A 57,671-nucleotide genomic window follows, 5' to 3' on the forward strand; every position below is an offset into this window, starting at 1 on the left:
CCGGACCCGGCGCGCCCCGCCCCACCGCCGCACGGCCGGTCAGACCGTGACGCCGCCCTGGATCACCCGCAGGTCCGCCGCGTTGGCCTCGGTGACCTTCCAGAGTTCCTGCTGCCGGCCGTGCACATCGGCGACGGTCGCCGCGTGGTCGTCGAGCAGTCCGGCGGCCCGTTCGGCGAGGCGGGCCCCGAGGTGCCGGTCGTGGACCGAGATGCCCCACTCCGGGCGGTCGATGTCGGCGAGGAAGTACGCCATCTTCGGGTGCGAGATCAGGCTGATGATCGGCGTACCGCAGCCGAACGGGATCATCCCCGCGTGCCCGCGCATCCCGATGACCAGCTTGGTCCGGGCGTAGGTGTCCCGGATCGCGTCGTTGTCGAAGTCGTACATCGGGATCACCGGCAGCGCGATGCCGTGCTCGCGCCGCAGGTCGAAGGCGATCCGCTCGTCGTCCAGCGAGTGGGCGACGCACTGGACCTCGGCCCGGGTGCCGAGCTCCCGCACCGCGGTCGCCATCTCGGCCAGGAAGTGCCCGTAGTCGTGCCCGAAGCGGAGCCCCGAGCGGTCGTACGCGGCGTTGATCAGCACGGTGTCCTCGCGCCGCACCGGGTCCGCCCAGCCGTCCACCAGCTGCCTGGTGACCGTCGTCGGGCAGGGCTGGAAGCGCACCTTGTCGTGGAGCGAGGCGGGCAGCAGTTCGCGGACCTTCTCGATGGAGCCGTGGTTGCGCAACCCGAAGAACGAGGCCCGTTCGACGAGCCGGCGCAGGCTGGAGAGGAACCTCTCCCGCCCGTGCCCGTACGCCTGGCCGTCGAAGGCGTTGAAGCCGACCGCGTAGACCATGACGGGTACGTCGATCCGGTCGAGCAGTTCGTCCGGGACGTTCCACTGCCAGCCGCTGTTGCCGTTGGGCGCGGTGTCCGGGATGAAGAGGCCGCCGCCGCCGATGACCAGGCCCCGGCGTTCGTTGACCCGTTCCAGCGCGGCCTCGTCGAAGAGCCGGTGGGCGTGGATGGAGTGCCACCGCTGCGGGCCGGTGTCCCGGCCGAAGGCCAGCCGTACGCTCTCCGGCAGCAGCTTGTCCCCGGCGTTGCCCTGGCGCTCCATGTAGAAGGCGACATGGGCGAGCTGGCCGGCGGCGGGGCCCTCCGCGGGCGGGGTCAGGTCGGTGGTGCGCTTGTGCATCAGCCGGTTGGCCCGGTGGGTGGGGTCGACCGCGAGGCCCTTGAGCGCGTACTCGGCCGCCGCGTCGTCGTCGCCGTGGATCCAGGCGATCTGGGCGAGGCGGGCGAAGGCGGTCGGAGCCCGGTTGGGCGACGCGGTGGCGAGCAGCAGCCTGGCTCGGGCCTCCTCGTAGCGGGAGACGCTCATCAGGGCGTGGCCGAGCACCTCGTGGGGCCAGGATTCGTCGACGGGGATCCGGACCCGGCCCAGCAGATCGGCCGCCTCCTGGTACTCGCCCGCCGCGATGTGGGAGGCGGCGACCTTGCGGGCGTCCTCCGGGGAGCCGGTGCGCCGCACGTGCGGGGTGCCGTAGTGGACCAGCAGGTCGTGGTGCTTGGCACCGGGCAGCGCCAGGTAGGCGGCGTGGAACTCGGCGTCGGACAGCTCGAATTCGTGCCAGCGGTCCTCCGCCTCGCGGTATCCGGCCTCGCCGCCCTGCCAGGGCTTGTGCCGCCCGGTGAAGTGCAGGATCGCGGTGGAGTCGGGGACCGGGAGGTCGCCGCTCAGCCGTCGCTTGACGAAGTTGTAGCGGGCGTCGAGCTGGACGAAGTCACCGTCGAGCACGGCGTTGAGGATGCCCTGGTCGTGCTTGTCGAGCTCGTACGTGCCGGCCCGCCCCACCTCGTCGAGCCGCGCGCAGAACGCGTCGCTCAGATACTCGCGCTGGATGACCAGCAGTCCGCTGTTGAGCTTGTGCTGCCCGTAGAAGAACTGCGGTACGGCGGCCAGTCCTTCGCGCAGTCCGAGCAGTTCACCGAGATCGCCGAGGACGACCATGTCGGTGTCCAGGGTGATCACGGTGTCGTAGTCGCGGACCCGGAAGACGTCGAGGATGAAGTAGGCCTTGCGCACCAGGTAGTTGTCCTGGTCGCCCTTGGCGTACGAGTCGTAGTGCCCGGCGTCGACGCGGCGGAAGTCGACGCGCGGGTGCAGGGCCCGGATCTGTGCGACGGAGGCGGGGCGCAGTCCGTCGTGCAGGACGAGGAAGTCCTCGCAGACGTCCGGGTTGGACAGGGCCAGGCTGCGCAGCAGGGCGAGGAAGCCGGGCAGGTAGTTCTCGTCGACGAAGCTCGCGAAGGCGATCCGGCGCTTGCCGGTGAGCGGGTTCGCGGGCGCGGGCGAGGCGGGTGGGGCGGAAAGAGGCGTGGCGGTCGTCGTCATCGCAGTCGGATCCTCATGTCGGTGACGCTCTGGGCGCGTTCCATGACCCACGCCTTTTCGCTGGTGTACTCGTGCACGGAGGTGATGGGCATCCGCATCGCGCCGGGCAGGCGGTAGGCGCCGCTCTCGTAGAAGTCGAAGCCGATCAGGTCGAGCCGGCTGCTGACGTCGAGGTGGTCCAGGAGCCAGAGCATGTTGAAGCCGGTGGTGGGGATGGCCGGCCAGACGTCGGCGCCGACGCGGCCGATGTCGCGCAGCGGCCAGCGCAGCGACTCGTCGCCCAGGTACTGCTGGGCGCCGGGGACGAGGCGGTTGCGCAGGGAGTGCTTCCAGTCGCCGGCGACTCCGCCGAAGACCAGCCGGGTGTGCACCTTCTGGTCCCAGTTGAACCCGTGCTTGTGGATGGTGGCGTGGATGTCGGTGCGCCGTCCGGTGGCCGCCGGGTCGATCCGGTACGAGTTGAACCGTACGACCAGGTCGTAGCCGTCGATCTCGGCGCCCATCGAACTGGAGCCGACGCGCTGGGAGTTGGCTATCAGGCAGATCGACTTTCCCGCGATCCGGTTGCGGAACTCGCCGACGGTGGTCCACTCGACCCCGCCGAAGGTGGGGTCCGCGACCGGGCCGCGCATCCGGCTGCGGCGCTGTTCGGCGTAGAGGCCGACGGTCCCGGTGAGCCCGGCCACGGCGGCGGGGTCCGTTCCGGCCGCCTCCATGGCCAGTCCGAGGTACTGGGAGGTGGCCTCCTGGAGTTCGGTGACCGGGGCCCCGGTGCGCTCCTGGGCGAGCAGGGCGCTGACGAGCAGGGGCTCGGCCCGGTCCCAGTCGCCGCGCGCCTGGAGGGCCAGTCCCTCGGCCCAGGACTCGGTGACGGGGCGGTCCGCGTGCTCGACGGCAGCCGGGCAGTCGTGCTCCAGCCTGCGCAGCAGCTCGTCCTGGCGCCGTGCGCCCGCGCGCAGCCCGACGACCTTGGCCGCGATGCCGAAGCCGTCGTCCTCGGTGAACGAGAGATAGCGCTCGTACGCCTCGATGGCCGCGGCCTCGGCGCCCATCGCCTCCAGCGTCCTGGCGCGCAGCCGCCAGCCGGCCCGGGAGCCCTTGCGCTGGGTCAGCACCGTGTCCCCGATGAGCACCGCGAGCTTCAGCTCGTCCTCGTACCCGCAGTCCAGGGCCTTGTTGCCGACCGCGAGCAGCGGGTCGATCAGTTCGTCGGCGAGGGCCGCGGCGGAGTTCCCGCCCGCCTTGCCGGACCGCCGCATCAGCGGGAGCGAGGGCGCGGTGGCCGTGGACGGCGCGGGCCGCGTCGCGGCGTGCACGGCCAGCAGGTGCCGCAGCGCCTCCGCGAGTGCCGCACGCCGCCGGTCGAGCCCCGCCACCAGTTTGGTGCTGTGCGCGGCACAGGCCCGCAGGCACACGTCCATGTCGGTCGGGGTGACGGAGGCGAGCGGCGACGCGGCGCTCCCGGGCGGGGCCGAGTCGCGTTGCCGTGGCCAACGGGTGCGGGCTTCTCTCATGGCGCTCCAAGCGTCTGTGCCCGTGGGGGAAGGGGGCGTGTCCGGGCGTGCGGTCACCGGGGCGCGCCGGGGCCCCGCCCCGGTGCGGGGCGGATGCTCGGCGCGCGTGTTCGGTTCCGCGACACGTTAAGAAACCTGAACGGCCACCGGATGAACTCGCCCTTTCGGTACCGGAAACTGCGCACCGACCCCGCTGGTACAGGCCTTTCAGCGCACCCCGTACCGCGCCTCGATGCCCGCGACGATCAGCCGCAGCCCGTCCTCGAAGCGTTCGTCGTAGTTGGCGAAGATCTCGGCACCGGCCGCGGCGGCGAGCGGGTACGCGGTCATGCGTGCGGCCCGCTCGTCGATGTCGAAGCCCTCGCGCCGCTCGTCCGGCATCGGCCGGACGCCCTGCTCCTCGGTGACGAAGCCCATGGTGTACGAGTAAGCGGTGGTGCCGGCCCGGACGGCCTGCCACAGCTCGAAACCGGCGTCGACCATCGTCCGCAGATGGGTTTCGAGACCGTCGGCGTGGTCGGTGCCGGTGAATCTGGCCCCGCTGTAGACCTTCGCCCCGTCGCGGTAGCGCAGCAGGGCGGTGCGCAGCGCGCTGTTGTACGCGACGAGCTGGTCCTGCCAGCGCTCCGGGCCCGGTCCCGGCAGGTCCTCGGCGAGCATCCGGCGGTACATCACCGTGGCCATCTCGTCGAGGAGCGCCTGCTTGTCCTTGAAGTGCCAGTAGAGCGCGGGCGCCTTGACGTCCAGCTCCCTGGCGATGGCGCGCAGGGTGAGGCCGTCGAGGCCCGCCTCGTTCAGTAGCCGCAGCCCGGTGTCGGCCACCCGTGCCCGGTCGATCTTCGTCGTACCCACCTTGACAATTTAACAGCGTTAAGCACACACTCCCGACCATGGAACTTAACAGCGTTAAGGAAATCGAGGTCCTGATCGTCGGAGCCGGCCCCTGCGGCCTGGCCCTCGCCTGCGATCTGGCCCGCCGCGACGTGCGCGCCCTGGTCGTCGAGCAGGCGCCCGCGCTCTTCCCCGGCTCGCGCGGCAAGGGCATCCAGCCACGCACCCGGGAGGTGCTGGACGACCTCGGGGTCGGCGACGCGGTGCGCGAGCACGGCGGTCCGGCTCCGGTCGGGATGGTCTGGCAGGACGGGGAGCGGCAGCGGGAGCACGACATGTTCCGCCGCGCCGCCCCGACGGACGCCGAGCCGTACGGGGAGCCGTGGCTGCTGCCGCAGTGGCGCACCCAGGAGATCCTGCTGGCCCGGCTGCGCGAGCTGGGTGGCGATGTCGCCTTCTCCACCGCCCTGACCGGGCTCGGCCAGGACGCGGACGGCGTCACGGCCCACCTGTCCGGCGGGCCGGTCCGGGCCTCCTTCCTGGTCGCGGCGGACGGCGGACGCAGTACGGTCCGGCGCGAGCTTGGGATCGCCATGGCGGGCGAGACCGTGGACCCGGCGCCGATGCTGGTCGCCGACGTACGGGTGGCCGAGGGTGCGCTGGACCGGCTCAACTGGCATGTGATGAACGGGGAGCAGGGCTTCCTCGCGCTCTGCCCGCTGCCCGGCACGGCGGACTTCCAGCTGGTCGCCCAGTTCAGGGAGGGCGAGCCCGACACGTCTCCGGAGGGGGTGCGCGCGCTGGTCGCCGCCCGTACCCATCTGGCGGCCGGGGACATCACCGAGGTCCGCTGGTCCTCCGACTTCCGGCCGCGCGCCGCGCTGGCCGACCGGTTCCGCGACGGCCGGGTCTTCCTGGCGGGCGACGCCGCGCACGTCCACTCCCCCGCGGGCGGGCAGGGCCTGAACACCAGCGTCCAGGACGCGTACAACCTGGGCTGGAAGCTCGGCCAGGTGCTGCGGCACGGTGCGCCCGTCTCCCTGCTCGACAGCTACGAACAGGAGCGCCGCCCGGTCGCCGCCGCCATGCTCGGCCTGTCGACCCGGATCCACCGGGGCGAGCAGGAGCGCGGCGCGGCGACCCAGCAGCTCGGCCTCGGCTACCGCGAGGGCCCGCTGTCGGTGGGCCGGGCCGGTGCCCTGCACTCCGGCGACCGCGCCCCGGACGGCCCGGCGGACGGGGGCCGCCGTCTCTTCGACCTCTTCCGGGGCCCGCACTTCACCCTGCTGACGGCCGGCACGGACACCGGCCTCCCGGCCTTCGACGGCGAACAGCTGCGCGTGCACCGCACAGACGCCTGCGAGGCGTACGGCAAGGGTCTGTTCCTGGTCCGCCCCGACGGCTACATCGGCTGGGCGGGCGAGGACGCCTCGGGCCTGGCGCGCTACCTGGCCCCGCTGGGGGTCCCCGAGGTCACACGCTGCTGAGCGAGAGCTTCGCCGCGAACCCCAGGAAGAGCAGACCGGCCGCCGAAGTGGCGCCCGCCGACAGCCGCTTGCGGCGGCGGAACGCGGCGGACAGCCGGGTGCCGCCGAATATCAGCATCGACAGATAGAGGAAGCTGGCGATCTGCAGCAGGGTGCCCAGCACCAGGAAGGACAGCGCCGGATAGGCGTAGTGCGGGTCGACGAACTGAACGAAGAACGAGATCAGGAAGAGGATGGCCTTCGGGTTGAAGAGACTGACCACCAGCGCCCGCCGGTACGGCCGCTCCATCGCCGCCACGGCCGCGGGCCCGGCATCCTCTTCGGTCAGCTCGGCCATCCGCCGGTGCCGCTCGCGCCACATGGTCACCGCGGCCCGCAGCATGCCGATCGCCAGCCAGGTCAGATAGCCCGCACCGGCGAACTTGACGACGGCGAAGAGCACCGGCGTCGTCTGCAGCAGCGACGAGGCCCCGAGCGCGGACAGCGTCATCAGCACGGTGTCCCCGGTCCACACCCCGGCCGCCGCCACATACCCGGTCCGCACCCCGCGCCGGGCGGCGACGGAGAGCACGTACAGCGAATTCGGCCCCGGCAGCAGGACGATCAGCACCAGGCCGGCGAGATAGGTCGGAAGATCGGTGACACCCAGCATGAAACGGAGTGTCGCACGCGGGTACGACACTCCGTCCAGGGGGTTCGACCACTGTTCATGAGCTCATCTGTTCATGAGCTCATCCAGGGTCGCGGACATTCAGCGAGAGATCACCCGTCCGGGTACCCGCCGCCTCAGAAAGCGTCCGACGGGACGTACCGCCCCCACACCTCGCGCAGCGCGTCGCACACCTCGCCCACCGTCGCCCGGGCCCTGAGCGCGTCCTTCATCGGGTACAGGACGTTCTCCGTGCCCTCGGCCGCCTTCCGCAGCCGGGCCAGCGCGGCGTCCACCGCGCCCTGGTCGCGGTCGGCGCGGAGCTTCGCCAGACGGGCCGCCTGCTCGGCCTCGATCGCGGGGTCGACGCGGAGCGGCTCGTACGGCTCCTCCTCGTCGAGCTGGAAGCGGTTCACCCCGACCACCACGCGCTCCGCGCTGTCGGTCTCCAGGGCGATGCGGTACGCGGAGCGCTCGATCTCGCTCTTCTGGAAGCCGCGCTCGATCGCGCTGACCGCGCCGCCCATGTCCTCGACCTTGGCCATCAGCTCCAGGGCGGCGGCCTCGACCTCGTCGGTCATCGTCTCGACGACGTACGACCCGGCGAACGGGTCGACGGTCGCGGTGACGTCCGTCTCGTACGCCAGGACCTGCTGGGTGCGCAGGGCCAGCCGGGCGGACTTGTCGGTGGGGAGGGCGATCGCCTCGTCGAAGGAGTTGGTGTGCAGCGACTGGGTTCCGCCGAGGACCGCGGCCAGGCCCTGGACGGCGACGCGGACCAGATTGACCTCGGGCTGCTGGGCGGTGAGCTGGACGCCCGCGGTCTGGGTGTGGAAGCGCAGCATCAGCGACTTGGGGTTCTCGGCGCCGAACTCCTCCCTCATCACCCTGGCCCAGATCCGGCGGGCGGCGCGGAACTTGGCGACCTCTTCGAGGATCGTGGTGCGGGCGACGAAGAAGAAGGAGAGGCGGGGCGCGAAGTCGTCGACGTCCATGCCGGCCGCGACGGCGGTACGTACGTACTCGATGCCGTCGGCGAGGGTGAAGGCGATCTCCTGCGCGGGCGAGGCCCCGGCCTCGGCCATGTGGTAGCCGGAGATCGAGATGGTGTTCCACTTCGGGATCTCGGCCCGGCAGTACTTGAAGATGTCGGCGATCAGCCGCAGCGAGGGGCCGGGCGGGAAGATGTACGTGCCGCGCGCGATGTACTCCTTGAGCACATCGTTCTGGATGGTGCCGGTGAGCTTCCGGGCCGGGACGCCCTGTTCCTCGCCGACCAGTTGGTAGAGCAGCAGGAGCAGCGCGGCCGGGGCGTTGATCGTCATGGACGTGGAGACCCGGTCCAGCGGGATCCCGTCGAACAGCACCCGCATGTCGTCGATCGAGTCGATCGCGACCCCGACCTTGCCGACCTCGCCGGACGCGATCGGCGCGTCCGAGTCGTGGCCCATCTGGGTGGGCAGGTCGAAGGCGACGGACAGGCCCGTCGTCCCGTTGGCGATCAGCTGCTTGTAGCGGGCGTTGGATTCCGTGGCCGTACCGAAACCCGCGTACTGGCGCATCGTCCACGGACGGCCGGTATACATCGAGGGGTAGACACCGCGCGTGAAGGGGTAGGCACCCGGCTCTCCCAGCTTTTCGCCGGGGCTCCAGCCGTCGAGTGCGTCCGGCCCGTAGACCGGTTCGATGGGCAGTCCCGACTCCGACTCGCGCGTCATCTGCTGTGCCTCCCGCTGAAGCTGCTCAGTAAAGCTACTTACTGGTAACCACGATTCCCGCGACGGACTGTAGCGGTGGGCGCGAGACCGTTGGAGAGGGACGGGCTGGGACCTTGCTCACAGCCCCGCCCGGGGTCTCGTCGCCGCTCTCCCCATCATGCGCGGGCTTTGGCAACCGGGCAGAGCGGGAATCCGTCCAAGGGGACACCGGACACACCGGACACACAGGGGGCCGAGATGATGGGCAGCACCACCGCAAGCACCTCGCGGAACGCGAAACGGAACGTGAAACGGGCTCGGGCGGGGGCCTCGGTGCTCGCCGTTCTCACCGTCGCCGCCGCGACGGCCGGCTGCAAGGCGCAGGCCGCCGGCAGCGCACCGGCGGCCCCTTCGGCGCCGCCGCGGGCCACCGCCACCGACGACAACAAGCCGACCGCACCGCCGTCCTCGCCCACCGCCTCGCCGTCACCGACGCCGCCGACGGCCACGGCGTCGCCCACGCCGAAGCCCGACCCGCAGGGCACGACGCTGATGGCGAGCGGTTCCCAGGGCAAGCAGGTGCGCGAACTCCAGGCCCGGCTTCGGCAGATCGGCCACTTCGACCGCAGCCCCACCGGCTACTACGGCACCGTCACGGTCGCCGCGGTCCAGTCCTTCCAGGGCAAGCGGGGCCTGACCCGTACGGGCAGGGCGGACACCCTCACCTGGCAGAAGCTGCTCGGCATGACGCACGAGCCGACCGCCGCCGAACTGAACCCGCCGACCACCCGGCCGGTCACCAAGCCGGACAAGCGCTGCATGACCGGCCGGGTGCTCTGCATCAGCAAGAACAGCCGGACGCTGTCCTGGATGATCGACGGCCGGGTCGTGTCGTCGATGGACGTCCGCTTCGGCTCCCAGTACACACCGACGCGCGAGGGCACCTTCTCGGTCTACTGGAAGTCCCGCCACCACGTCTCGTCGATCTATCACACGGCCATGCCGTACGCGATGTTCTTCAGCGGCGGCCAGGCGGTGCACTACTCGTCGGACTTCGCGGCCCGCGGCTACGACGGCGCCTCGCACGGCTGCGTCAACGTACGGGACGAGGGGAAGATCGCCTCGCTCTTCGCCCAGGTGAAGAACGGCGACAAGGTCGTCGTCTACGGATAGGACGGAGCTTCCGGAGAAGGAGAAGAGGCGCGGACGGGACCGGGGGAACGTGTCCCGCCCGCGCCATGTGCGCTGAGCCGTAGGTACGGGGGGAACCCCGGCTCTGTGCGCTGCCGATGACCAGTCGGCTCACTCTGTACTGCGCCGCGGCCTCGAAAAACGTCACACCTGGTGGCGGAGGGCCGAAAAAAAGCCTGTCGCGAACGGCTTCGCTCAGCTCCGCGAACCGGTGCCGGAGGCCCGGGCCGAGGGCGTCAGGGAGGCCGGGGCCGGGGGGATGCGCACCCCTTCGGCGAACCGGACCGAGGAGGGCAGGCCGGCGGCGGAGCCGCTGTTGTTCCAGGACGAGCCGTCCTCGCCCTGGCCGTCGTCGTCGCCCTGGTCGTTCCGGCCCGGCTCGGATCTCTCGATCACACGGTCGCAGAACCGGTCCAGGTTCCGGGCACCGTTGGCCAGGGCTTCGAGCTTCTGTCTGCGCTTCTCGTTCAGTTTGCCGTCGCGGTAGTCGCGGCAGGCCTGCAGCGCCTTGGCGTACCAGTCGCCGGAGGCCTCGTTCCAGGGACTCTCGGTCTGCTTGCCGCCGCGGGTGCCGCCCGGGGAGCCGGTCGCGCCGCCGCCGGGCTTCCGCTTGTCGCCGCCGCCGGGCTCCGTCGTCCTGCCGGATCTGTCGTGGTCCCGGTTCTCGGCCGGGGCGGAGGGGCTGGCCGGGGGCTTGGAGGCGCTCCCCTTCGGGGAGGCCGACGGCGGCGGCTGCGCGGTCTCGTCCGTGGTGAGCCCCGAGCCGAGCTCCTCGGGCGTCGCCTCGGCCGAGACGGAGGCCGCGGGCAGCGGAGTGCTCCCGCCGAACGGTCCGGGCAGCATTCCGGTTCCCGCCGCCACGGCCACCCCGCCGAGCGCGCAGCCCGCGAGGGAGGCGACCAGGCCGAAGCGGACGGGCCGGCTCCAGCGCGCGGAGCGGGTGCGTCCGGTGGCCGCGGACGCGGTGGCGTACGGGACGGAGCCGCCCGCGCCGGCCCCGATGAGGACCGGGTCGAGCGCCTCGGCACCGGCGGACCGGCCCTCCTCGGCGCCCGTCGGCCGCGCGTTCGCCCGCGTCGCGCGCGCGGAGCGGCCGGCCGTGCGGAAGGCGGTGAGCGCCGCGGCCTCGCCGGGCAGTTCGGCGGTGGCCGGGCGGGTGGCACGGGCGGCGGCTTCCAGCGCGGCCACGAGCCTCTCGGCGTCCGTACACGACCGGCCGCCGACGGGATCGACCGGCTCGCCGCGGAGCAGTCTCTCCGCGGCGTCCTTGTCAAGCCATTCGTACCGCTCGTCGGCCATCACATGTCCCTCTGCGTCCACGGACGCGAATGCGTCACACCGGCCGGCGCCGCCAGACCGTTGCGGGCGGGGCGCTGGGCGGGCACCGCGTCGAGTTCCGCCGTCCGGGCAGCCGTGCTCCGGTGCGGGGCGGACGGGTCCGCCGGATCTTCTTCGGGGGCGCCGTCCACGCCGCTGTCCGCACCGCCGTTCTCATCGTCGTCGCCGTCGCCGCCGTCCGTGCGCAACAGCTCGGCCAGCCGCTTCAGGCCCCGGTGCGCCGCGGTGCGTACCGCCCCCGGACGCTTGCCCAGCGTCTGCGCGGCCCCCTTCGCGTCCAGGCCCACGACCACCCGCAGCACCACGGCCTCGGCCTGGTCCTGCGGCAGCTGGGCGATGAGCGACATCGTGCGGCCGGTGGCCAGGGCCTCCATCGCCTCGTCCGCGGTGTCGGACTCGGCCGGCCGCTCGGACAGCTCCGACTCGTCGCCGCCGATCGCGGGGCGCCTGCCGCGCATCCGCAGATGGTCCAGCGCCCGGTTGCGGGCTATGCGCGCCGCCCAGCCGCGGAAGCGGTCGGCGTCGCCGCTGAACCGGTCGAGGTCGCGCGCTATCTGCAACCAGGACTCGGACGCCACGTCCTCGGCGTCCGGCTCCCCCACCAGTGTCCTTATGTAGCCCAACAGCCTCGGCTGCACAGCGCGGTACACAGTACGGAAGGCGTCCTCGTCCCCGTCCTGTGCCGCGAGTACCGCGGCAGTGAGCTCCGCGTCGTCCCCCAGCACTCCCTCAACCTGCCCTGCTGTCCCGAATCGCAGCTGGTCATCACTGCCGCGCCACCCTGCGCGACTCAGCACGCTACGTCCTCGGCGGGGCTCACGTCCATGACTTGTACAACCCGCAACATTCCTCGGACACCGTGCGGTGTGACAGAAAACGCACCGACGGCGCTGAGAGGAGTACGGGGTCGTCCTACGGCCCCGCGGAAGACGACCGGGGCCTCTCCTGTGGGGGGTGGCGGCCCCGGTCGTCCTCAGTAGTTTCTTCTTCTTGGCCTGCACTCATGGCGCGCACAGGCAACCGCGTGGCCCAACGGCTACCTCCGGAAACGCGACCACGTCGATCCCCGGGCCGGCCCAGCTCCTGCCGCTCAGACCGATGACGATCTCACCGCTCCCGACCACACCTGGACCGCCGGAAGCGGAACACTCGACACGGCACTCCGGACGGGGCTCTGTCCCGGCCACTTCAGCACGTCGAGGCTCTGGCCGACGCTGGCGAGATGTCGACCCGACCTCGATAGCGACATCGCCTGGGTGCACACACCGATCCGCCGCTCCTTTCCCGAAGAAGGGGCCACCCACACCGTCTGCCGCCTGACAGGAGGAAGGACCAGCAGGCGGACACCCAGCGCCGGGCAAGCTCATGCAGTTGCCCCCCGCGATGGGCGGCACTCGCGGGCCTGTCTCCCTCGGCGCCACCACCGCTGCCGCAGCCCAAAACCGTCTCGGATCCCGATCGGAGCGAGAGCCTGATGGCCTCTTGCGCCGCCGCCGAAAAGGCCAAGGCCGGGCCATTCCCAAGGCTTACGCTGGATCACAGGACGACGAGGGGCGGGACCCCCGTGCGCGCGCTGCATGTTCACCACGTCAAGGATTCACTCAGGCAGGACTTCACCGGCCTGATCGACTTGAGCGATCTGACGGACAGTCAGCGAACCCAGTCCGACACGATCTTCCTCAGCAGGGCATTGGCAGCTCGCGCCGTACAGCGCTTCACGGGCCGCACCCTCGACGAGGCCGCGGCCGCCGTGACTGACGGGTTCCACGACAACGCGATCGACGCTCTAGCCATTGATGAGGAGAATCGTCGGATCGTCATCGTCCAGTCCAAACTAGACAGTTCAGGAAACTCTGGGCTGTCCCAGGCCGACGCCCTCAAGATCCGGAACGGCTGCAGCGACCTGTTCAACATGAGGTTCGACCGCTTCTCCCCCGCACTCCAAGCGCGTCGCACGGAAATCACTGCGGCTCTGAGTGATGCCGCGGTCACCTTCATCGTGGTTGTCGCCACTACGGGCCAGAGCACCCTGCCAACGGAAGCACAATACGTGTTCGACGACTTCCTGGCAGAAGCCAACGAAAATGATCCGGTGGTCACTCTGGAAGTACTTGGCCTACGAGAATTCCATTCCATGGTGGTTGAAGGAACAACAGGGCCACGGATCGAGATGACCGTCCCTATTGAGCAGTGGGGCAAGGTCGACCTTCCTTATCAGGCGTACTACGGACTTGTTCAGGCAACAGAAATCTCCTCTTGGTTCGAACAATATGGTGATCGACTCTTCTCGCAGAATCTACGAAAGTCGCTCGGCAATACCGAGGTAAACGAGGGCTTGACCCACACGCTACTCACCCAGGGCGAGAACTTCTGGTATTTCAATAACGGAATCACCGCACTCTGCGAGTCCATCAAGAAGACGCCTCGTGGTGGCTCTACCCATGCATACGGGGACTTCACGATCGAGGGTGTGAGCGTGGTCAACGGGGCGCAGACCGTGGCGAGCATCCACCGGGCCGCAATGAAGGAGGAGAAGTCCCTCGAAGAGGCCCGCGTGTGGGTGAGATTCATCTCACTCGAGGGGTGTCCACCCGATTTCGCCACGGATGTGACCCGGGCGACGAACACGCAAAACAGTGTCGAGAGCCGCGACTTCGTCGCACTTGATCAACAGCAGGAGCGCATTCGTCGAGACATGCTTCTGTCACTGCACAAGCAGTATTCCGTCAAGCGCGGAGAAAGCGTACCCATAGAGAGTGACGGATGCACAGTCGAAGACGCAATCGTTGCCCTTGCCTGCGCCCACAATAATCCGTACTACACGGTTCTGGCGAAGAGCGCCGTCGGCCGGCTGTCCGAAAACACCGAACGTGCGCCATACACAAATCTGTTCAACAACGGGACCAGTGCGCACCGGGTGTGGCGTTGCGTTCAAGTGATGCGTGCGGTCGAGGCAGACTTGACCAATCGCCGGAAGAACCTTGTCGACAGGGAGTTCGCCGTGGCCGCACACGGGAACCGGCTTGTGCTACAGCTGGTCTTCAACCAACTCGGAATGGACAAAGTCAACGATGCGAACTACGACTGGGATAAGGACATCAGGCGAATCCACAAGGTGACCGGCATCACTCTCGACCACCTAACCGAGGCCATCGAGAGCACGTACTCGAACAACTATCTCGCACCGCTCTTCAAGAACATCACGAAGTGCCGCGACCTGGTCACCCAGGTCGAGACCAAGTTGAGTGCCGGCTGAACGACGGCGCCCGGCAGATTGACTCTTTGCCGGGCACCCCAGACCGCTCAGGATTTAACGCCCGACCACTGCAAGCCATAGGCGATACAACTCCCTGACCGTGATCCGAGCAGCGCCTTCCATCGCTAGCATGCGCCGCACGGGCCGTGGCCCACAGGAGAACGTCCTGGATGTCAGTAGTGATAACGAGCCGCGAGAATGACAATTTCCTTGTCCGTGACCACGTAGACGAGGCGGTGCTCATCGTCGATCCGCCGCGACCACGCCCCGGGCAAGTGGTACTTCAGCGGCTCGGGCTTGCCGATTCCACTGAAGGGGTCGCGTTTGACGTCTTCGATGAGCTTGTTGATCCGAGCGAGTATCTTGCGGTCGTTCTTGAGCCAGGACGTGTAGTCCTCCCAGCCCTGATCCTCGAAGACCAGCCTCACGCAGCACCCTCAGCAGAATCCGCCGCATCGGGATCAATCAGCTCACGCTCCGAGACATTGACGTTCGCCAGGGCGTTCTCGTACGCCTTGAGCAAGCGACGTGCATTCGCAGGCGAGCGCAGCAGGTACGAGCCCTCGCGCAGCGCCGCGTAGTCCTCTGCCGAGACGAGTACGGCGTTGCCATGCTTGGACACGATCTCGATGGCCTCATGATCGTCGTTGACCTTCTTGATCAACGGAAAGAGACTCTTGCGGGCTTCGCTCGCAGTTATCGACATGGATTGACTCCCTACCAAGCGGTACCGAATAAGGTACCACTGATGGCCGCCCAGAGTGGGGCTCGATGAGTGACAACCCCGTCAAGGATCCCAGCACCATCCCGGCCCGGAAAAGAGCCAGGGGTCCGACTCCGACGATTCGGACCCCTCTGACCTGCACATTCAGCAGAGGCGACGTGGCGGATTTACACCTAAACGTTGAACCGGAACTCCATCACGTCGCAGTCCTGCGTCGCGTACTCCTCGACCTCCCCACAGGCCCCGACTTGCACTCTTTGACGTGAGCAGACCACTCGCGTGACCAACGCGCCAACCGGTTCATCCGGATTTCGCCGGCGGCACATCGCGCGCCCCGGGAAGCGGCGCCGGACCCCGGCACTCACGCCCACCGGATTCTCACCCGCCTCCGCACCGCCCCCGTGCCGCGATCACCCATGCCCCACGGAACGCATGCGCGATCGAATCCCGGAAATGTCAGCGACCTGGTGTGAAGCAAGTGACAGGCGGGCAAGGCTTGACGGGATTGGCAGGTGCATGCGCGGCCGCTGAACTCCGCGAGGGGGACGGGGTGTTGGGAGACCTACCCGGCGCATGAGGCTGAGGCGGCGGGCGATCGGGTGCCTACTCCCCCTCGTGGTTCCGAAAGGGTGCGCATGAAGCATTTCCGGCTGCTCGTTCTCGGTAACGGCGTTTCCGCGTACGGCAGTTATCTGAACATGGTCGCGCTGAACGTCTTCGTCTACGACGTCACCGGCAGCGCCCTGGCCGCGGGGCTCTTCATGGCGGTACGGCTGGGGACGAGTGTGGGGGCGGGGTTCGTGAGCGGGCGCCTCGTCTCGGCGTACGACCGCAAGCGACTGATCATCGGCGCCGACCTCGGCCAGGCGCTGGCGCTCCTGGTGCTGCTCCTGGCGCCGGAGGCCGGCCGGATCTCCCTGCTGTACTGCCTGGCCGTGGTCACCGGGGGCTGCTCGACGCTCTCGCAGGTCGCCCTGCGCAGCAGCATCCCGGAGATCGTGGGGGCCGAGCACCGGACCCGCGCCAACAGCCTGCTGGTCACCGGCCGTTCCCTCGCCATGATCGCGGGCTTCGCCTCGGCGGGTGTGGTGGTGGCGCAGCTCGGGTACACGGCGGCGTTCGTCCTGGACGCGGGCACGTTCCTGGTGTCCGCGTCGGTGCTGCTGGTGCTGCCGATCCGCACGAGGGCCCGGTCCGAGGGGCCCGGGGGCGCCGAGGAGGGCGCGCCGGGCGCCGGGCGCCGTTCCCTCCGGCTGTTGTGGGCCGGCGCGCCGGTGCTGATGGCGATGATCGCCGTGCGGGCCGTCGACGGGCTGGGATCCTCCTCGCACAATGTCGCGCTGCCCGTCTACTCCAGCCTGCTGGACCCCGCTCATCCGGCCACCTTCATCAGCCAGTTCTGGGCCACCTGGGCGGTCGGCACCATCATCGCCCAGCAGGTGCTGGCCCGGCACAACCGCCGGACCGGACGCACCCTGGGCGAGCGGGCCTTCGCGGTCGGCGCCTGTGTCATGTCAGGGGCGTTCATCATCGTGTTCAGCGGGCTGCCCACCGTACCGGCGCTCGCCACCGCACTCCTCGCCGGAGCGGCGGACGGAGTCACCGAAGTCGTCTATGTGTCACGGCTCCAGCTGGTCCCGGACGAGCAGCGCGGACGCCTCTTCGGGCTCTCCGCCTCGGCCGAGAACGCCGGGTTCGGACTGGGGATGCTGATCAGCGGATCGCTGCTGGAGTCCTTCTCCCCGTTCCAGGTGGTCGCCTCCCTGCACGGCCTCGCCATCGTCCTGTGCCTCGCCCTGCTGACGCTGCTCGTGCTGCGCCGTTCCCCGGACGGGCCCGGGCGATTACGTGAGGCCGGCGACTCCGCCGTACGCGAAGGGCGCGGCTGATGGGCGGGGGCGGGCAGGACCCGCGCATCGCCGTGGTCGGGATGGCCTTCCGGCTGCCGGGGGCCGACACCCCGGAGGACCTGTGGCGCATCATCCGCAACGGCGAGGACCGCTTCACCCGCTTCACGAAGGACGAGCTGAAGGCCGCGGGAGTCCCCGAGGAGCTGTACCGGCGCGAGGACTTCATCGGGGCCTCGGCCGTCCTGGACGACATCGCCGGGTTCGATGCCCGGCACTTCGGGATGAGTGCCCGCGAGGCCCGTCTGACCGACCCCCAGCACCGCCTGTTCCTGGAGTGCGCGCAGCACGCCCTGGAGAACGCCGGCTATCCCGACGAGCGGGACGGAAAGCGGATCGGGGTCTACGCCAGCACCGGCTACCACCTGTACAGCATGCAGTCCTATCTGCTCAACAACGTCCTGCCGAACGAGGACATCGCCGACTGGCTGGCCGGCATGCAGGTCCTGGTGGGCAACTACACCGACTTCAACGCGACCCGGGTCGCCCACCGGCTCGGTCTCACCGGCCCCGCCGTCAACGTACAGACCGCCTGCTCCAGTTCGCTGGTGGGTGTGCACCTGGCCGCCCAGTCCCTGCTGCTTGACGAATGCGACATCGCGCTGGCCGGCGCCGGCGCCGTCCACGTCCCGCAGGTGCTCGGCTACCACTACGTCAAGGGCTCGATCCTCTCCAGGAGCGGCCGGCTCCGGGCGTTCGACGCGGCCGCGAACGGGACCGTCGGCGGCACCGGTGTCGTGGCCGTCGTACTGAAGCGGCTGAGCCGCGCGCTCGCGGACGGCGACACCGTGCACGGCGTCATCCGCGGCTGGGGCATCTGCAACGACGGCGCCGACAAGCAGGCGTTCGCGGCACCCAGTGCGCGGGGCCAGCAGAGCGCCGTACGCAGGGCGCTGGACCACGCGGGCGTCGGGGCGGACACCATCGGGTATCTGGAGACCCACGGCACCGGCACCCTCAAGGGCGATCCCATCGAGCTGGAGGGGGCGGGCGCGGCGTACCGGCAGGACACGGACCGGACCGGCTACTGCGCTCTCGGAGCCGTCAAGGCCAATATCGGGCACCTCGACGTGGCGTCCGGACTGGCTGGTCTCGTCAAGGCCCTGCTGGTGCTCAAGCACGGGGTGATCCCGCCGATCGCGGGCTTCGCCGATCCCAATCCGCTGCTCGGGCTGGAGGACAGCCCGTTCTACGCACCCCGCGCCGCGCATCCGTGGCCCGAGAGCGGCACCCCCCGGCGGGCGGGTGTCACCTCGCTCGGGGTCGGCGGCACCAACGTCCACCTGATCCTCGAAGAAGCCCCCGAACCCGAGCCGCGTTCCGCCACCGCGGCCCCGCCGGACGTGCTCCTGGTCTCCGCGACGAGCCGGGAGGCGCTCGCCGACAACGTACGGTCCCTGCGCGACGTGCTCCGCAGGCGGACCGCCCTGCCCCTGGCGGATCTCGTCACGACCGCCGCACTCGGGCGCTCGCACGGCCGGCACCGGATCGCGGTCCGGGCGGGCACACCGTCCACGCTGGCCGATGCCCTCGACGCCTGGCTCCGTGCCCCCGCACCGCTCGCGACCACCGCGGGCCCCGTGCCGCCGGGGGACGCACCCACCCGGGTGGTGTTCCAGTTCACCGGTCAGGGTTCGCTGCGCCCCGGAGCGGCGGCGGCCCTGTACGGGCGGTTTCCCGTCGTGCGTGAGGTCCTCGACGCGTGCGAGGCGTGGCATCGCCGTCTCACCGGCGAACCGATGCTGGCCGGGCTCCTCACCGAGGGGGCGGGCTCACCGGGGGCCGTCTGGCCGACCGCGACCGCGCAGCCGGCCCTGTTCGCCCTGCAGTGCGCCCTGGTCAGGCTGTGGGACGAGGCGGGCATCAGGCCCTGGGCCGTGACCGGCCACAGCGTCGGTGAGTACGCGGCGCTCTTCGCGGCCGGGGCCCTGTCGCTCGCGGACGGCCTGGAACTCAGCGCGCACCGCGGCCGGTTGATGCGGGATCGCTGCGCGCCGGGCGCCATGGTGGCGGTGGCGCTGGAGCGGGAGTCCGCCGCGGAGCTCGCCGCCTCGCACCCCGGCCTGGAGCTCGCCGTGAGCAACGGGGAACGCTCCCACGTGCTGGCGGGTCCCGTCGCGGGCGTGGACCGGATGTGCGCCGCGCTCGACGACCGGGGCACCCCGTACGAACGCCTCGCGGTGGACCGGGCCTTCCACACCGCTGCCACGGAGCCGATGCTCGACGCGTTCGCGACGGTACTGGCGAAGATCCCCTTCGCACCGGTACGGACCCGCTTCATCAGCTCTCTCGACGGCCGGACCCGGGAGCCCGGCTGGGTACCGGACCCGGAGCACCTGGTCCGCCATGCCCGCGAGCCGGTGCGCTACGACGCGTCGCTGCGTGCCGTCGCCGGCGAACGGCCCGGCGTGCTCCTGGAGATCGGTCCGCACACCACGCTCAGCAGCCTGGCCCGCCGCTCCCTGCCGGCGGTGCGGGCGGTTCCCTCCCTGCACCGGAACACCGGACTCACGGCACTCTTCGGCGCTGCGGCGGATCTGCACTGCGCGGGAGCGGATGTCCGCTGGGAGACGTTCCTGGCCGGCACCGGAGGGCGGCGCGTCCCGCTGCCCGGCTACCGCTTCCAGCACCGACAGCACTGGGTCGGGGCCCCACCCCGGCCCCTCGGACCCATTTCCCCGGCGAGAGAGGAACGCACCATGACGACAGAAGCGACGGAGACCGGACCCCTGCTGGACAGCATCCTCGGTTTCCTCTCCGGAGCCTTCGGAGAGGACCTCACCTCGGTCCCGGCCGACACCCCGTTCTTCGATCTCGGTGCGGACTCGCTCCTCATGATCAATGTGCTCCGGGAGATCGAACAGGAGCACCACGTCAAGATCACGATGCGAGAGCTGTTCGACGAGACGGGAACGCCCCGGCTCCTCGCCGAACTCGTCGCTGCGCGGCTGCCCCGACAGCCCGCACGGCCCCAGCAGCCCCAACAGCCCAGGACCGTTCCCCGGCCGGCCGCCGCACCCGCACCCGCACCCGCACCCAGCCGACCGGCATCCGACAGCGCACCGCCTGTCCCCCACGCCGTCCCGCACGCCGTCGTCGCGGACACCGCCGTCGCGGACACCGGCTTCGTCACCCGGCAGGAGCTGCGGGAACTGGCCCAACGGGTCCAGCAGCTGTCACAGATCCAGCTCCAGATGCTCACCCAGCTCTCCCGGATCTCCGATCTGCTCGCGCCCCGGAGCGACGCGACGGCGGCCCTGACGGACGACGAGGTGGTCCGGTGAACGAGCAGGAGAACGTCACGGCCGCCCTGGACCGGGACCTGGCCGCCATGAACCGACTCGCGCGGCGCATCACCGAACAGATCGGCGCCGGACCGGCCGTGGCCGGCGGTGCACAACAGCCTCAGGCGCACGGGCCGCGCGTGGTGATCGCCCCCGATGCCGGCATGGTCCACTCCGCCTCGCCCCGCACCCAGCAGGAGCATCTCGACGACCTCGTACGCCGGTACACGGCGCGTACGGCGGCCTCCAGACAACTCGCCCAGCGCCACCGCCACAGACTCGCCGACAGCAGAGCGGTCGTCGGATTCCGCAGGTCGACCAAGGAGATGCTCTATCCGGTGGCGGCCCGTCGCGCGGAAGGCGCACGGATCGAGGACATCGACGGCAACAGCTACACCGACATCACCATGGGCTTCGGGGTGCTCCTCTTCGGCCACGAGCCCGGATTCGTCCGGGAAGCCGTACGCGAACACCTCTCCCGGGGCATCCGGCTCGGCCCCCGCAGCGTCGAGACGGGCGCGGCCGCCGAGCTGCTGTGCGAACTGACCGGGATGGAACGGGTGGCCTTCGCCAACTCCGGTACGGAGGCCAACGCGGCGGCGATCCGTCTTGCCCGGGCCGCCACCGGCCGCGACCGGATCGTCACCTTCCAGGGCGCCTACCACGGCCATGCCGACCAGGTGCTGGGCCGGCAGGCGGGCCACGGCGCCCAGGAGGGGACCGTGCCCGTCTCCCGGGGCATCCCGCACAGTGCCGTCGCCGAACTGACCGTCCTCGAATACGGCAGCGAGAAGGCCCTTCACGCGATCGAACGGGACGCGGAGCGGATCGCGGTGGTCATCGTCGAACCGGTGCAGAGCAGGCATCCCTCGCTCCAGCCGGCCGCGTTCGTCCGCAAGTTGCGTGAGCTGACCGCCCGTCACGGCATCGTGTTGATGTTCGACGAGATGCTGACCGGATTCCGTCCCGCGCTCCGTGGCGCACAGGAGCTCTACGGCGTCACCCCGGATCTCGCCACCTACGGCAAGCTCCTCGGCGGCGGATTCCCCATCGGCGCGATCGCCGGACGCTCCGACATCATGGACGGGGTCGACGGCGGTCACTGGAGCTACGGGGACGACAGCGGTCCGACCGCCGACACCACCTTCTTCGGCGGCACCTACCTGCAGCATCCCGTGTCGATGACCGCGGCGCACGCCGTACTCACTCATCTGAAGGAGCACAGTCCGCACCTGCAGGAACGGCTCAACGCCCGGACCACCGAACTGGCCACCGGGCTCAACGACTTCTTCGAGGCCGAGGAATTCCCCCTGCGGATGGGCTGGTTCGGCTCCCAGTTCCGCTTCGAGCACCGCGCCGACATGGAGCTCCTCTACTACCACCTGATGCTGCGCGGCGTGCATGTGTGGGAGTGGCGCAACTTCTTCCTCTCCACGGCTCACACCGACGGTGACATCGAGCATGTGGCCGACGCCGTGCGGGGGTCGCTGAGGGATCTGCGCGAGGCCGGTTTCTTCCGCACCGGCACGGCCCCGTCCCGGCGGCCCGCTCCCCGCCGGGCAGCCGCCGAATCCGTGGCGGCCCTCCCGGTCCCGGCGGCCGGAGCCGGCGCCGGAACCGCGGCCGACGCGCCGCGCGTTCCCGTGGCCGATGCCATGCCCGACGCGCCGCGCGTTCCCGTGGCCGCCCCCGTTCCCGCGGCGCTCACGACGCCGCGCCACGCGGACTTCAGCCTCTACTTCTTCGGCGACTACCCGGACGACGACGGACCCGGTCCGAAGGAGGGCCGCTACGAACTGCTCATGGAGGCGGCCCGGTTCGCCGACCGGCACGGGTTCGAGGCGCTGTGGATGCCAGAACGGCACTTCAACTCGTTCGGCGGCCTCTTCCCGAACCCCGCCGTCCTGGCCGCGGCGCTGTCCCGGGAGACCCGGCGCATCCGCCTCAACGCCGGCTCGGTCGTGCTCCCGCTGCACGACCCGATCCGGGTGGCGGAGGAGTGGTCCATGGCGGACAACCTCTCCGGCGGACGCGTCGGCCTCGGTGTCGCGAGCGGGTGGAACGCCAACGACTTCGTCTTCTTCCCCGAGCGCTTCGGGCCGCACAAGCAGGAGATGTACGACCGGCTGGAACAGGTGCGGAGCCTCTGGCGGGGCGAGACGCTGCGCCGCACCACCGGGGACGGCGAACGGGAGATCCGGCTCTTCCCGCGCCCCGTCCAGACGATGCCGCCGCTCTACACGGCGGTGGTCGCCAACCCCGAGTCGTACGAACGCGCCGCCGCGCACGACCTGGGCATCGTGACCAATCTGATGACCCAGGACATCGACCAGCTCAGGGACAACATCGCCCGCTACCGCCGGGCCCGTGCGCTCCACGGCCTCGACCCGGACGCCGGGCGGGTCGCCGTCCTGCTGCACACCTATCTCTCCGACGACCACGACACCGCCCGCGCCGAGGCCTTCGCACCGATGGCCCGCTACATGCAGGCCTCCCTGTCCCTGTTCAGCGGAGTCACCAACAGCCTCGGTGTCACCACCGACCTGAGATCGCTAAGCGAGGACGATCTGGACGTGGTCTTCCGGCGCGCCTACGGCCGCTACTGCGACCAGCGGGCCCTGATAGGCGACGTGGACACCGTCCTGCCGGTGGCCGAGGCGGTGGCCGACGCGGGCGCGGACGAGATCGTCGCGCTGGTCGACTTCGGCGTCTCCGCGGACCAGCTGCGCGCCGGTCTCCCCCGGCTGGACGCCCTGCGCCGCCGGCACCGGGAGCGGCGGACACCCGACCCGGGTGCGCCCCTGTCCCCGGGCCAGGAGCGGATCTGGTTCCTGGAACGCCTGCTCCCGGGACGCACCGCCTACAACGAGGTGAAGGCGATCCGCCTGCGCGGTGAGCTCGACACCGAGGCGCTGCACACCGCGGTGCGCCGGCTCGTCGCCCGCCACGAAGGGCTGCGCACCGTCTTCCGGCAGGCCGGCGATTCCGCGGTCCAGCTGGTGCGGGAGGCCGCCGAGCCCGACTTCGGCGTGGTGGACGGCACGCTCCGGGCCGAGGCCGCCGTGCGGGAGGCGCTGGCGGCGGAGAGTACCCGCCGCTTCGACCTGGAGAACGGTCCGCTGTTCGTCAGCCGGCTCGTGCGTACCGCGGTCGACGAACACGTGCTGGTCCTGTCCTTCCACCACATCGTGGTCGACGCGGCCTCGGCGACCGTCCTGTGCCGGGACCTCGCCGCCTTCTACCGGGCGGCGCGCGACGGCACCGAGGCCGGTCTGCCCGCACTGACCTGGAGCTACGCCCAGCACGCACGGGAGCAACGCGCGGCGGCGGACGGCCCCGGCACCGCGCAGGACCTGGCCCACTGGCGGCGCGTGCTCGGCGGCGACCTCCCCGTCCTCGAACTGCCCACCGACCGCCCCCGGCCGGCGGAGATGACCTCCGCGGGCCGCGCCGTCTTCCGCTCCCTCGGCCCCGGACTGTCCGAACAGGTCAGGCAGCTGAGCCGCGGCCACCGCGCCACCCTGTTCATGACCCTGGTGGCCGGCTGGGCGGCGATGCTGCAACGGGTCACGGGGCAGGAGGACATCGTCATCGGCATCCCGGTCTCGGACCGGCCGCAGCGGGCCGAGGAGCTGATCGGCTTCTTCGTCAACACCCTCGCCCTGCGCGTCGACCTCACCGGCGATCCCGGGTTCGCGACGCTGCTGGACCGGGTGCGTACCGTCGCACTCGACGCGTACGACCACGCGGGGACACCGTTCGAGAAGGTGGTGCGCGTACTGGCTCCGCCCCGCAGGACGGACCGCACACCGGTGTTCCAGGTGTGCGCCGAGTTCCAGTCGGCGGAGCCGTTCCGCCTCGACCTCCCCGGCATCGAGGCGGTCGCGCTGGACGCGGGCCCCGACAAGGCGCTGACCGATCTGACGGTCTATTTCACCGACGGGCCCGAGGGCGTCCGCTGTCATCTGGAGTACAACGCGGAGCTGTTCGAGCCGAGCACCGTCGACAGGTTCTTCACGGTCTTCCGCGACCTCCTGGCCGCCGCGGTCGACAAGCCCGGCACACCGCTGTCCCTGCTCGCGCGTCCGGCGGTCGAGGGTGACGAGGTGCCGGAGAGCTGGGCACACGGCCCGGTCCGGCCGGTCGCGGACACCACGGTGCACGACTGGGTCGCCCGGCAGGCGGCGGCGCACCCCGCGCGGACCGCTGTGGAGGGCGAGGACGCCGTACTGACCTACCGGGAGCTGGACGAGCGGGCCGGCCGGCTCGCCGCCGTGCTCGCGGAACACCGGGCGGACGAGGACCGGGAACCCCTGGTGGCGGTGTGGCTGCCACGCTCCGCGGAGCTCGTCGTGGCGCTGCTCGCCGTGCTGCGGGCCGGTTGCGCGTATGTGCCGCTCGATCCGTCGCTCGGTGCAGTCCGCGCCGCGCAGGTGATCGCCGAGAGCGGCGCCCGCACGGTGATCAGCGGCGCGGACGGACCGGGAGACCTGCGGCTGCCCGGATCGGTGACCGTCGTCGCGCCGGACGCCGCCCCGGCGGGAGACCCCGGGCCGGGCACCCGGCCGGCAACCGGTGCCGGGGGCTCGTCCCCCTTCTCCGCGTGCTCCGTCATCTACACCTCGGGCAGCACCGGCACGCCCAAGGGTGTCGTGCTCACGCACCGCGGCCTGGTGGATCTCTGCCAGTGGCACCACGGACGCTTCGCGTTCACCGGCGGCGACCGGAGTGCCGTCGTGTGCAGCCAGAGCTTCGACGCCTCACTCCTGGAGATCTGGCCTGCGCTGACGGCGGGCGGCACGATCGTCGTGGCCGGTGAGGCGGTCCGCCGCGATCCGCTCGCCCTGGCCCGGTGGTACGCGGACCAGGACATCGCCTTCGGCGTCCTGCCGACGGCCCTGGGCGAACAGGTGCTGTGCCTGCCGGTGGCCGATCAGCCCCCGCTGCGCCATCTGCTGCTGGGCGGCGAGGCGCTCCGGAGCCGCCCCCGGCCCGAGGCCCCCTACGAGACGGTGAACATCTACGGCCCGACCGAGACGACCGTGCTGTGCGTCGTCGACACGGTCTCCCCCCGGACCGGCGGGCCCGTCCCGGAAGAGGGCGCGGACGAGGGCGCGGACGTGATCGCGATCGGGCGTCCGGCCGACAACGTGGCCCTGCGCGTGGTGGACGCCTCGGACAAGCCGGTGCCCATCGGCGCGGTGGGCGAGCTCCTCGTCGGTGGTCCGGGGGTGGCCGCGGGCTATCTGCACCGGCCGGACCTCACCGGGGAGAGGTTTACGGCCGGGCCGGAGGGCGGGACGGAGGCCCGCCACTACCGCACCGGCGATCTGGTCCGCTGGACGGCGGACGGGCGACTCGTGTTCGTGGGCCGTACCGACGACCAGGTGAAGATCCGCGGATTCCGGGTCGAGCCGGAGGAGGTGGCGCAGGCACTGGGCCGTCTCGACGGTGTCCGCCGGGCGGCCGTCGTCGGCCTGCGCCGTGCGAACGGCGAGGCCTTCCTGGCCGCCTATGTGGTACCCACCGGGCCGGGCTGCGGCAGTACGGCGGAGCAACGGTCGCGCACGGACCGGTGGGCCGAAGAGCTGAACCACCACCTGCCGGAGTACATGGTGCCGCGCGCCTGGCGGATCCTCACCGAACTGCCGCTGACCGGTAACGGCAAGCTGGACCGGACGCGGCTCCCGTCGGCCGGTCCCTTCCTCCCGGCGGACGCCCCCTTCCTCCCGGCGGACGGCGAGGAGGCCCGCCGGGCCGGCGGCCCGGCGCCGGAGGCCGGACCCCGCACCACGGTGGAGAACGGGCTTCGCGAACTCTGGGCGGCCGAGTTCGGCCTCACCGCACCGGACGTCGATCCGGATGTCTCCTTCTTCGACCTGGGCGGGCACTCGCTCACCGCGATGAGGCTGGTCAACCGGATCAGGGAGGCGTGGGGCGTCGAGTACCCGCTCTCGCGCCTCTACCAGGAGCCCACGCTGCGCGCCATGACGGAGTTCGTGCACGGCGCCGGATCGAGAGGGGTCGTCCGCCGGGGCCCGGCCAGCCGGCAGCAGTCGCGCTTCGCCACCCTGCACGCCCGGCACGCCAAGCCGCAGGTCTTCAACGTCGCCCTGCGGATCACCTTCTCCGGCCTGCTGGATCCCGGTTCGCTCCGCACCGCACTCCAGCAGCTGACCGAACGTCATGAAGCGCTGCGTACCCGCCTGGTACCGGAGGGCCCCGGCTCCTGGCGACAGGAGGTGCTCGAATCCCGCCCCCTCGACCTGCCCGTGGACGACCTCACCGCACGGCCGGAGCCGGAACGGCGGGCCGAGGTGGAACGGCTCGCCGAGCGGGCGGCGGAGACACCGCTCGACCTCTTCGAGGGGGACGTGCTCTCCGCCCGCCTGCTGCGCACCGGCGCCGAGGAGTGGGTGCTGCTGCTTGTGATGCACCACTGCACCTGCGACGGGTGGGCCCTGACCACGCTGCTGAAGGAGCTCGCCGCGCTCTACCGTACGGCCGCCACCGGAACCGGCCCCGGCCTGTCACCCGCGGTGCCGCAGCTAGTGGAGTACGCGCACTGGCAGATCGCCCACGAGGCGGCGACCGGCGGGCGCCGCACGGACTACTGGCTGGACGAACTCGCCGACGCCCCCTTCACCGTGGATCTGCCACTGGACCGGCCGCGGCCCGGCACCCTCAGCGGGCGCGGCGGAGTCGTCGAGTTCACCGTGCCCGCCGAGGTCCGGGCCGATGTGGAACGGCTGGCCGCCCGGCGGGCGACCACGCCCTTCGCGGTGACCGCGGCGGCACTGGGCCGGCTGCTGGCGGCGAAGGCCGGGCAGGAGGACGTGCTGATGAACATCTCCTACGCGGGCCGGGAGAGCCGCGAGTTCGAGTCCCTGGTGGGCTGCACGGCCACCGGGTTCGCCCTGCGGGTCCGTGACGCGCGCGCCGGTTCCTTCGCGGCGCTGACGGACCGGGTCACCCGTACGACGGTCCTGGGCATGGAGCACGCCATGCCGCCGCGCCAGGTGGCGCCGGCGATGCGGGAGCGCAGGGGCGTCGAGATACCGGACAGCCTGGCCATCGGCCTGGCGTACGAGAGTTCGCTGGACACCGGCATCGAACTGCCGGGGCTCACCACCACGGTGGCGGAGATCGCCCCGGCCGCGTCCCGGTCGGAGTTCATCATGGTGCTGACCCCGGCCGGGGACGTCCTGGAGGGTGCCGTGGAGTACTCGGCCGACCTGTGGGACCGGGCGACGGTCGAGACCTGGACCCGGGAGTACGTGCGGCTGCTGCGGGACGAGACCGGGGAGGCGCTCGCCGACGGTGTCCGCCTCCGCCGGGACGGCCCGCGGTAGCCGGCCCCGCGGTCGGTCACGTGCCCGACACGTGACCGACCGCGGCCGGGAACGGGCGGAAGCCCCGGACCGGGACCGGCGCAGGCAGTGCGCCGGCCCCGGTCCGCCGCACCGGCCGCACCGGTCAGGTCCGGGGCCGCTCGTCCGGATCACGTCGCGCCCGCCGCGAGACCGCGGCGCGCAGTACCCGCTGCCCCTCGGCCGAGGCCTCCAGCACCTGGCGCAGTCCGGCACCCGCCGACGCGGCGTCCGCGGTCGCGGCCAGCGTCTCCAGGATCCGGATCTGCCGGCGCAGCTCCCCGGCGGGCAACGGGTCCGCCCCGTCCGGACCGCCCGCGCGCCGTCGTCGCGCCGTCTCCGTACCGGCGCCCGGCGCCGTGTCCGGGTCGAGGTGGACCTCCAGGGCCAGCAGTGAGCAGGCGTCGGCCCACTCCCGCAGCTCCGGAGCCGCCCGGTCCGCGGGCGCCTCGCCCAGCAGCTTCCGGATCCGCGGGGCGGCGCCCTCCTCGCCGGCCGCGGCGTCCAGCGCCGCGCGGACCTCCGCGAGACGCTCCGGCCAGGCCGCCGCGTCCGCGCACCCCGCCCAGAGCGGACGGAGCGGATCCGGGTCCGCTCCGTCCACGGGCTGCGGCAGGCAGCGGTCGAGGCAGGCGACCGCGCTCGCGGCGAGCCCGCGCTCGTCGGCGGCGGCGATCAGTTCCAGCAGGCTCATCGGCGTCTCCCGTCGGCACGCCCCCGTGCGCACGCGCATGGGGACGAGGCGCTTCCTGTTACCGCTTTCAGCGCCGAATGGCTCAAAACCGTCACTACGGAAGGCCGAATAGCTTCGCTCAGTGGGCGCGGCCCCAGTCCGCGCGCCCCGGTACGCCCGGAGTACCCAGCGGATACGTGCCGAGGGCCGCCCGCTCCCCCTGCATCCGGGTCAGTGCGCGGACGAACAGGACGGCGAACACCGCGGCCACGATGTCGAGGGCGTCGCTCCCCATCACCAGGGCCGTCGTGTCGAGGATCTCCTGCGGCTGCGCGGCCTTCCAGGACTGCCGGGTCGCGTACTGGGAGACGACCAGCGAGACGACCCAGAACCCCCACCACAGGTTCATCACGGTGGCCGGGACGGTGCGCCAGCTGCCGTCGGTGTTCGTCTGGGCGCTCGCGGTCCAGATACCGCCCGCGATCCGGCGCGGCAGCACCAGGTTGGCGATCGGGACGAACCAGGCGCCGATGGACCAGCCGGGCCTCATCGGCTGCATGCTCGGGTCGAACACCTCGGCGTTGAGCCGTACCCGCCGGAACCAGATGATGAAGACGACCCCGGTGGCCAGGCTCACGAGGGTCTGCAGCACCCCCGCCGTCGCGTACAGATTGTCCGCGAGGCTCGCCGCCGCGTCGTCGTACGCGGCGAAGTCGTTCTCCAGCCCGGCCGCGACGACGCGGCGGGTGTTCTGGCCCGCCGCCACGGCGAGCACATCAGCCACGGCGACGAGCGTCAGCAGTACGACGACGGCCTTCGCGAGCCCCTCGGGCGAACGCAGGTACTGCTGCGGAGCGATGAAGGCCGGGGGCATCGGGGCCGGTGGCATCGGGGCGGCCGCCCCGGCCGGGCCGGCGCAGAGCAGGCAGCGTCCGTCGTCGGTGACCGGCGGTCTGAGACGGCAGGTGGAGCAGAGCATGAAGCGGAACCCCCCAAGGTTCTGAGCCCGAACGCGAGAACGCGCGGCCCTCCCCGGACCGCGCGGCATCCGGAACCTAACCCCCCGCCTCCCGGCTGTCCACGAGGAATCCGGCCCGGCACCACCCGGCGGCCCGCCCCTCCGCCCGGCCCGGCACCACCCGGCGCCCCGCCGCCCGGCCCACCTCAGCCCGTCCCCCCCGCCGCTCGGCCCACCTCAGCCCGTCCCCCCGCCGCTCGGCCCACCTCAGCCCGTCCCCCCGCCGCTCGGCCCACCTCAGCCCGTCCCGTCCACTCCGCCCCGCTCAGCCCGTCCCGTCGATCCGCGCTGCCAGTGCCCGGAACGCGTCCCAGCTCAGCGCCGGCCTGCCCGGGGCCCACAGCTTCTGGGCGGTCGCGCGCAGCGGCATCCGGATGCCCTGCGCCACCTGCGCCGGGGTCTGTGCCTGCGGGAGGTCGCCCCAGACCGCGAACCGGCCACCGAGGATCTGGCCGGAGTAGCGCGCCGGGACCGGCTCGGTGCCGCGCAGCACGAGCGGGGTCCACTGCTCGTAGATCCGCTTGCCCGTGGGGTAGACGAACTGGTTGGGCTGGCCGAGCACGTAATAGAGGAACTCGTCGTTGAGGTTCACCACGCGCCGCCCCTCGCGCAGGTACTCCTCCGGCTCCCGGGCGCCGTACTCCTTGCCCGTCCAGTACTCCACCTCGATGTCCTTGTCGGCGTGCACGGTCCCGTCGCGGAAGAAGCCGTCGTTCCACGCCTTGGGCCGCTTGCCGTGCGGGCGCACCACCGCCGCGCGGTCGTTCAGCCAGCCGGTCGTCAGGTCCTTGATGCTCGCCTGCGCCCCGTACTTCTGCTGGGCGGCGCGTTGCAGCTGGGGGTACGAGGCGGCCGGGTTCCGCGCCATCAGCGCGAGGTACTCGTCGGCGCCCAGGTGCCAGTACGCGCCGCCGAACAGCTCGGTGAACTCGCCGAGGAGTTCGTCGACGAGCTTGGCCGAGCCCGGGTCGGAGATGTCGAGCGACCCGGGCGAGCGGGTGCCCGACACATTGCGCAGCTGGAGGTCGGGGTGGGCCCGCAGCACCGCGCCGAGGTGGCCCGGGGAGTCGATCTCCGGGACGACCTCGATGTGCAGCCGGTTCGCGAGGCCGACGATCGACCGCACCTCGGCCTGGGTGAGGTGCTGCGGCGACACCACCTCGGGGTGGGTGCGGGACTCGATACGGAAGGCCTGGTCGTCGGAGAAGTGCAGGCCGAGCTGGTTGAGCTTGAGGTCGGCCATCTCGCGCAGCCGGTCCTCGATCCAGGCGGCGGTGTAGTGCTTGCGCGCGATGTCGAGGTTGAGGCCGCGCTGCGGCCGGTCGGGGCGGTCGCGCACCTCGCCCTCCGGCATCACGCCGTCGGCGCGCACCGACTGCTTCAGGGTGCGGGTCCCGTGGAAGACCCCGGCCTGGTCCGGCCCGCCGATGGTGACCCGTCCGTCGTGGACGTCGAGGGTGTACGACTCGGGGGTGCCCTTGCCCGGGGCGAGGGCCAGCTCCACGTCGCCCGTGCGGGCGGGGACCTCGCCCCGGTAATGGATCTTCAGCTCCTGGGCGAGCAGTTGCCCCTCGTCGGCGAGCGTCCCGCTGCCGCGGGCCACGACGACCCCGCTGTCCGGGCCGGGGCGCCAGCCGGGGCCGCGGGCCGCGATGTGCTCGCGTACCGCTGGGATGGTGCGCGGGGCGGTGGAGAGCGGGTAGCTCCGGGTCGGCGAGGGGGCGGCCGAGGAGGGCGCGGGGGTGCGGGCGTTCGACGACTGTCCGGCGAGCCCGCTGTCGGAGCCTTCCGGCCAGACGACCACGGCGATCGTCGCGGCGGCCGCCGCGGTGAGAACCGCACCGGCCACGAGAGCGCCTCGTGAGGGCGACATCGTTCAGAAACCTCCGTCATTTACGGAAAACGAGGCAGAATCAGGGAGACAGCCGGGCATTCTCCTTGGAATACGGTTCGTCAGGCGATCCGAAACTCTCCCGTCCGGGTGAAGTTCGCGCATCTGTCGGACGTCCGTTGCCCCGCCTGGCTAGCTTTGAGGCACATTCGTCTCTCCCTTCACCCTGCATCTGCCTGGTCTCTCCGGCCGCTTCCCTCTCCAGGGTCACAGATGCCGTTGATCCGAGGAGCCCACGCTGACCAGGTCCAGCGAGTCCCGCGCCGGCCTCCCGGAGCAACTGTGCCAACCGGCCACCCGGACGGCCGTACCCGTCCAGAACTCCGCCGCCGAGCAGGCCCAGGTCCGTGTCCCGGGCCTCGACCGCTTCAACGCCGCGCCGTCCGCCGAGGCGGAGGCCGCCCTGCTGGAGTGCTGCGGCAGTCGCCGCTGGGCGCAGCGGCTGGCCGCCCACCGTCCCTTTCCCGATGTGGACTCGCTGCTGGCCGCGGCCGACGAGGCGGGCTACGACCTGGCCCCGGCGGATCTCTCCGAGGCGCTCACCGCCGAGGTCTCCCCCGGCCTGCACCACGCCGCTCCGCACTCCGCCCATCTGGCGCTGCAGGCCGCGCACGCCGCGTACGAGTCGCGTTTCGGCCATGTCTTCGTGATCTGTCTGGACGGCTTCGCCCCGGCCGAGCAGCCGGACCAGGTGCTCGCCGGGATCCGGGCCAGGCTGGCGCACGAACCCGACCAGGAGCGGGTGGTGACCGCGGAGGAGATGCGGCGACTCGCCCGGGGCCGCATCATCGAGCTGGTATCGGGTTCATAACGGAACGGGCTCGGTGAGGGCGGCCGACAGCCCTTTCTAGCCCGTCCGTGCCTGTTTGATTGCCACTTTGATCACACCGCGGGCCCCCGCGCGAACGAACCGACAAACCGTCGCTACGATGGCCGGGGCCGGTGGACCGTACCCGGCCGGGTCAGACCGACAGTCAAGCCGGCCGGCCCCAATCCCCGCTCCCGGAGGGTTCTTCCGTGCCGGCTGGAACGCTGTACCGCGGCCGGGAAGGCATGTGGTCCTGGGTGGCTCATCGAGTCACCGGTGTCCTCATTTTCTTCTTCCTGTTCGTACACGTCCTGGACACCGCTCTCGTCCGCGTCTCCCCCGAGGCCTACGACGACGTCGTGGCCACGTACAAGACGCCGATCGTCGCGCTCCTCGAATACGGCCTGGTGGCCGCGATTCTCTTCCACGCGCTGAACGGTCTCCGTATCGTCGCCGTGGACTTCTGGGCCAAGGGCCCGCGCTACCAGAAGCAGATGCTCTGGTCGGTCGTGGGCATCTGGGTCGTGCTGATGGTCGGGGCGCTGTACCCGGTCCTCGGCCACGCCGTACGCGAAGTATTCGGGAGCTGAGGCCAATGTCCACCGAGTCCTCCGCCGCGATCGGCTCCGTCGAGGGCGTCAGCCTCTACGACGTAGACAACCCGGCCCCGGTCATCGAGCCGCCGCGCAAGCGGACCGGCAAGACCCCCAAGGGTTCGCGCACCAACTTCGAGATGTACGCCTGGCTCTTCATGCGCCTGTCGGGCATCGTCCTGGTCGTCCTGGTCCTGGGCCACCTGCTGATCCAGCTGGTGCTGGACGGCGGCGTCTCCAAGATCGGCTTCGCCTTCGTGGCCGGCCGCTGGGCCTCGCCGTTCTGGCAGCTCTGGGACCTCGGGATGCTGTGGCTGGCCATGCTGCACGGCGCCAATGGTCTCCGTACGGTCATCAACGACTACGCCGAGCGGGAGAACACCCGCTTCTGGCTGAAGATGCTGCTGTACACCGCCACGGTGTTCACCGTCCTGCTGGGCACGCTGGTGATCTTCACCTTCGACCCGAACATCCGCTAGGCGCCGGGCCAGAGGGACCAGAGGAAATCATGCAGATCCACAAGTACGACACCGTCATCGTCGGCGCCGGCGGCGCCGGCATGCGCGCGGCCATCGAGTCCACGAAGCGCAGCCGCACCGCCGTGCTCACCAAGCTCTACCCGACCCGCTCCCACACGGGCGCCGCGCAGGGCGGCATGGCCGCCGCGCTCGCCAACGTGGAGGAGGACAACTGGGAGTGGCACACCTTCGACACGATCAAGGGCGGCGACTACCTGGTCGACCAGGACGCCGCCGAGATCCTGGCGAAGGAGGCCATCGACGCCGTTCTCGACCTGGAGAAGATGGGCCTGCCGTTCGGCCGTACGCCCAAGGGCGAGATCGACCAGCGCCGGTTCGGCGGTCACACCCGCAACCACGGTGAGGCCCCGGTCCGCCGCGCCTGCTACTCGGGCGACCGCACCGGCCACATGATCCTCCAGACGCTGTACCAGAACTGCGTCAAGGAGGGCGTGGAATTCTTCAACGAGTTCTACGTCCTGGACCAGCTGGTCGTCGAGGAGGACGGCGTCAAGAAGTCCGCCGGCGTCGTCGCCTACGAGCTGGCGACCGGCGAGATCCACGTCTTCCAGGCGAAGTCGGTCATCTATGCCTCGGGCGGCACCGGCAAGTTCTTCAAGGTGACGTCCAACGCGCACACCCTGACCGGTGACGGCCAGGCCGCCTGCTACCGCCGCGGTCTGCCGCTGGAGGACATGGAGTTCTTCCAGTTCCACCCGACGGGCATCTGGCGCATGGGCATCCTGCTGACGGAGGGCGCCCGCGGTGAAGGCGGCATCCTCCGCAACAAGGACGGCGAGCGCTTCATGGAGAAGTACGCGCCGGTCATGAAGGACCTCGCGTCCCGTGACGTCGTGTCCCGCTCCATCTACACCGAGATCCGTGAGGGCCGCGGCTGCGGTCCCGAGGGCGACCACGTCTACCTCGACCTCACGCACCTCCCGCCGGAGCAGCTGGACGCCAAGCTCCCGGACATCACCGAGTTCGCGCGCACGTACCTCGGCATCGAGCCCTACACGGACCCGATCCCGATCCAGCCGACCGCGCACTACGCCATGGGCGGCATCCCGACCAACGTCGAGGGCGAGGTGCTGGCCGACAACACCACCGTCGTCCCGGGTCTGTACGCCGCCGGCGAGGTCGCCTGTGTCTCCGTGCACGGCGCCAACCGGCTGGGCACCAACTCGCTGCTCGACATCAACGTCTTCGGGCGCCGTTCCGGCATCGCCGCCGCCGAGTACTCCGCGAAGCACGACTTCGTCGAGCTTCCCGAGAACCCGGCGCAGATGGTCGAGGACCAGGTCGAGCGGCTGCTCACCTCGACGGGCACCGAGCGGGTCGCGACGCTCCGTCTGGAGCTGCAGGAGTGCATGGACGCCAATGTGATGGTGTTCCGCACCGAGCAGACCATCAAGACGGCCGTCGACAAGATCGCCGAGCTGCGCGAGCGCTACCTCAACGTGTCCGTCCAGGACAAGGGCAAGCGGTTCAACACGGACCTCCTGGAGGCCATCGAGCTGGGCAACCTGCTCGACCTGGCCGAGGTCATGGCGACCTCCGCGCTGGCCCGCAAGGAGTCCCGCGGCGGTCACTACCGCGAGGACTTCCCGAACCGCGACGACGTCAACTTCATGCGCCACACCATGGCGTACCGCGAGGTCTCGGCCGACGGCACCGAGTCGATCCGACTCGACTACAAGCCGGTCGTCCAGACCCGCTACCAGCCGATGGAGCGTAAGTACTGATGGCTACCCCGACTCTGGACAAGGTCGAGGCGGAGTCCGCCGCCTCCCCGTACATCACGGTCACCCTCCGGATCCGCCGCTTCAACCCCGAGGTCTCCGACGAGGCCCAGTGGCAGGACTTCCGGATCGAGATCGACCCGAAGGAGCGTGTTCTCGACGCCCTTCACAAGGTCAAGTGGGACATCGACGGCACGCTGACGTTCCGCCGCTCCTGCGCCCACGGCATCTGCGGCTCCGACGCGATGCGGATCAACGGCAAGAACAGGCTCGCCTGCAAGACGCTGATCAAGGACGTCAACCCGGAGAAGCCGATCACGGTCGAGGCCATAAAGGGCCTCACGGTCCTCAAGGACCTCGTGGTCGACATGGACCCGTTCTTCCAGGCGTACCGCGATGTCATGCCCTTCCTCATCACCAAGGGGAACGAGCCGACCCGCGAGCGCCTGCAGTCCCCCGAGGACCGCGAGCGCTTCGACGACACCACCAAGTGCATCCTGTGCGCCGCGTGCACGTCCTCGTGCCCGGTGTTCTGGAACGACGGCCAGTACTTCGGCCCGGCGGCGATCGTCAACGCGCACCGCTTCATCTTCGACTCGCGCGACGAGGGCGGCGAGCAGCGCCTGGAGATCCTCAACGACCGTGACGGCGTGTGGCGTTGCCGCACCACCTTCAACTGCACGGACGCCTGCCCCCGTGGCATCGAGGTCACCAAGGCGATCCAGGAGGTCAAGCGGGCGCTGATCACGCGCCGCTTCTGACCGCCCCGGCAGTCGCATCCGGCCCCGTTCTCCGCAGTGATCCTGCGGGAGCGGGGCCTCTTGCTGCGCCGTGCGGGTCTTGGCGGTACGGTCGTGCGGAACCGGGCTCCGGTTCGCCGCCGCCGGCCCAGCAGGGTCCGGGGCGCACAGGTCTGATCGAGAGCGGGGAACGTTGAGCGATCCGAATCCGTACGCGGACGACTCATACAAGTGGGGGCCGGCTCCCCAGCAGCCGGGCAACCCGCCCACCGTCGCGGACGGCGCGGGACACCCCGGTCCGGGCGCCGCCCCGGCGTACGGCTACCCGCAGCCGCTGCCCGAGTCCGCGGCCCAGCCCGGCCCCGGCTACGGCTACCCGCAGGGCGTCGCGGCCCAGCCGACCATGCCCGGTCAGGGCTTCCCGCAGCCGCCGGGCGCCCAGCCCGGCACCGGCATGCCGGTCCTGACGCTCGGTGACATCGCCGTCATGCAGGACCAGATCGTGACCCCGTCCGGTCCGATGCCGCTCAAGGGCGCGGTGTGGACGGCGACGGACCTGACCCGTACCGAGGAGAAGATCCCGACGGTCGCGATCGTGCTGGCGATCGTCTTCGCGCTGTTCTGCCTGATCGGTCTGCTGTTCCTCCTGATGAAGGAGAAGCAGACGACCGGCTTCGTCCAGGTCTCGGTGACCAGCGGCGGCCGGCACCACTCGACGATGATCCCGGCAGCCGGCCAGGACACCTTCCCCATGGTGATGGCCCAGCTCAACACCGCCCGCGCGATGAGCATCTGACGGACACCCCGCCCCGGCCGCGCGAGCCGCTCCACGCCTGCGCCTCGCGCGTGTCCCGCGGGTGTCCCGCGCCGGGCGGCCGTCAGTCCCAGGCGGCGGCGCCCCGGTCCTCGGCGACCACCATGATGCGCCGCAGCATGTCGTTGAGCAGGGTGCGCTCGTCGGGGCCGAGTACGCCGAGCAGCCGGTACTCCTCGTGGCCGAGGACGTCCATCGCGCCCAGCCAGGTGGAGCGGCCCGTGTCGGTGAGCTCCACGTCGACCCGTCGGCGGTCGGTGGTGGAGGGGGTGCGGCGGACGAAGCCGCGCCGTTCGAGCGCGTCGAGCCGGCCGGTGACGGAGGCGGGCGCGAGGTCGAGGTCGGCGGCGAGTTCGGAGGGGGCCGCCTTCCCGCCGCGTCCGGCCAGTTTGTGGAGGGTGTCGAACTCCTGGCGGTCCAGGTCGAAGTCGACCAGGGACTGTTCGCGCACCCGGCGCAGATGGACGGAGAGCTTCTTCATGCGGGTCACCGCGCCCTCGACGTCGGGGTCCAGGCCGGGCAGGACGGGCTTCCAGCGCTCCACGTGTCCGTCGGTCCAGTCGCGTCGTTCCATGGGGAAATCGTACGCCGGTCCGCCAACTTCCCTTCGGAGCCAAATATTTCGTTGACGAATAGTTCGGTACCGAAATAAGTTCTCCCGCATGCCGCACCCCTTGCGCACGCGCGCCTTCCGCCTGCTCTTCATCGGCCGCACCCTCTCGCTCATCGGCGACGCCGTCATCCCCACCGCCCTCTCCCTGGCCGTCTATCTGGCCACCGGCTCCACCGGGGCGCTCGCCCTGGTGCTGGGCTGCGCGATGGTCCCCAAGCTGCTCCTGCTGCCACTGGGCGGCGTCGTGGGCGACCGCTTCAACGCCCGCACCGTCGCGCTCACCACGGACCTCGTACGGTGTGCGACCCAGCTCTTCGTCGGCGCGGAGCTGCTCGGCGGCTCCCCCGCGCTCTGGCAGATCGCGCTCGCCGAGGCGGTCGGCGGCGCCGCCGGGGCGTTCGCGATGCCCACCGCCTCACCGCTGATCCGCGGCACCGTGGCGGAGTCCGGGCTGCTGCGCGCCAACTCCCTGATGGCGGTGGTCAACAGCGCCACCCGGCTCGGCGGCCCGGCCCTCGCCGGGCTGCTGATCCTCACCGCGGGACCGGGCTGGGCCTTCGTGCTGGACGGCGCCACTTTCGCGGTGAGCGCCGCACTGCTGTCCGCCGTCGAGGTCCGGCACGTACCCGTCCCCCGGCGCTCGCTGCTCACCGACCTCAAGGAGGGCTGGGGCGAGGTCCGCAGCCGTGACTGGTACTGGACGAGCCTGATCGGGCACGCCACCTGGAACGGCGCGGCGGCCGTCCTGATGACCGTCGGCCCGGCGCTCTTCCTCCGGGAGCTGGGCGGCAAGGGCGTCTGGGTCGCCCTCCTCCAGACCGGCGCGGTCGGCCTGCTCCTGGGCTCGCTGCTGGCCGGCCGGGCCCGCCCCCGCCGCCCGATACTGGTGGCCAACCTGGGCCTCGCCACGTACGCCCTGCCGCTCGGCCTGCTGGCCGCCCACGCGCCCGTCGCGCTCACCATCGCCGCGTACGGCGTCGCCCAGGCCGGTCTCGGCTTCCTCGGCCCGGTCTGGGACAGCTCGGTCCAGTCGGCCGTACCGGCACACGCGCTGGCCCGGGTCACCTCGTACGACTGGCTGCTCTCCCTCGGCGCGATGCCGCTCGGCTACGCCCTGGCCCCGCTCGCGGCCTCGGCCTGGGGTGCCGAAGTGCCCCTGGCCATCGCCGCGGTGGCCGTCGGCGTGGCCTGCCTGGGGACGGCGGCGGTGCCGGGCGTACGGCGCTTCGGGGCGCCGGACAAGCAGCCGGAGCGAGCCGCCGGACTCCCCGCTTGAACATGTTCAATTTCAGGTCTACAGTCCATGACAACAGCTTTTGAACGCGTTCAAGGGAGGGTGGGGCATGGACCTCACTGTTGTCGCGTACGTCATCTACCTGCTGATCAGCGTGGCGCTGACCGTCTGGGTCGCGCGCACGCTCAGCCGCAACGGCAAGGTGTTCCTCGCCGATGTACTGCACGGGAACGAGAAGCTCGCCGATGCCGTCAACCACCTGCTGGTGGTCGGCTTCTACCTGGTCAACCTGGGCTTCGTCACCCTCTACCTGAGGAACTCCGACGGTGTCACCGACGCCCGCGGGCTCTTCGAGGCACTGTCGGTGAAGCTCGGCGTCGTACTGCTCGTCCTCGGCGTCATGCACCTCGGCAACGTCTATGTGCTCAACAAGATCCGCCGCCGGGGCCTGATGGAGCGTGAGCAGACCCCGCCGGTGGCCCCGCAGGGCTGGACGGGACCGGCCACCGGTCCGTGGGCGGCGCCCGCCCCGAGGGCCTGAGCCCCATGACGGGCGGACCGGGCGGGCAGCGGCTCCCCGTGGAGCGCCTGACGGTGCTGTACGACGCGCGGTGCCCGCTCTGCCTGCATCTGCGGCAGTGGCTGATGAAGCAGCGTCAGCTCGTCCCGCTCGACCTCGTCCCGGCGGCCTCCGAGGAGGCGCGCCGCCGCTTCCCCGGGCTCGACCACGCCGGGACGCTGGACGAGATCACGGTGATCGGCGACCGGGGGCAGATCTACCGCGGGACCTCCGCATGGATCGTCTGCCTCTGGGCGCTGGCCGAGCACCGGCCCAGGGCCCACTGGCTGACCACCCCGGCGGGCCGCCCGTTCGCCCGGGCCACCGTGCTCGCCGCCGCGAAGTACCGGTCCCTGACCGCGCCGCCGTGCGGCCGGGACGGGGACGGGGGCGGCGCCTGTACGGTCCCCGGACCCGCGGGCTGACCACGCCGGATACCCTCGGGTCTGTGGTGAAGGAAGTGAAGGACGTGAAGGAAACCAAGGCTCCCAAGAGCGAGCAGACCCGCACACTCATCCTCGAAACGGCGCTCCGGCTCTTCCAGGAACGCGGTTACGACAAGACGACGATGCGGGCCATCGCCCAGGAGGCCGGCGTCTCCGTGGGGAACGCCTACTACTACTTCACGAACAAGGAACACCTCGTCCAGGGCTTCTACGACCGGCTCGCGGCCGAGCACGCGGCGGCCGTGCAACCGGTCCTGGACGGCGACAAGGACCTCGCGGTGCGCATGCGCGGGGTCCTTCTCACCTGGCTGGACGTGGCGGAGCCGTACCACCGCTTCGCCGCCCAGTTCTTCAAGAACGCCGCCGACCCGGAGAGCCCGCTCAGCCCGTTCTCGGCGGAGTCGGTCGCGGCCCGCGAGGCGGCGATCTCCATCCACCGGCAGTGCCTGGCCGGGTCCGACGCCAAGACCGATCCCGAACTGGCCGAGCTGTTGCCGCAGTTGATGTGGCTGATGCAGATGGGCCTGGTGCTGTACTGGGTGTACGACCGCACCGAGCACACCGCACGCAGCCGCCGCCTGGTCGAGCGCTCCGCCCCGATCGGCGCCCGCGCCATCGCGCTCTCCCGGTTCCGGGTGCTGCGGCCGCTGGTGCGGCAGGTCCACGAGGTGCTGGAGGAGTTCCTGCCCGGCGCCGCGAAGCCGAAGAGCGGGGAACGGTCCGAGGAATCGGCCTGATCCAAACGAAAGACCCCAGGGCCCGCCGGCCGGGAGCCGGTGGCGGGAGGACGACGGGGGCGGCCGTCCGGCAGATGCCGGTACGACCGCCCCCGCTGTTGTGTGCGGCGGAGCGTCAGATCCGCTTCAGCTCCCAGAGCCGCCAGATGCCGGTGCCGTCCGAGAGGTACTGCGAGCCGGAGACGTCCGTCGTGCTGACGACGTAGTCCTTCTTCTGCCACAGCGGGACCAGCGGCACGTCCTCGCCGACCTGCGCCTGGAGCTCCTTGAAGTCGGCCGCGGTGCGTCCGCGGTCGCCGTACTGGAGCGTGGAGCCGATCAGGCTGTCCACCTTCTTGCTGGAGTAGCCGTTGTGGAGGCTGTTGTTGCGGCCGACGAGCGGCTGGCTGAAGGTGTCGGGGTCCGGGTAGTCGGGGAGCCAGCCGATCGTGTACGCGTCGTACTTGCCGGCCGCGTACTCCTTCTGGAACTTCGTCCACTCCACGGCGTGCAGCTCGATCTTGAACAGCCCGTCCTCCTCCAGCTGGCGGCGGATCTCTTCGGCTTCCTTCGCCTGCGTCTCGTCGCCGCCGCGGTAGCCGAAGTCGACCTTGACCGGCGTCTGCACGCCGGCGTCCTTCAGCAACTGCTTGGCGCGCGCCGGGTCGGGCGTCGGGTAGGCGTCGAAGAACGGCGTGCTGTGCCCGATGTACCCCTGCGGGATCAGCGAGTAGAGCGGTTCGACCGTGCTCTTGTAGATGTTGCTCACCAGCGGCCCGCGGTCGATGATCGAGGCGATGGCCTGCCGGACCTTCTTGTCGGCCAGCGGTGTCCCGGGCCGGACATTGAAGACGAGGTTGCGGATCTCGGCGCTGTCCGCCTCGGTGACGCGCAGGTCGGGGTCGCCGGGGTTCAGCTCGGCGAGCGTGGCCGGCGGCAGTTCGCGGTGGGTGACGTCGAGCTGCTTGGCGTTCCAGGCGGCCAGGAGATCACTGGACTTCTGGTAGTAGTGCACGGTGACCGGGACGCCCTCCTTCTTCACCGCGCCCTTGTACCGGGTGTTGGGGATCAGCTCCGCGATCTCGCCCGACCGGTACGACTTCAGGACGTACGGTCCCGAGCCGTCGACCGTGTTCCCCTTGCGGAGCTTGTCGGCCGGGTACGACTCGCGGTCGACGATCGAACCGGCTCCGGTAGCGAGCTTCTGCGGGAAGGTCGCGTCGCGCGAGGTGAGGTTGAAGGTGACCGTGCGGCCGTCGGCCACCACGTTCTTCAGGCTCGGGAACAGCACCCACGGACCGACGTCCGTCTTGATCCTGATCATGCGCTCGATGGAGTACTTGACGTCCTCGGCGGTGATCTTCCGGCCGTTGGAGAAGGTCAGGTCGTCACGCAGCTTGCACTGGTACGTCTGGAGCTTCTGGCCGATGAACCCGCAGCTCTCGGCCGCGTCGGGCTCGGGGACCACCGCCCCGGACTTGAACGTCATGAGCGACTGGTAGATGTTGCTGTACATCGCCCAGGAACCCGCGTCGTACGCGCCTGCCGGGTCGAGCGACGTGACCACGTCCGTCGTGCCGACGGCTACCGGGTCCTTCTTCACCTCGTCCGAGGGAAGCAACTGCCAGGCGACGACGCCTGCGATGACCAAAACCGCGAGAATCGCGAGAATCCGTAGCCGGATCGACCGCATTGCCGTGCTCTCCCTTACCAGCCCCACCTCGGCGTTGCGCTCAGATACGCAGATCACCGCATGCTCGCGATCAGCCAATCACACGATTTTCACATCTGGAAGAGCAAAACTGTGACTCATAGCCTTTTGTTCGGCAGTTGAAACCTTGGGTGCATCTGTACGTCCGAAACCGGTTGTCGACGGAGAGTCACGCCCGCAGTGAGGCCAGCTCCACGACGGTGATGTCGGACGGTGCGCCGACCCGTACCGGCGGGCCCCAGGCGCCCGCGCCCCGTGAGACGTACAGCTGGGTGTCGCCGTAGCGGTCGAGCCCGGCGCCGGTGGGATTGGCCAGATCGGCGATGAAGTTGCCGGGCCAGAGCTGGCCGCCGTGGGTGTGGCCGGAGAGCTGGAGGTCCACGCCGTGGGCGACCGCGTCGTGGATGACGACGGGCTGGTGGGCCAGCAGGACGGCGGCGCGGGTACGGTCCCGGTCGCCGAGCGCACGGGCGAAATCGGGACCCTGCTCTTCGCTCTCCCCGGCGATGTCATTGACGCCGGCAAGATCGAATCCATCGATCTCCACCCGGTCGTTCTCCAGCGGGTGAAGACCCAACTCCTTTACGTGATCCACCCATTGGGCGGCGCCGGAGTAGTACTCATGATTTCCGGTGACGAAGAAATTCCCGTGCCGGGCCTTCAGCCGGGCGAGCGGCTCCGCGGCCGGCCCGAGGTCCGCGACGGTTCCGTCGACGAGGTCGCCCACGACGGCGACCAGATCCGGCTGGGTCCGGTTGATCGTGTCGACGATCCGCTGGGTGTGGGCGCGGCCGAGGATCGGGCCGAGGTGGATGTCGCTGACGACGGCGATCCGGAAGCCGTGCGCGGAGCGGGGCAGCTTGGCCAGCGGGACGGTGATCCGCTTGACCCCCGGTCCGCGCAGCACTCCGTAGGTACCGAGGCCGACCGTGCCGAGCCCCGCGACGGCGGCGGCCCCACCGACGGCCCGCGCGACGAACAGCCGCCGGCTGGGTGCGTCGGGGCGGGGCGGGGCGGGGGCTTCGGCGACGAGGGTGGCCGGGGCGGCGGAAGTCCCCGCGCCCGGCGTATCCGCGGCGGGGTTCGAGTGGTCTGCGTCGTTTGCACGGCTTGCCGGACCTGCGTCGTTCACGCCGTCCGCCGACGCCGTGTCCGCGTCGTCCGGCCGCCCCGCCCGGCGCGCCAGTACCCGGCGCAGAACCGGCCGTACCGCCTCGCCCACCAGCAGAGCCAGCGTGAGGTACAGCACGGCGGCCAGCCACAGATAGCCCGGCCAGGCCAGTACCCGCTGGAGCCAGAAGGGCGCGCCCGCGCGGCCGGAGACCAGCGCGCCGACGCTCAGCAGCGGCAGTACGTACGCGGCCACCGTGCCGGCCCTGCGCATCGCGCTGCCCTCGGCCGTCGTGTCACCGACGAGGCGGCGCCACAGATAGCGGTGCACGCCGGCCAGCAGCGCGAGCACGACGATCACCATCACCACGAGACCGGCCACTGCCACTCGCTCTCCTCGGCCTGCCGTACGGCCTGTTATGCGCGCTCGCGGCGCAGGGCCTTGACGCCACGGAACCCGATCACTCCAACTGCCGTCCCCAGGAGAAAGGACGTGATGGCGAGCAGCAGATGCACCCAGAAGTACGCAGTCGGGTCACCCGCGTCGTCGAAGGCGAGTCCGCTGCCGTCCTTCCACAGGTTCTTGACGAAAGTGATCCAGATGAACCAGCTCCACACCCCGAAGGCGAGCAGGAACCAGGAGACGGGGCGGCTGAGCTTCATGGACTCAGTATCTCCGCAGCGCTCCGGCAGAGCCGCCCGGGGTGGGCTGTCCCGGCGGTACGCCCGGCGGGTCAAACCGTCCACACCCATTTTCATATCTTCTCCCTGTACGTTTCCGACCGTGCCTGCTCTCAAAAAGACCGCTCTGACGGTCATCTCTGCCGCCTTGTTGTCCACTTTTGTTGTCAGCCCGGCGTCGGCGGTCGGCAAGGACGCCTCCGACGAACAGCCGAAGCCGCCCGCGGGCATGTCCAAGGTCGGCGGCGAACTGCTGGGCCGGGCCGGTACGCAGGTCAAGCTGGGACCGGACGCCCCGGTGCTGCCGAAGGACCTCACGGGCAGGTCCTGGATCGTCGCGGACGCGGAGAGCGGCCAGGTCCTCGCCTCGCACAACCCGCACTGGCGGCTGCCTCCCGCCTCCACCCTGAAGATGCTCTTCGCGGACACCGTGATGCCCGCGCTCCAGCCGAAGACCCAGAAGTACACGGTCAAGGACGAGGACCTCGCCAACCTCGGCGAGGGCAGCAGCCTGGTCGGCGTCAAGGAGAAGCTCACCTACACGGTCCACGACCTGTGGCTCGGGGTGTTCCTGCGGTCGGGCAACGACGCGGTGCACGTGCTGTCCTCGATGTACGGCGGCGTCCCCAAGACCGTGGACGCGATGCAGTCGCACGCCGAGGAGTTGCAGGCGCTCGACACGAAGGTGGTGTCGCCCGACGGGTACGACGCACCCGACCAGGTCTCCAGCGCGTACGACCTGACGCTGTTCGCCCGCAGCGGGCTGCAGAAGGCGGACTTCCGGGAGTACTGCTCGACGGCCGACGCGCAGTTCCCCGGCGCGGAGAAGAACGGCAAGCGCGAGAGCTTCGGCATCCAGAACACCAACAAGCTGCTCACCGGCGCCGGCGGCGTCGAGCCGTACAAGGGCATCGCGGGCGTCAAGAACGGCTACACCACGCACGCCGGCAACACCTTCACCGGCGTCGCCGAACGCGACGGCAAGGTGCTGCTCGTCACCGTCATGAACCCGTCGTCCGAAAAGCCCCACGCCGTCTACGACGAAGCCGCCGACCTGCTCGACTGGGGCTTCGACGCGAGCGGCAAGGTGACCCCGGTCGGCGAGCTGGTGCCGCCGAAGTCGGCCGCCACCGGCACCGGGTCCGGCAAGGGATCGACGGCCACGCCCGGGAATGACGAGGGGCAGAACGGCCCCGCGCAGAGCGCGAAGGCCGCCGCGTCCGAGGGTGGCGGCGCAGGAGGCGCCGGGATCGCGCTGGGCATCGCCGCGGGGGTCGTGGTGCTGCTGGCCGGCGCGGCGTTCCTGGTCAACCGGCGCTGGCCGCTGCCGGACCTGGTCCGTCGCCTCCCGCGCCGCTGACCGGCCCGGACGGTTCTTCGGTGGCCTCGCCCTCGGCGTCGCCGGCCTCCTCGCTGTTCTGCGTCGCCGTCCAGGCGGCGCAGAACAGCAGCAGCTTCGCCGAGAGGTTGATCCACAGCAGCAGCGCGACCGGCACCCCGAAGGCGCCGTACATGCTCTTCGACGCCACGCCCTTCATGTAGCTGCCGAGCAGCAGCTTGAGCAGTTCGAAGCCGATCGCGCCGAGCGCTCCGGCGACCAGCAGCCGGTGCCGCGGCGGCTCGACGCCGGGCAGCAGGGTCAGCAGATAGAGCAGCAGCAGGAATCCGGCGAGCGCCGCCACCAGCAGGGTGGCCACCTGGAGCACCACACCGCCGGCGCCGCGGTCCGAGATGCCGAGCAGCTCCGCCGTCCAGCCGACGGCGACGGAGCCGGCCGACGACACGGCCAGCGTCGCGAGCACCGCCCCGCCGAGCCCCAGCAGCAGCCCGGTGTCCTTGAGTTTGCGCACGACCGGATTGCCCAGGCTCACGTCGTCCAGGTCCCAGACGGCACGCAGGCAGTCCCGCATCGAGCCGATCCAGCCGATGCCGGTGAAGAGCAGCACCGCACCGGCCACCACACCCACCGTGCCCGCGTGGGCCACCAGATTCCCGATGCCGAGCTGGTCGGAGATGCCCGGCACCTGCTCGGCGAGCTTGTCCTCGATCTTGTGGAGCTGCTCGGTGGAGAGCAGCGCGGCGCCGATCGCCGCACCGACCGCGATCAGCGGGAAGAGCGCCAGGAAGCTGATGAAGGTGATCGCGGCGGAGAGCCTGGCCCAATGGACCCGCTCCAGCGTCTCGTAGGAGCGCCAGGCGTGCGTCGTCATCAGCCGGGAGACGATCGGCCCGATGACGGGGAGGTTCTTGAGCCAGTCCATGACGTACGACTACCCTCCCCGGCCCGGAAAACCGAAACCGGCCCTGTTGCCGTACGGGCTGACACTTCTTCAATCACCCATATCGGTGAGTGTTGTAACAAATACCTCGAAAGGGTTTTCCCGGGCGATACGGTCACCGTCATGTCTGTCGACACCGTGTCCCTGACCGGCTGGGGCCGCACCGCCCCGACGACCGCCGTGCGTTTCCGCCCCCGTTCGTACGAGGAGGCGGCGGCGACGGTACGCGGCTGCGGGCCCCGCGGCTCCATCGCCCGGGGCCTCGGCCGGGCGCACGGCGACGCGGCCCAGAACGCGGGCGGCTCCGTCCTCGACATGACCGCGCTCAACCGGATCCGCACCGTGGACGCCGCCGCCGGGCTCGTGGTCTGCGACGCCGGGGTCAGCCTGCACCGGCTGACGGAGGTCCTGCTGCCGCTCGGCTGGTTCGTCCCGGTCACGCCCACGACCCGGTACGTCACCGTGGGCGGCGCGGTCGGCGCCGACATCCACGGTCACAACCAGCACATCTCGGGCTCCTTCTCCCGGCATGTCCAGGAGCTGGAACTGCTGAGTGCCGAGGGCGAGATCCGCACCGTACGCCCCGGCACCGCGCTCTTCGACGCGACCGCGGGCGGCCTCGGCCTGACGGGGGTGATCCTCTCGGCCACGCTCCGGTGCCACCGCGTCACCAGCTCATGGATGTCGGTCGACACCGAACGCGCCGTGGACCTGGACGACCTGCTGGAACGGCTCGGCGCCGGGGACCACCGCTACCGCTACTCGGCCGCCTGGATCGACCTCCGCGCCCGCGGCCGGGCCACGGGGCGCTCCGTACTCACCCGGGGGGAGCACGTACCCCGGTACGCGCTACCGGCGCGCGCCCGGCGCACACCGCTCTCGTTCCGCCCGGGGCCGCTGCCGGCCGCCCCCGCCCTCGTGCCGGAGGCGCTGCTGGGCGGCGCCCCGGCCGCCCTGCTCAACGAGGTGCGGTACCGCGGCGCGCCCAGGTACCGGATCGGTGAACTCCAGCGGCTCGCCGCGTTCTTCCACCCCCTGGACGGCCTGCCGCACCGCAACCGGATCCATGGGCGGGCCGGATCCGTGCGGTACCAGTTCGCCGTCGGCCACGGCCGGGAGGAGACGCTGCGCCGGATCGTGCACCGGATCTCCCGGCGGCGCTGGCCGACGACGAACGCCGTGCTCAAACGGTTCGGCGCCGGGGACCCCGGCTGGCTGTCGTTCCCGGTGCCCGGCTGGACGCTCGCCCTCGACCTGCCCGCCGCCCTGCCCGGCCTGGCCGGATTCCTGGACTCGCTGGACGAGGAGGTGGCGGCGGCCGGCGGCCGGGTCTGTCTGGCGAAGGACTCCCGGCTCCGGCCGGAGCTGCTGGCCGCGATGTATCCGAGGCTGGCCGACTTCCGGTCGCTCCGTGCCGAGCTGGACCCGGCCGGGGCCTTCCGCTCGGACCTGTCCCGCCGTCTGTCGCTCTGACGCCGCCTCCCTCGACCTCCCACACCCGAACCGCCCACGTCTGAAAGGGGTGTCTTCGTGAAGGACGCCTTCGGAGCCCCGCAGTCCCTGCTCGTCCTCGGCGGCACGTCGGAGATCGCGCTGGCCACCGCCCGGCGGCTGATCGCCCTGCGGACCCGTACGGTCCGGCTGGCCGGGCGCCCCGGCCCCGCCCTCGAAGCGGCCGCCGCCGAACTGCGCGCCCGCGGCGCAGACGTCCGTACGGTCGGCTTCGACGCCCTGGACGCCGAGTCGCACGAGACCGCCCTCGGCGAGATCTTCGCCGAGGGCGACATCGACATGGTGCTGCTCGCCTTCGGCATCGCCGGCGACCAGGGCCGCGACGAGGAGGAGCCGCTCGCCGCGGTCCGGGTCGCCCAGACCAACTACACCGGGGCCGTCTCCGCCGGGCTGGTGTGCGCCGGCGCACTCCAGGCGCAGGGGCACGGCTCGCTGGTGGTGCTCTCCTCGGTGGCGGGTGAACGCGTACGCCGTGCCGACTTCATCTACGGGTCCAGCAAGGCGGGTCTGGACGCGTTCACGCAGGGGTTGGGGGACGCGCTGCACGGGACCGGGGTGCATGTGATGGTCGTGCGCCCCGGCCTCGTACGCCCGGAGCCGGCCCCGGAGCCGGCCCCGGAGACGGCCCCGGAGACGGTGCCTGCCGCGCGGGCCGCGTCGCCGTCGCCCGCGCCGGCCCGGGGCGGGGTGGCGCTGCTCGCGTCGGCCCGGATCACCGCGGCACGGTCGGCCTCGGCCCGGTTCGCCTCGGCGCCGCTGGAGGCGCCGTCCCTGACCACGACGCCGGACGCGGTCGCGGAGGCCATCGTGACGGGGCTGCGGCGGCGTTCGGAGACGGTGTGGGTGCCCGGGTCGCTGCGTGCGGTGATGTCGGCGCTGCGGCACGTGCCGCGCCCGCTGTTCCGGCGCCTGCCGCTCTGAGCCGGCGGCGCCGGGGTGGTACGGGGGTCGCTCAGGGGTGCAGGGAGGGCTCGTCCACGGAGGAGCCGCCCTGCGCGGGCACCGCGGGGGCGCTGCCCCCGGCTTCGAACGGGAACTCGTTGATCTTGCGCCAGACGCTGTCCGAGCCCTGCTCGTACAGCGCGAAGGAACCGCAGGTCCAGGCCGCCTCGTAGTCGGCCAGCTCGGCGTACGCCCGGTCCATCGCCTCCTCGGCGATGTCGTGCGCCACGGTCACATGCGGGTGGTACGGGAACTGGAGCTCACGGACCAGCGGCCCGGAGGCGTCCCGGACCCGCTTCTGCAGCCAGGTGCAGGCCGAGGCGCCCTCGACGACCTGGACGAAGACGACCGGCGAGAGGGGACGGAAGGTCCCCGTGCCGGACAGCCGCATCGGGAAGGGGCGGCCGCCCGTCGCGATCTGGGCGAGGTGCGCCTCGATCGCGGGCAGGTCGGCCGCCTCGGCCTCGGTCGGCGGGAGAAGGGTGACGTGGGTGGGAATGCCGTACGCGGCAGGGTCCCCGAAGCTCGCGCGCCGCTCCTGGAGCAGGCTGCCGTAGGGCTCCGGGACCGCGATCGAAACGCCGAGCGTTACGGTCCCCACGTCGTCCTCCTCAATGCTCGATGGCCGATGGCCTGCTTTCGGCCATCCACCGGGTTCAGCTTCCCGTCGCCAGTGTGACGCCTGCGGCAGCGAAACCGCCAGGGTCCTTGGACTCAGTGCTTCGCGGGCAGAAAGCCCATCCGGTCGTACGTCCGGGCCAGGGTCTCGGCCGCGACGGCACGGGCCTTCTCCGCGCCCTTGGCCAGGATCGAGTCCAGCGTCTCCGGGTCGTCCAGATATTCCTGCGTACGGGTCCGGAACGGTGTGACGAACTCGACCATGACCTCGGCGAGGTCGGTCTTGAGCGCACCGTAGCCCTTGCCCTCGTACTTCTGCTCCAGATCCGCGATACCGGTGCCCGTGAGTGTCGAGTAGATGCTCAGCAGATTGCTGACGCCGGGCTTCTCGGCCCGGTCGAAGCGGATCACCGTGTCGGTGTCGGTGACCGCGCTCTTCACCTTCTTGGCGGTGGTCTTCGGCTCGTCCAGAAGGTTGATCAGGCCCTTCGGGGTGGCCGCCGACTTGCTCATCTTCGCCGACGGGTCCTGGAGGTCGTAGATCTTCGCCGTCTCCTTGAGGATGTACGGGTCCGGCACGGTGAACGTGTCGCCGTAGCCGGCGTTGAACCGCTCGGCCAGATTGCGGGTCAGTTCGAGGTGCTGGCGCTGGTCCTCGCCGACCGGGACCTGGTCGGCCTGGTACAGCAGGATGTCGGCCACCATCAGCATCGGGTAGGTGAAGAGACCGACCGTGGTGCGGTCGGCGCCCTGCTTGGCGGACTTGTCCTTGAACTGCGTCATGCGCGAGGCCTCGCCGAAGCCGGTGAGGCAGTTCATGACCCAGCCGAGCTGCGCGTGCTCGGGGACGTGGCTCTGGACGAAGAGCGTGCAGCGCTCCGGGTCGAGACCTGCGGCGAGGAGCTGGGCGACGGCGAGCCTGGTGTTGGCGCGCAGCTCCGCGGGGTCCTGCGGGATGGTGATCGCGTGCAGGTCCACGACCATGTAGAAGGCGTCGTGGGAGTCCTGCAGCGCCACCCACTGGCGGACCGCGCCGAGGTAGTTGCCGAGGTGGAACGAGCCTGCGGTGGGCTGGATTCCGGAGAGCACACGGGGGCGTTCAGAGGCCATGGAACTCATTGTCTCAGGTACGGGCAGCAGGCCCCGACCGGCCTGGCGCGCCGGGAAATACAGGTTTCCTCGCCGCTGATCCGACCAACGATACAAAGTGGGCACCACCCCCGCCCGCCCCACGACGAACGGAGATCCCGTGTCGACCACGGAAACCGCCATCGCCTCCGCCGAGGCGCACAGCGCGCACAACTACCATCCGCTGCCCGTCGTCGTCGCCACGGCGGAAGGGGCCTGGATGACCGACGTCGAGGGCCGCCGCTACCTCGACATGCTCGCCGGCTACTCGGCGCTCAACTTCGGACACGGCAACCGGCGCCTGATCGACGCGGCCAAGGCACAGCTGGAGCGGGTGACGCTCACCTCACGTGCTTTCCATCACGACCGGTTCGCCGACTTCTGTACGCAGCTCGCCGAGCTGTGCGGCATGGAGTCGGTGCTGCCGATGAACACCGGGGCGGAGGCCGTGGAGACCGCGGTGAAGACGGCCCGCAAGTGGGGGTACCGGGTGAAGGGCGTCCCGGACGGCATGGCGAAGATCATCGTCGCCGCGAACAACTTCCACGGCCGGACCACCACGATCATCAGCTTCTCCACGGACCCGGAGGCGCGGGAGGACTTCGGCCCGTACACGCCGGGGTTCGAGATCGTGCCGTACGGGGATCTCACGGCGCTCCGGGAGGCGATGACCGAGAACACCGTGGCGGTGCTGATGGAGCCGATCCAGGGCGAGGCCGGGGTGCTGGTGCCGCCGCCCGGCTATCTCCCCGGGGTGCGGGCGCTCACCCGCGAGCGGAACGTGCTGTTCATCGCGGACGAGATCCAGTCGGGCCTGGGCCGGACCGGCCGGACCTTCGCCTGTGAGCACGAGGGCGTGGTGCCGGACATGTACGTGCTCGGCAAGGCGCTGGGCGGCGGGGTGGTGCCGGTGTCGGCGGTGGTCTCGTCGCAGGACGTGCTCGGGGTGTTCCGGCCCGGTGAGCACGGTTCGACGTTCGGCGGCAATCCGCTCGCCTGCGCGGTCGCGCTGGAGGTCATCGCGATGCTGCGCACCGGCGAGTTCCAGCAGCGGGCGGCCGAGCTGGGCGAGCACCTGCACCAGGAGCTCGGGCTGCTGGTGGGCGGCGGCGCGGTGCAGGAGGTGCGCGGCCGCGGGCTGTGGGCGGGGGTCGACATCGCCCCGAGCCACGGCACCGGCCGGGAGATCTCCGAGAAGCTGATGGATCGCGGGGTGCTGGTCAAGGACACCCATGGCTCGACGATCCGGATCGCCCCGCCGCTGGTGATCAGCAAGGAGGACCTGGACTGGGGCCTCGAACAGCTCCGGGCCGTGCTGCGCGGCTGAGCCCCGGGCGGCCGGGCGGGCCGGGGGCCGTCCGCCCGGCCCGCCCTGGCAGACTCCGCACCGTGAGACCCGACCTGACACAGCTGCGCGACCTGATCGAGGAGTCACCGGGGTTCGGCCGCGGGCCCGCGGGCGGCGTGCCGCAGGCCCTGATCCGCGAGGCCGAGGCGCGCGTCGGGCCGCTGCCGCCGTCGTACCGGTGGTGGCTGGCCGAGTACGGCCACGGACGGGCCGGGAACGCGGACATCGCCACGGTGGCGCCCGGCGGGTCCGGCGGGTCCGGCGGGTCCGGCGGGTCCGGCGGGTCCGGCGACGACTCGGCGGGCGATCCGGCGGGCGATCCGGCGGGCGAGATGTACGAGGCCGTCACCGCGGGCTGGCGGCGGGACGGCGAGCGGCTCTGCTTCGCCGTCGAGCCGGACTGCGGCGACGAGTTCCGCTTCGCCCTGGACCGGGCGGGCGAGGACGGGGAGTACCCGGTGCTCGGGCGGGACGGCACGGACGGGTGCGAGTACCCGGTCGCGGAATCCTTCGCCGGGTTCCTGACCGTCCGGGCGGCGCTGTCGCGCGGCCTGCGGGACGGCCCCAATCCGGCGGTCGCCCGGCTGTGGCGGTCGACGCCCGGTGTGCTGCTCGACAACGGCGTGCACGTCTACGGCCCGCACCTGATCCAGGAACGCAACGAGACCTTCGAGGTGCCCCGGTACGGGCCCGGCTGGGTGCTGGTCGGGGACGACAGCGGCGGCGACGGGCTCTTCATGCGCCGCCACGGCCGCGACCGCACCACCCTGTACCGGCTGGGCCTGGGCGCGGCTGGCGAGGACATCGGGGCGGCGGGCGAGCCGGTCACGGACGATCTGCTCGGCTGGCTGCGCGCGGGCGGGCCGCTGCCCGGCTGAGCGGCGGTCCGGCCGAGCGGCAGTCCGGCCGGCTGAGTGGCGGTCCGGCCGGCTGAGTGGCGGTCCGGCCGGCTGAGTGGCGGTCCGGTCGGCTGAGCGGCGGTCCGGTCGGCTGAGCGGCGGTCTAGAGGATGACGTGCGGCAGGAAGCGGGCGTACTCGTCCGTGACCGGGCCGGCCGATTCGCGGATGCCGAGCCCGGCCGCCTCGTCCTCCACGACCCATGCGCCCAGCACCACGCGGTTGCCGTCGAAGTCCGGCAGCGGTGCCAGCTCCTGGTAGCAGCAGGGCTCGTCCCGCAGCACCACGGGGCTTCCCGGCTCATGGATCGTGACGCCGTCGCCCTCGCGGCCGAGCAGCGGCTTGGCGACGTAGCCGCGGCCCCCGTCGCCCGGGTCCGCCGCGAGTCCGCGGGGACCGTCGAGGTAGGAGGGCAGCAGGTTCGGGTGGCCCGGGTAGAGCTCCCAGAGGATCGCCAGCAGCGCCTTGTTGGACAGCAGCATCTTCCAGGCGGGCTCGATCCAGCAGGTGGTGCCCGTACCGCCGCCGTTGTCGAGGGTGTCGAGCACATGCGGGCCGAACCGGTCGGTCGCCAGCCACTCCCACGGATACAGCTTGAAGCAGCTCCGGATGAACCGGAGCCGGTCGTCGACGAACCGCCCGCTCAGCCGGTCCCAGCCGATCTGCTCGACGGAGAGCGCCTCCGTCCCGATGCCGGCCTGTTCCGCGGTCTCGCGCAGATACGCGACCGTCATCAGGTCCTCGCCCAGCTCGTCGCCGTCGGAGTGCGCGAAGTGCAGCGGCCCCGGCGGCAGCAGGGGTGCCTGGCGTCTCCAGGCCGCGACGAGCCGTTCGTGCAGCGAGTTCCACTGGTCGGCGCCCGGGAAGCGGTCCTCCATCCAGAACCACTGGGCGCTCGCGGCCTCCACCAGGGAGGTGGGGGTGTCCGCGTTGTACTCCAGCATCTTCGCCGGTCCGGTGCCGTCGTAGCGCAGGTCGAACCGGCCGTACAGGGAAGGCAGTTCGGCCCGCCACTGCCAGGACTGAGTGATCAGACCGGGCAACCGCCGGTCGGTGATGCCGAGTTCGGCGAAGCGGTCCCGCTCCACGATGTGCGCGGCCGCGGCCAGGCACATGGCGTGCAGTTCCTCGACGACGTCCTCCAGCGCCTCGACCTCGGGCAGCGAGAAGACGTAGTAGGCGCTCTCGTCCCAGTACGGGCGCAGCGATCCGTCCGGGTAGCGGGTGAGCGGGAAGACGACGCCCTGTTCCTCCACCGTCCGCTGCCAGTCGGGGCGGGGTTCTGTGGTGCGGCGTTCCATGCCGGTTCAGCCGCCGCCGGTGCCCGAGCAGCCGAAACCGCCGCGGTCGACCGCGGACTTGTCGAAACTGCCGCCCTCCACCTTGCCGTTCTTGCTGCTGCCGCCGTAGTAGTACGAGCCCTTGCCGCTCTTGCACTCGTAGCTCGGCAGCTTGTCCCGGGTCAGCGGGTCGACACACCGCTTGTCCGGCTCCGAACCACAGGACGTGATCATCGCCGCGAGCACCCCCATGCCACCGAGCACGACCGTGCTCGACCTCAGCCTGCGCGCCATGTTCCCGACTCCCCCGTGCGTACGAATCAAGCCAATGCGACCATCCGTCAGATTAGATGCCTGCCGATGACGGCGGGAAGCGGGTGCACCGGACGTCCACAAGTAGAGTCACTGTGTGATCCTCGGGATGATCTGCGCGCTCGGTGCCGCCGTCTGCTTCGGCACCGCCTCGGTCCTCCAGGCCGTCGCCGCGCGGGCCGCCGCCGAGCCGGGGTCGGACGCGGGGGTCGATCCGGCACTGCTGCTGCGCGCCCTGCGCCAGTGGCGGTACGTCGCCGGACTCGCCCTGGACGGCTGCGGTTTCGTCCTCCAGATCATCGCCCTGCGTTCCCTGCCGATCTACGCGGTCGGCGCCGCGCTGGCCGCGAGCCTCGCGGTGACGGCGGTGGTCGCCGCGCGGCTGCTCGGGGTGCGGCTGAGCGGCGTCGAGTGGAGCGCGGTCGGCGTCGTCTGCGCGGGCCTCGGCATGCTGGGGCTGGCGTCCGGCGGCGAGGGCCACGGGACCGGTTCGGCCGCCCTGGCCTGGTCGATGCTGGGGATCGCGCTGGGCATCCTGCTGATCGGCGCGGCGGCCGGCCGCCTCCCGGAGCGGCCCCGGGCGCTCGTGCTGGGGCTCGGCGCGGGCTGCGGCTTCGGGGTGGTGGAGGTCACGGTCCGGCTGATCGACGACGTGTCCCCGGCCGCGCTGCTCGCCGACCCGGCCGCGTACGCGCTGCTGCTGGGCGGCGGTTCGGCGTTCCTGCTGCTGACCTCGGCCCTGCAACGCGGTTCGGTGACGACGGCGACGGCCGGCATGGTGCTCGGCGAGACGATCGGCCCGGCGCTGGTGGGCGTGGTCTGGCTCGGCGACCGGACCCGCGAGGGCCTGGAGTGGGTGGCGGTCGCCGGCTTCGTGGTCGCGGTGGCGGGCGCGCTGGCCCTGGCCCGCTTCGGCGAGGCCCCGGCGGCCACCCGGGGACCGGCGGACGACGCGGCCGAGCGGGACCACTGCGAGAAGTGACCCGCGCCGGGTGCCGGTCCGCGTCGCCGGCCCGGTGACGTACGCTGGCATTCCGTGGCAATTAGCACCGCGCTGTGGTCCTTCGCCCTCGTCGTAGGGCTCCTCACTCTCACCCCCGGACTCGACACCGCTCTGATCCTGCGCACCTCGGCCCTCGGCCGGCGCAGAAGAGCCTGGGGCGTCGTCCTCGGAATCCAGTCCGGCACCCTGCTGTGGGGTGTGCTCACCTCCCTCGGGGTGACCGCACTCTTCACCGCCTCCCATCTCGCCTATCTGACGCTGCGCTGGGTCGGCGCGGCCTATCTGGTCTGGATGGGCATCCGCATGCTCCGCGACACCTTCCGCGGGCTGCCCGCCGAAGAGGCGGACGACCCCGCCCTCCTGGCCGGCGCGGACTCGTTCGCCGGCGGCTGGCGGCAGGGAGCGCTCACCAACCTCCTCAACCCGAAGATGGGCGCCTTCTACGTCGCCGTCCTGCCCCAGTTCATCCCGGCCGGCAGCAGCCACTTCACGATGGGGCTCCTGCTCGCCTCCGTGCACATCGTCATGGGTCTGGCCTGGTCGACCGTGCTCATCGGCTTCGCCCGGGTGCTGCACGGCTGGCTCCGCAAACCGCAGGCCCGCCGGGTGCTCGACCGGATCACCGGGACCGTCGTCGCCGCCTTCGGCGTCCGGCTGGCGCTCGGCGACTGAGGGGGCTGCCGGGGGACCTCCGGCAGCCTGCGGGTCTCAGGGCAGCACCCGGCAGAGCGCCTCCAGCGCGCCCGACCAGGCGCTGTCGGTGGGGGTCCCGTAGCCGATGACCAGCGCGTCGCGGCCCGGACCGGCGTCCGGGTGCCGAAAGCGGGATATCCCCTCCAGGGCCAGGCCCTGCCAGGCCGCCGCCCGGAGCACCGACGGCTCGGTGCCCTCGGGCAGTTCGAGCACGGCGTGCAGCCCGGCCGCGATGCCGCTGACCCGGACGCCGGGGGCCCGTTCCGCCAGGGCCTCGACGAGCTGGTCGCGGCGGTGCCGGTAGCGCAGCCGCATCGAGCGCACATGCCGGTCGTACGCACCCGACTCGATGAACTCCGCGAGCGTCAGCTGGTCCAGCGCGCTCGACGACCAGTCGCTCATCCCCTTGGCCTCGGTCACCTCGCCCACCAGCGAATCCGGCAGCACCATCCACCCCAGGCGCAGCCCGGGTGCCAGTGATTTGCTCGTCGTGCCCAGGTGCACCACGCGTTCGGGGTCGAGGCCCTGGAGCGCGCCGACCGGCTGCCGGTCGTAGCGGAACTCGCCGTCGTAGTCGTCCTCCAGGATCAGCCCGCCCGTGCCGCGCGCCCAGTCCACGGCCGCGGCCCGCCGGTCGGGGTGGAGCGGCACACCGGTCGGGAACTGGTGCGCGGGCGTCATCAGGACCGCACCCACGCCACGCAGGGCGGCCAGTTCGCCGGTCCGAGCACCGAGTCCGTCGACCGGCAGACAGGGCAGCCGCAGCCCGGCGTCCGCGAGCAGGTTCCGGTGGATGTCCAGCCCGTACGACTCGACGGCCACCTCCCGCACCCGCCGCTTGCGCAGCACCGGCCCCATCAGTTTCAGCGCGTGCACGAAACCGGCGCAGATCATGATCCGCTCCGGGTCCGCGTACACGCCGCGGGCCCGCGCCAGATAGTCGGCGAGCACGGTGCGCAGCTCGATGCGCCCGCGCGGATCGCCGTACCCGAAGGCGTCGTTGGGCGCGGCGGACAGGGCGCGCCGCGACGCCTTGAGCCAGTCGGCCCGCGGGAACGTCGAGAGGTCGGGCGACCCGCCCAGCAGGTTGTGGGCGGGCCGGGACCGTGCCGCGCGGGCCCGTACGGTCCGGCCGGCCGGCGGGCGCGGCTCGGCCCGCTGCGCCACCCTGGTGCCCGAGCCCTGCCGGGCGGTGAGCCATCCCTCGGCGACCAGCTCCGCGTAGGCGTCGGCGACGGTGTTCCGGGCGATGCCCAGGTCGGCGGCGAGGCCGCGGGAGGACGGCAGCCGGGTGCCGGGTGCCAGCCGGCCCGTGCGTACGGCCTCGCGCAGCGCGTCCATGAGCCCGGCCCGCAGCCGCGGCGCCCCGGTCGTCTCAAGATGCAGGTCGGCACCGAAAGTGGCCCATGAATCAGTCATGGAAATGGACCATACCGGTGCGCCATCTGCCGCGTAATGTCGTACCCATGACGACGAACGAGCACAGCCACCCGACCTCCGAGCTCAACCCCGAGCACTCCCCCCGCCTGCAGAACTGGGCCGGGCTCGCGCCCGATGTCTACAAGGCGATGGTCCGGCTGGACGCGGCGTCCCGTAAGGGCCTCGACCCGGTCATCGGGGAGCTGGTGAAGATCCGCGCCTCGCAGCTGAACCACTGCGCGTTCTGCCTCGACATGCACACCAAGGACGCGCTCGCGGCCGGTGAGTCCGTCCAGCGGATCGTCCAGCTCAGCGCCTGGGAGGAGTCGCAGCACTTCTACACGCCCAAGGAGATCGCGGCCATCGAGCTGACCGAGGCCGTGACCGTGCTGACCGACGGCTTCGTGCCGGACGAGGTGTGGGAGAAGGCCGCGAAGCACTTCGACGAGACGGAGCTCGCCCATCTCATCGCCGCGATCACGACGATCAACGCCTGGAACCGCTTCGCCGTGACCACCCGCATGGTCCCCGGCCACTACCAGCCGGGCCAGATCAAGCACTGACCCCCCGCAGGCCCGCACCACGCACCGCCACTCCCCGACACCCGCACAGGAGCCCCGCGTGACCGCATCCGTCCTCCGCGCCCTGCACCACGACCGCACCCCCGGCGACCCGCTGGTCGTTCCCGGCCCGTGGGACGCGGGGAGCGCACGGGTCTTCGTCGAGGCGGGCTTCCTGA

Annotated in this window: 46 protein-coding genes and 2 pseudogenes (1 of these 48 only partly in view); 26 read left to right on the forward strand and 22 right to left on the reverse strand. The window is 71.2% G+C overall.

Going from position 1 to position 57,671, the window contains the following annotated elements:
- Positions 1–39 precede the first annotated feature (39 nt).
- From EES42_RS04760 to EES42_RS04770, 3 genes are all read right to left on the reverse strand, one after another.
- Positions 40–2,385 (reverse strand): glycosyltransferase, encoded by a 2,346-nt coding sequence (locus EES42_RS04760; RefSeq protein ID WP_124716808.1) that lies wholly within the window; start codon positions 2,383–2,385, stop codon positions 40–42.
- Positions 2,382–3,899 carry a hypothetical protein gene (locus EES42_RS04765; RefSeq protein WP_124716809.1) on the reverse strand — a complete coding sequence of 506 codons (1,518 nt, stop codon included), beginning with the start codon at positions 3,897–3,899 and terminating at the stop codon, positions 2,382–2,384. Before EES42_RS04765 ends, EES42_RS04760 begins: the two co-directional genes overlap by 4 nt.
- Before the next feature lie 207 nt (positions 3,900–4,106).
- Positions 4,107–4,751 (reverse strand): TetR/AcrR family transcriptional regulator C-terminal domain-containing protein, encoded by a 645-nt coding sequence (locus tag EES42_RS04770; protein ID WP_124716810.1) that lies wholly within the window; start codon positions 4,749–4,751, stop codon positions 4,107–4,109.
- 38 nt (positions 4,752–4,789) lie between these two features.
- On the opposite strand from EES42_RS04770, the gene EES42_RS04775 reads away from it, so the two are divergent.
- Complete coding sequence (locus EES42_RS04775) at positions 4,790–6,217, forward strand: FAD-dependent monooxygenase (protein WP_124716811.1); 1,428 nt, start codon at positions 4,790–4,792, stop codon at positions 6,215–6,217.
- Here EES42_RS04775 and leuE read toward each other — a convergent pair.
- Positions 6,204–6,869: a leucine efflux protein LeuE gene (gene leuE, locus EES42_RS04780; protein WP_124716812.1), complete on the reverse strand. Its 666-nt coding sequence runs from the start codon at positions 6,867–6,869 to the stop codon at positions 6,204–6,206. The two genes, EES42_RS04775 and leuE, sit on opposite strands and share 14 nt — an antisense overlap.
- Positions 6,870–7,003: 134 nt before the next feature.
- A complete protein-coding gene (locus EES42_RS04785) occupies positions 7,004–8,584 on the reverse strand; it encodes an acyl-CoA mutase large subunit family protein (protein WP_124716813.1) in 1,581 nt (526 codons plus the stop codon).
- A gap of 285 nt (positions 8,585–8,869) precedes the next feature.
- Here EES42_RS04785 and EES42_RS04790 point away from each other — a divergent pair, with 285 nt between their 5' ends.
- Complete coding sequence (locus EES42_RS04790) at positions 8,870–9,736, forward strand: L,D-transpeptidase family protein (RefSeq protein ID WP_241196237.1); 867 nt, start codon at positions 8,870–8,872, stop codon at positions 9,734–9,736.
- A gap of 213 nt (positions 9,737–9,949) precedes the next feature.
- Here the strand turns inward: EES42_RS04790 and EES42_RS04795 are convergent, their stop codons facing one another.
- Together EES42_RS04795 and EES42_RS04800 are read right to left on the reverse strand one after the other, a co-directional pair.
- Positions 9,950–11,074, reverse strand: coding sequence for a hypothetical protein (locus EES42_RS04795; protein ID WP_241196238.1), 1,125 nt, complete (start codon positions 11,072–11,074; stop codon positions 9,950–9,952).
- Complete coding sequence (locus EES42_RS04800) at positions 11,053–11,817, reverse strand: RNA polymerase sigma factor (RefSeq protein ID WP_124716815.1); 765 nt, start codon at positions 11,815–11,817, stop codon at positions 11,053–11,055. Before EES42_RS04800 ends, EES42_RS04795 begins: the two co-directional genes overlap by 22 nt.
- An 839-nt stretch (positions 11,818–12,656) precedes the next feature.
- On the opposite strand from EES42_RS04800, the gene EES42_RS04805 reads away from it, so the two are divergent.
- On the forward strand, positions 12,657–14,348 hold the full coding sequence (locus EES42_RS04805; protein WP_241196239.1) for an AIPR family protein: 1,692 nt from the start codon (positions 12,657–12,659) through the stop codon (positions 14,346–14,348).
- Between the two features lie 173 nt (positions 14,349–14,521).
- Here EES42_RS04805 and EES42_RS04810 read toward each other — a convergent pair whose 3' ends face one another.
- Both EES42_RS04810 and EES42_RS04815 read right to left on the reverse strand, forming a co-directional pair.
- Positions 14,522–14,776 carry a Txe/YoeB family addiction module toxin gene (locus tag EES42_RS04810; protein ID WP_124716816.1) on the reverse strand — a complete coding sequence of 85 codons (255 nt, stop codon included), beginning with the start codon at positions 14,774–14,776 and terminating at the stop codon, positions 14,522–14,524.
- Positions 14,773–15,054: a type II toxin-antitoxin system Phd/YefM family antitoxin gene (locus EES42_RS04815; RefSeq protein ID WP_124716817.1), complete on the reverse strand. Its 282-nt coding sequence runs from the start codon at positions 15,052–15,054 to the stop codon at positions 14,773–14,775. Before EES42_RS04815 ends, EES42_RS04810 begins: the two co-directional genes overlap by 4 nt.
- Positions 15,055–15,707: 653 nt before the next feature.
- Here EES42_RS04815 and EES42_RS04820 point away from each other — a divergent pair.
- The 3 genes from EES42_RS04820 to EES42_RS04830 are packed head-to-tail and all read left to right on the forward strand — an operon-like array spanning position 15,708 to position 27,615.
- On the forward strand, positions 15,708–16,961 hold the full coding sequence (locus EES42_RS04820; RefSeq protein ID WP_124716818.1) for an MFS transporter: 1,254 nt from the start codon (positions 15,708–15,710) through the stop codon (positions 16,959–16,961).
- The gene (locus tag EES42_RS04825) at positions 16,961–20,263 is read left to right on the forward strand and encodes a type I polyketide synthase (protein ID WP_124716819.1); all 3,303 of its coding nucleotides are present in this window, start codon (positions 16,961–16,963) and stop codon (positions 20,261–20,263) included. Before EES42_RS04820 ends, EES42_RS04825 begins: the two co-directional genes overlap by 1 nt.
- Positions 20,260–27,615 carry a non-ribosomal peptide synthetase gene (locus EES42_RS04830; protein ID WP_124716820.1) on the forward strand — a complete coding sequence of 2,452 codons (7,356 nt, stop codon included), beginning with the start codon at positions 20,260–20,262 and terminating at the stop codon, positions 27,613–27,615. The genes EES42_RS04825 and EES42_RS04830 overlap by 4 nt, the downstream gene beginning before the upstream one ends.
- A 124-nt stretch (positions 27,616–27,739) precedes the next feature.
- Here EES42_RS04830 and EES42_RS04835 read toward each other — a convergent pair whose 3' ends face one another.
- From EES42_RS04835 to EES42_RS04845, 3 genes are all read right to left on the reverse strand, one after another.
- Positions 27,740–28,327, reverse strand: a complete 588-nt coding sequence (locus EES42_RS04835) for a hypothetical protein (RefSeq protein ID WP_124716821.1) — start codon at positions 28,325–28,327, stop codon at positions 27,740–27,742.
- Between the two features lie 118 nt (positions 28,328–28,445).
- The gene (locus EES42_RS04840) at positions 28,446–29,285 is read right to left on the reverse strand and encodes a DUF4328 domain-containing protein (protein WP_124716822.1); all 840 of its coding nucleotides are present in this window, start codon (positions 29,283–29,285) and stop codon (positions 28,446–28,448) included.
- Between the two features lie 304 nt (positions 29,286–29,589).
- Positions 29,590–31,197 carry a beta-N-acetylhexosaminidase gene (locus EES42_RS04845; protein WP_124716823.1) on the reverse strand — a complete coding sequence of 536 codons (1,608 nt, stop codon included), beginning with the start codon at positions 31,195–31,197 and terminating at the stop codon, positions 29,590–29,592.
- 298 nt (positions 31,198–31,495) lie between these two features.
- Between EES42_RS04845 and EES42_RS04850 the strand changes: the two genes are divergently transcribed.
- The 6 genes from EES42_RS04850 to EES42_RS04875 all read left to right on the forward strand — a co-directional run bounded on the left by EES42_RS04850 (position 31,496) and on the right by EES42_RS04875 (position 36,412).
- Positions 31,496–32,026 (forward strand): 2-oxo-4-hydroxy-4-carboxy-5-ureidoimidazoline decarboxylase, encoded by a 531-nt coding sequence (locus EES42_RS04850; protein WP_124716824.1) that lies wholly within the window; start codon positions 31,496–31,498, stop codon positions 32,024–32,026.
- Positions 32,027–32,232: 206 nt separating this feature from the next.
- Entirely contained in the window at positions 32,233–32,613 is a 381-nt protein-coding gene (gene sdhC, locus EES42_RS04855; RefSeq protein WP_072486591.1) for a succinate dehydrogenase, cytochrome b556 subunit, read from the forward strand.
- Positions 32,614–32,618: 5 nt separating this feature from the next.
- Positions 32,619–33,095, forward strand: a complete 477-nt coding sequence (locus EES42_RS04860; RefSeq protein ID WP_124716825.1) for a succinate dehydrogenase hydrophobic membrane anchor subunit — start codon at positions 32,619–32,621, stop codon at positions 33,093–33,095.
- 29 nt (positions 33,096–33,124) lie between these two features.
- Complete coding sequence (gene sdhA, locus EES42_RS04865) at positions 33,125–34,879, forward strand: succinate dehydrogenase flavoprotein subunit (RefSeq protein ID WP_124716826.1); 1,755 nt, start codon at positions 33,125–33,127, stop codon at positions 34,877–34,879.
- Complete coding sequence (locus EES42_RS04870; protein WP_124716827.1) at positions 34,879–35,637, forward strand: succinate dehydrogenase iron-sulfur subunit; 759 nt, start codon at positions 34,879–34,881, stop codon at positions 35,635–35,637. The genes sdhA and EES42_RS04870 overlap by 1 nt, the downstream gene beginning before the upstream one ends.
- Positions 35,638–35,809: 172 nt before the next feature.
- Positions 35,810–36,412 carry a hypothetical protein gene (locus EES42_RS04875; RefSeq protein ID WP_124716828.1) on the forward strand — a complete coding sequence of 201 codons (603 nt, stop codon included), beginning with the start codon at positions 35,810–35,812 and terminating at the stop codon, positions 36,410–36,412.
- An 82-nt stretch (positions 36,413–36,494) separates the two neighbouring features.
- On the opposite strand, the gene EES42_RS04880 is transcribed toward EES42_RS04875, so the two are convergent.
- Complete coding sequence (locus EES42_RS04880) at positions 36,495–37,004, reverse strand: MarR family winged helix-turn-helix transcriptional regulator (RefSeq protein WP_124716829.1); 510 nt, start codon at positions 37,002–37,004, stop codon at positions 36,495–36,497.
- 88 nt (positions 37,005–37,092) lie between these two features.
- Between EES42_RS04880 and EES42_RS04885 the strand changes: the two genes are divergently transcribed.
- The 4 genes from EES42_RS04885 to EES42_RS04900 all read left to right on the forward strand — a co-directional run bounded on the left by EES42_RS04885 (position 37,093) and on the right by EES42_RS04900 (position 40,019).
- The gene (locus EES42_RS04885) at positions 37,093–38,319 is read left to right on the forward strand and encodes an MFS transporter (protein WP_124716830.1); all 1,227 of its coding nucleotides are present in this window, start codon (positions 37,093–37,095) and stop codon (positions 38,317–38,319) included.
- 67 nt (positions 38,320–38,386) lie between these two features.
- A complete protein-coding gene (locus EES42_RS04890) occupies positions 38,387–38,818 on the forward strand; it encodes a hypothetical protein (RefSeq protein ID WP_124716831.1) in 432 nt (143 codons plus the stop codon).
- A gap of 5 nt (positions 38,819–38,823) precedes the next feature.
- A complete protein-coding gene (locus tag EES42_RS04895; protein WP_206433370.1) occupies positions 38,824–39,261 on the forward strand; it encodes a thiol-disulfide oxidoreductase DCC family protein in 438 nt (145 codons plus the stop codon).
- Between the two features lie 23 nt (positions 39,262–39,284).
- The gene (locus EES42_RS04900; protein WP_124716832.1) at positions 39,285–40,019 is read left to right on the forward strand and encodes a TetR/AcrR family transcriptional regulator; all 735 of its coding nucleotides are present in this window, start codon (positions 39,285–39,287) and stop codon (positions 40,017–40,019) included.
- A gap of 115 nt (positions 40,020–40,134) precedes the next feature.
- Here the strand turns inward: EES42_RS04900 and EES42_RS04905 are convergent, their stop codons facing one another.
- The 3 genes from EES42_RS04905 to EES42_RS45985 form a co-directional block, all read right to left on the reverse strand.
- Positions 40,135–41,691 (reverse strand): ABC transporter substrate-binding protein, encoded by a 1,557-nt coding sequence (locus EES42_RS04905; protein WP_124717421.1) that lies wholly within the window; start codon positions 41,689–41,691, stop codon positions 40,135–40,137.
- A 187-nt stretch (positions 41,692–41,878) separates the two neighbouring features.
- Entirely contained in the window at positions 41,879–43,183 is a 1,305-nt protein-coding gene (locus tag EES42_RS04910) for a metallophosphoesterase (protein WP_124717422.1), read from the reverse strand.
- A 53-nt stretch (positions 43,184–43,236) separates the two neighbouring features.
- Positions 43,237–43,482 (reverse strand): SCO4848 family membrane protein, encoded by a 246-nt coding sequence (locus tag EES42_RS45985; RefSeq protein ID WP_079179553.1) that lies wholly within the window; start codon positions 43,480–43,482, stop codon positions 43,237–43,239.
- Positions 43,483–43,603: 121 nt separating this feature from the next.
- Here EES42_RS45985 and EES42_RS04915 point away from each other — a divergent pair, with 121 nt between their 5' ends.
- Positions 43,604–44,860 (forward strand): D-alanyl-D-alanine carboxypeptidase family protein, encoded by a 1,257-nt coding sequence (locus EES42_RS04915; RefSeq protein WP_323180389.1) that lies wholly within the window; start codon positions 43,604–43,606, stop codon positions 44,858–44,860.
- On the opposite strand, the gene EES42_RS04920 is transcribed toward EES42_RS04915, so the two are convergent.
- On the reverse strand, positions 44,808–45,761 hold the full coding sequence (locus EES42_RS04920; protein WP_124716834.1) for a YihY/virulence factor BrkB family protein: 954 nt from the start codon (positions 45,759–45,761) through the stop codon (positions 44,808–44,810). The two genes, EES42_RS04915 and EES42_RS04920, sit on opposite strands and share 53 nt — an antisense overlap.
- Before the next feature lie 141 nt (positions 45,762–45,902).
- Between EES42_RS04920 and EES42_RS04925 the strand changes: the two genes are divergently transcribed.
- The 3 genes and pseudogenes from EES42_RS04925 to EES42_RS47555 form a co-directional block, all read left to right on the forward strand.
- On the forward strand, positions 45,903–47,252 hold the full coding sequence (locus tag EES42_RS04925) for an FAD-binding protein (RefSeq protein ID WP_124716835.1): 1,350 nt from the start codon (positions 45,903–45,905) through the stop codon (positions 47,250–47,252).
- A gap of 57 nt (positions 47,253–47,309) precedes the next feature.
- Positions 47,310–47,882 (forward strand): annotated as a pseudogene (locus EES42_RS47550) (SDR family NAD(P)-dependent oxidoreductase); the annotation flags it as partial.
- A 174-nt stretch (positions 47,883–48,056) separates the two neighbouring features.
- Positions 48,057–48,212 (forward strand): annotated as a pseudogene (locus EES42_RS47555) (decaprenylphospho-beta-D-erythro-pentofuranosid-2-ulose 2-reductase); the annotation flags it as partial.
- A gap of 31 nt (positions 48,213–48,243) precedes the next feature.
- Here EES42_RS47555 and EES42_RS04935 read toward each other — a convergent pair.
- Together EES42_RS04935 and trpS are read right to left on the reverse strand one after the other, a co-directional pair.
- Positions 48,244–48,834 (reverse strand): 2'-5' RNA ligase family protein, encoded by a 591-nt coding sequence (locus EES42_RS04935; RefSeq protein WP_124716837.1) that lies wholly within the window; start codon positions 48,832–48,834, stop codon positions 48,244–48,246.
- Between the two features lie 113 nt (positions 48,835–48,947).
- A complete protein-coding gene (gene trpS / locus EES42_RS04940; protein ID WP_124716838.1) occupies positions 48,948–49,970 on the reverse strand; it encodes a tryptophan--tRNA ligase in 1,023 nt (340 codons plus the stop codon).
- Positions 49,971–50,100: 130 nt separating this feature from the next.
- Here trpS and rocD point away from each other — a divergent pair, with 130 nt between their 5' ends.
- Positions 50,101–51,306, forward strand: a complete 1,206-nt coding sequence (rocD, locus tag EES42_RS04945) for an ornithine--oxo-acid transaminase (protein ID WP_124716839.1) — start codon at positions 50,101–50,103, stop codon at positions 51,304–51,306.
- A 62-nt stretch (positions 51,307–51,368) separates the two neighbouring features.
- Positions 51,369–52,205: an SMI1/KNR4 family protein gene (locus EES42_RS04950; protein ID WP_124716840.1), complete on the forward strand. Its 837-nt coding sequence runs from the start codon at positions 51,369–51,371 to the stop codon at positions 52,203–52,205.
- Positions 52,206–52,329: 124 nt separating this feature from the next.
- Here the strand turns inward: EES42_RS04950 and EES42_RS04955 are convergent, their stop codons facing one another.
- A complete protein-coding gene (locus tag EES42_RS04955) occupies positions 52,330–53,526 on the reverse strand; it encodes a glutathionylspermidine synthase family protein (RefSeq protein WP_124716841.1) in 1,197 nt (398 codons plus the stop codon).
- 6 nt (positions 53,527–53,532) lie between these two features.
- On the reverse strand, positions 53,533–53,799 hold the full coding sequence (locus EES42_RS04960) for a hypothetical protein (RefSeq protein ID WP_124716842.1): 267 nt from the start codon (positions 53,797–53,799) through the stop codon (positions 53,533–53,535).
- 127 nt (positions 53,800–53,926) lie between these two features.
- Here EES42_RS04960 and EES42_RS04965 point away from each other — a divergent pair, with 127 nt between their 5' ends.
- Entirely contained in the window at positions 53,927–54,799 is an 873-nt protein-coding gene (locus EES42_RS04965; RefSeq protein ID WP_124717423.1) for a hypothetical protein, read from the forward strand.
- 54 nt (positions 54,800–54,853) lie between these two features.
- Positions 54,854–55,492 (forward strand): LysE family translocator, encoded by a 639-nt coding sequence (locus EES42_RS04970; protein ID WP_124716843.1) that lies wholly within the window; start codon positions 54,854–54,856, stop codon positions 55,490–55,492.
- A gap of 36 nt (positions 55,493–55,528) precedes the next feature.
- Here the strand turns inward: EES42_RS04970 and EES42_RS04975 are convergent, their stop codons facing one another.
- The gene (locus EES42_RS04975; protein WP_124716844.1) at positions 55,529–56,932 is read right to left on the reverse strand and encodes a MocR-like pyridoxine biosynthesis transcription factor PdxR; all 1,404 of its coding nucleotides are present in this window, start codon (positions 56,930–56,932) and stop codon (positions 55,529–55,531) included.
- A gap of 47 nt (positions 56,933–56,979) precedes the next feature.
- On the opposite strand from EES42_RS04975, the gene EES42_RS04980 reads away from it, so the two are divergent.
- Together EES42_RS04980 and EES42_RS04985 are read left to right on the forward strand one after the other, a co-directional pair.
- Positions 56,980–57,495, forward strand: a complete 516-nt coding sequence (locus EES42_RS04980; protein ID WP_124716845.1) for a carboxymuconolactone decarboxylase family protein — start codon at positions 56,980–56,982, stop codon at positions 57,493–57,495.
- 58 nt (positions 57,496–57,553) lie between these two features.
- Positions 57,554–57,671 carry the 5' portion of an isocitrate lyase/PEP mutase family protein gene (locus EES42_RS04985; RefSeq protein WP_124716846.1) on the forward strand. Its footprint extends 617 nt past the window's final position, so 118 of the gene's 735 nt are visible here — the first part of the coding sequence; its start codon is at positions 57,554–57,556; the stop codon falls past the right edge of the window.

It is taken from the genome of Streptomyces sp. ADI95-17 (assembly GCF_003846175.1).
GTDB lineage: Bacteria > Actinomycetota > Actinomycetes > Streptomycetales > Streptomycetaceae > Streptomyces > Streptomyces sanglieri.

Coding starts and splice junctions, on each gene's coding strand:
- EES42_RS04760 (WP_124716808.1), bottom strand. CDS start 2,385: ATGACGACGACCGCCACGCCTCTTTCCGCCCCACCCGCCTCGCCCGCG.
- EES42_RS04765 (WP_124716809.1), bottom strand. CDS start 3,899: ATGAGAGAAGCCCGCACCCGTTGGCCACGGCAACGCGACTCGGCCCCG.
- EES42_RS04775 (WP_124716811.1), top strand. CDS start 4,790: ATGGAACTTAACAGCGTTAAGGAAATCGAGGTCCTGATCGTCGGAGCC.
- leuE (WP_124716812.1), bottom strand. CDS start 6,869: ATGCTGGGTGTCACCGATCTTCCGACCTATCTCGCCGGCCTGGTGCTG.
- EES42_RS04785 (WP_124716813.1), bottom strand. CDS start 8,584: ATGACGCGCGAGTCGGAGTCGGGACTGCCCATCGAACCGGTCTACGGG.
- EES42_RS04815 (WP_124716817.1), bottom strand. CDS start 15,054: ATGTCGATAACTGCGAGCGAAGCCCGCAAGAGTCTCTTTCCGTTGATC.
- EES42_RS04820 (WP_124716818.1), top strand. CDS start 15,708: ATGAAGCATTTCCGGCTGCTCGTTCTCGGTAACGGCGTTTCCGCGTAC.
- EES42_RS04825 (WP_124716819.1), top strand. CDS start 16,961: ATGGGCGGGGGCGGGCAGGACCCGCGCATCGCCGTGGTCGGGATGGCC.
- EES42_RS04835 (WP_124716821.1), bottom strand. CDS start 28,327: ATGAGCCTGCTGGAACTGATCGCCGCCGCCGACGAGCGCGGGCTCGCC.
- EES42_RS04840 (WP_124716822.1), bottom strand. CDS start 29,285: ATGCTCTGCTCCACCTGCCGTCTCAGACCGCCGGTCACCGACGACGGA.
- EES42_RS04845 (WP_124716823.1), bottom strand. CDS start 31,197: ATGTCGCCCTCACGAGGCGCTCTCGTGGCCGGTGCGGTTCTCACCGCG.
- EES42_RS04860 (WP_124716825.1), top strand. CDS start 32,619: ATGTCCACCGAGTCCTCCGCCGCGATCGGCTCCGTCGAGGGCGTCAGC.
- sdhA (WP_124716826.1), top strand. CDS start 33,125: ATGCAGATCCACAAGTACGACACCGTCATCGTCGGCGCCGGCGGCGCC.
- EES42_RS04870 (WP_124716827.1), top strand. CDS start 34,879: ATGGCTACCCCGACTCTGGACAAGGTCGAGGCGGAGTCCGCCGCCTCC.
- EES42_RS04880 (WP_124716829.1), bottom strand. CDS start 37,004: ATGGAACGACGCGACTGGACCGACGGACACGTGGAGCGCTGGAAGCCC.
- EES42_RS04885 (WP_124716830.1), top strand. CDS start 37,093: ATGCCGCACCCCTTGCGCACGCGCGCCTTCCGCCTGCTCTTCATCGGC.
- EES42_RS04890 (WP_124716831.1), top strand. CDS start 38,387: ATGGACCTCACTGTTGTCGCGTACGTCATCTACCTGCTGATCAGCGTG.
- EES42_RS04895 (WP_206433370.1), top strand. CDS start 38,824: ATGACGGGCGGACCGGGCGGGCAGCGGCTCCCCGTGGAGCGCCTGACG.
- EES42_RS04905 (WP_124717421.1), bottom strand. CDS start 41,691: ATGCGGTCGATCCGGCTACGGATTCTCGCGATTCTCGCGGTTTTGGTC.
- EES42_RS04910 (WP_124717422.1), bottom strand. CDS start 43,183: ATGGTGATCGTCGTGCTCGCGCTGCTGGCCGGCGTGCACCGCTATCTG.
- EES42_RS45985 (WP_079179553.1), bottom strand. CDS start 43,482: ATGAAGCTCAGCCGCCCCGTCTCCTGGTTCCTGCTCGCCTTCGGGGTG.
- EES42_RS04920 (WP_124716834.1), bottom strand. CDS start 45,761: ATGGACTGGCTCAAGAACCTCCCCGTCATCGGGCCGATCGTCTCCCGG.
- EES42_RS04925 (WP_124716835.1), top strand. CDS start 45,903: ATGTCTGTCGACACCGTGTCCCTGACCGGCTGGGGCCGCACCGCCCCG.
- trpS (WP_124716838.1), bottom strand. CDS start 49,970: ATGAGTTCCATGGCCTCTGAACGCCCCCGTGTGCTCTCCGGAATCCAG.
- EES42_RS04955 (WP_124716841.1), bottom strand. CDS start 53,526: ATGGAACGCCGCACCACAGAACCCCGCCCCGACTGGCAGCGGACGGTG.
- EES42_RS04960 (WP_124716842.1), bottom strand. CDS start 53,799: ATGGCGCGCAGGCTGAGGTCGAGCACGGTCGTGCTCGGTGGCATGGGG.
- EES42_RS04965 (WP_124717423.1), top strand. CDS start 53,927: ATGATCTGCGCGCTCGGTGCCGCCGTCTGCTTCGGCACCGCCTCGGTC.
- EES42_RS04975 (WP_124716844.1), bottom strand. CDS start 56,932: ATGACTGATTCATGGGCCACTTTCGGTGCCGACCTGCATCTTGAGACG.
- EES42_RS04980 (WP_124716845.1), top strand. CDS start 56,980: ATGACGACGAACGAGCACAGCCACCCGACCTCCGAGCTCAACCCCGAG.